Source organism: Vibrio sp. YIC-376 (assembly GCF_052353105.1).
In the GTDB taxonomy this organism is placed as follows: Bacteria; Pseudomonadota; Gammaproteobacteria; order Enterobacterales; family Vibrionaceae; genus Vibrio.
Genome location: NZ_JBBWFK010000025.1, coordinates 1 through 46,713, shown reverse-complemented (window position 1 = coordinate 46,713; position 46,713 = coordinate 1). Strand labels below are relative to the sequence as shown.

The following is a 46,713-nucleotide window of genomic DNA, read 5'->3' as shown; positions in this document are numbered from 1 at the left end:
TGACCCGTCCTGATATGGGTTGACACTTTTTAACTAAAACGCTCGATGTACTTCATCGGGCGTTTTGTATTTTAAAGCCGTATGAGGCCTCATTTGATTATAGATCTCTACGGATTCTGCTACCATCGTCCTCGCTTCTTCCAGATCTTTCGGTTTCCTCAGTAAGAACTCCATTTTGAGTATCCCATTTACTCGCTCTGCTAAAGCATTCTGATAACAGTCATAGCCGTCAGTCATCGAGCAAGTCACTTTATGTTTCTTATGGATATCTTGATATTCCTTCGAACAGTATTGTGAGCCTCTATCTGAGTGGTGTATTAGCTTTTCTTCACTCTGCCGTTGTCTGAGAGCTGAGATAAATGCCCGCTTAACTGATTGCGTTTTCATGTTGTCATCTACATAGTAACCAACGATCTTCCTTGAATAAGCATCCGTAACCAGGCTGACATAACTCTCTCCATTTTGAGTCGGTAAGTAAGTTATATCAGCAACCCACAGTTGTTCTGGCTTCGTTGGTGTCAGCCCATCTTTCACTTTGTTTGGATGGCAGAAGAACCGATGACGACTGTCAGTTGTTCGATGATAAGCCCGTCTTGTTCTCACCAACATACGATGCCTTCTGAGAAGCTCAAAGAGCTTATCTCGACCTATCTGAATGCCCTTTATCTCTGCTAAGAATTTCAGTTTCCGCGTACCAATGCGTGGCTGCTTCATTCTGACTTCATGGACAAAGCCAATAACAACATGCTCATGATGTTCACAACGAGTCTGAGTCTGGCACTGCTTGTAATAGGCTTGACGAGAGATTTGCACTAACTGACAAAACTTCGTGACGGTCAAACCTGTTATGACTTTCTTTTGGACAACGCTTCTTTTTGCTTTTTTGTCACTCTAACGCCATAGTCACGTTCCATAACGTTCACTACAGCTTCAAAGAAATCGGCTTTGAGCTGTGCGTCTTTGAGTTGCTTCTCAAGCTCTTTAATACGTTGCTCAGGTGTGGGAGGTGAATTGAACTCGGCCATAGAGTCTTCTTTGGACATAAAGTTAGGTGTCCCTTTAGACCAATCTAGTCGACCATGCTTACGAAGCCAAACTAAAACCGTGGAGCAACCTTGGATACCGTACTTCTCTTGAGCTTGCTTGTAAGTGAGGCTTCCTTTTTCAACCTCATCAACTACGGTGAGTTTAAAAGCGAGGGAGTAATCGCGCTGAGTTCTTTTAGTGGTTGATTTCATAACACTCTCCAATTTTTTGGGTTGGAAAGTGTCAACCTTATTTAGGACGGTACACTGTTATCAAATAAAAAAGCTGGCGCTATGCCAGCTTTTTTTGTTTTTGGTCACCCATGTTCTTTTTGCTTTTCGAGCTTTTGACCACCCATGATCTTATTGCTGTGTCATCTTCTTCGTTTGGTCCATTAAGCCAAGTGCACCAAAACCAGTAATCACATCTAAGTTCGTTTTCAAGCCCGTTTCCTCACTGCCACCGATGTAGTTTTGCGGCATTTGAACCTGGAAGTTTTGCAGGTTGTTATACAAGGAGTTCGCCACTTCACGATGCAGCTCCGCTAAGTACACTTCTCGATTTGCACCTAACGCCGCATACTTCGCTTTCAATACTTCGGCTTCTGCGCGACCTTTCTCCAAAATCGCTTTCGCTTCAAACTCAGCCGAAAGTGCATTGGCTTGCTGAATCGCTAAGTTCGCTTCTGCAATTGCCAGCTCTTTCTCTTTATCTACTTCGGCAAGTCGCTTGGTTTTCTCAACTTCAACGATTTCACGCTCCGCAATTTGACGAGCGACCTCAACCTCTTTCTGCTGTGAAATAATAGCGAGCTCTTTCTGACGTTGTGCATCTTGAACCTCACGTGTACGTTGAATTTCTTTACGCAACTGTTCAGTTTCGGCTTGCGCTTTCGATGTTTCCTGCTCTTGAATCGCACGAATACGATCCGCGACTAAACGCTTTTTATCCGCCAACAGTTGATCAAGTTGCTTCTCGGGTTGTGGGTCGCCAATGGTAACCTGAGTAACTTGAATCCCGTATTGTTGTAACGGGTTGTCCTGACGGATAGGTTGACCTGTTTTATCAACCACAGGTACTGTTTTCCAGACTAGCTGATTCGTACGTTGTAATTGATTCGCGTTAGCTTGATTCGCGCCAACAGGAGCAAGGTCAAGCTCTTCAACTTCAACCTGACGACGCTCAGTCAAATAGATGCCTTCACGTAGCTGATCACCCAGCTTTGATTTAAATTGGTTCAAGCCGCCCTGAAAGAACTCTTCTCCCGTGTATTGGGTTGCGGTAATCACGGTGACGTTACGTGCATTTTTGACCAACAATGAATCTATCAAGTTGTTGTTATTGCGAAATTCTCGGTGCATCTTCTTCAACGCTTCCGGATCATTGCTCAATTTAAAGCGAAACGTTACGGGAATCTGACCAATATAGGTATCAGCAAAACGTACTTGGACCAAATCAAGCCGTTGGTAAAAATCTTCACCCTTGCTGTTGCCAAATGACACGGTGATCACTTGGTCATACTTAGTTATTTTAGACAGAAACGGCATCCGAAAATGAATACCAGGCTCAGTAAACACATCCAGTTCACCAGTGATGTTGTTCTGATGCACATAACTGTATCCAGCATCGGTCATCAAAACAGAGCTATTTATGGTCAATCCTAATGCTAATAAAGGTACTCCAAACAGCGCCGCTTTTATGCCACGGTGGAGTAACTGACGTCGTTCCTCTACTTTTAAGCCTTGCCCTAAGCTTCTGCTTTCCATATTTTTCTCCTTATTACGGTTGTCATTGAGTTAAATCGATAAAAATCAAATTGCTATGCAACTCAACGACCTTGAATACAATGTATCAAACTGTTACATGAAGAAATAATCGAAATATTCACGAAATAAATGAGATTTTTACGAACAATACAAATTTTATAAAAATATGCGGTGCGTTTCTTGTTTTCCTCAGGAAAGCATAAAAAGCAAAAATCACAGGCAATAAAAAAGGCCGCCGAAGCGACCTTTCTCAGAGAAGCAGAGAATTACTTCACACGACCTACGTATTCAGAGCTACGAGTATCAACTTTGATAACTTCGCCGATAGAAATGAATAAAGGTACGCGAACTACTGCGCCAGTAGAAAGTGTAGCTGGTTTACCACCAGTACCTTGCGTGTCACCTTTTAGGCCTGGATCAGTATCAACAACTTCTAGTTCAACAAAGTTTGGTGGAGTGATAGAGATTGGGTTACCATTCCAAAGTGTGATCATACAAGTGTTGTTTTCTACCAACCACTTAGCGTTCTCACCAACCGCTTTCGCATCTGCCGCGATCTGTTCAAACGTTTCATTGTTCATAAAGTGGTAGAATTCACCGTCTGAATATAGATAATCTAGGTCGATATCCATTACGTCTGCCACTTCACAAGTGTCACCAGACTTGAATGTTTTCTCTAGCACTTTACCAGAAAGAAGTTTACGAATTTTAACGCGGTTGAACGCCTGGCCTTTACCTGGTTTAACGTATTCGTTTTCCAGAATTACACAAGGCTCGTTATCAAGCATTAACTTAAGACCGCCTTTAAATTCATTGGTGCTAACTGTAGCCATTTTTTCCTCTTACATTCTTAGAGCTAAATTCAATGCCGCACATAATAACCCGAAAAGTCGATTCTGTTGAGCAAAACTGGCTCAAACAATTGGCGAATGGGATCTCTGATCCTGCAAAATTGCTCGAATCACTGGAAATTGATCCGTCGCCGTGGCAAGACGGGTTTGCTGCGCGCAAGCTGTTTGCACAGCGTGTACCGCAAAGTTTTGTCGAAAGGATGGAAAAAGGCAATCCTAAAGACCCTCTTTTACGTCAGGTTTTACCTTTAAGTGAAGAATTTGACGTGCATGCTGGCTACTCCAATGACCCACTGGAAGAACAAGACAACAACATTCCCGGCTTACTGCATAAATATCGCAATCGCGCCCTGATGATAGTGAAAGGTGGTTGTGCGGTGAATTGTCGGTACTGTTTCCGCCGTCATTTTCCATATCAGGACAACAAAAGTGGTAAGCAAACTTGGATGCAAAGCCTGGAGTACATGGCTCAACAACCAGAACTTAATGAAGTGATATTCTCCGGCGGCGACCCGTTAATGGCGAAAGATGACGAACTTCATTGGCTGATAGACCACATTGCTCAGATCCCACATATCAAACGTCTTCGTATTCATAGCCGCTTACCTGTAGTGATCCCTTCTCGTATCACGGATGAGTTATGTCAAATGCTCAGAGCTTCTCGCCTGCAGGTTATTCTGGTCACGCATATTAACCATGCAAACGAGATTAATGACGAACTCGCCACTCAACTATTCAAGCTCAAACAAGCCGGCGTTACGCTGCTCAATCAGAGCGTTCTGCTCAAAGATGTCAACGACTCGGTAGACGCACAGGTCGCGTTAAGTGAAGCCTTGTTTGATGCGGGCATTTTACCTTACTACTTGCATGTATTAGACAAAGTTCAGGGCGCTGCGCACTACTATGTCTCGGATGAAAAAGCCAAGGAAATAATGCGCGGAGTAATCACACGTGTATCGGGTTATTTGGTTCCAAAACTTACGCGTGAGATTGGCGGAAGACCAAGCAAAACGCCGTTGGATCTGCATTTAGAGTGAACGCCAAGGCTAAATTTAATTTATCGTAACGAGCGTTTCTTTTTGTTCGCTTTGAAGGGTAAGTCTATGCATACTCCGCTCCTTTGGAGGTCAAGATGCATACAACATTCGAACAAATTTTCGATCTTGGCCCATTCAGTTGGCCTGCCCTACTTTGCTGTGCCATCAATGGGTTAATGATTGGCATAGAGCGCCAAACCCGTGGCAAACCGGTTGGCATTCGCACTGCAATTCTTATTATTTCAGGCACTTACCTGTTTATGTCGATGGCAGTCTCCTTATCACCTAACACGCTTGATCAGGCGCGTGTGCTTGGGCAAATCATCACAGGTGTGGGGTTCCTTGGCGCTGGTGTGATGATGACGCTAGACGGCAAGATACATGGTGTAACGTCAGCAGCAGTGATTTGGGTATTAGCAGGATTGGGGCTGATGATAGGTCTTGGATACTTAACACAATCGGTAGTTATCACCCTACTGGCCTTAACGGTATTGCTGGGTGTGGATAAAGCTGAGAGCCACATCACGGCGCTTCGTCGTGGCGTGCACCAACGAATACAGCGCAGAAAATCGTCTCGCTTAATAAAATAAGCTGACAACCTAACATATAAAAAGACCCCGACATCTGTTCGGGGTCTTTTTTTGTTTGGGATCTTCTTGCTTTAACTTCAAATTATTTCGCGAAGTTAATCAGTGGGAAACACTTCAAGAAACCGTTATCCGCACAGTTCAGCAGACCGATTTGAATACCGTCGATTTGGTCAGTCATGTTGAAGAAGCCTAGCTGGAAGTTAGACTTTTTAGAGATACTTGCCAGACCAACATCCGCCATTGTGTAGCCTTCAGAGTAGTTCACTGCACTCCAGTTCAGGCCTTTTACGTTGTTAGTAATGTTAACTGCACCTAGGTTAAGACCTGTAGTTTGGCCACGGTTCCAGTTCACTAGGCCAAGTGAAGCTCCTTTCATTTCTTGGTTTACTTTAGCCGCACCAAAGAAAAGACCGAAGTTTACACCAGTCGTACGATCGGTTTCTGACATACCAAGCAGAGAGAAATCAATCCCTTTAACTTCGTTAACCTGACCATGAAGAACCGCTAGGCGAACACCACCAACTTCAGAGCGAGATGGTGCATTAATGTGATCGATAGTTGAGAACATCACAGGAGTACTGTCAGCAAGAGCAACTGGTGATGCTACGGTGGCTACCACTGCCAAAGACGTCAAAAGCTTTTTCATTCTAATCTCCGTTATATTAAGCATTATTTACAACATAGCGCATATGCCCGCATTTTGTACTAGCTGTAGTAAAAAAATGTTAGTCGCATGTCATATTTAACAAGTTGACTATAATAGAAAAAATGCTCACCTGATATGTATGCGCAAATTCTCTGCCATTTCTTGTACCAGCCCCACAACATTAATACTGCCTTTTCTTAAATATCTCCCTTTTATGTACTGTGGTTGCAATCTCAATGTTTAAAACACTTTTTCTGCGTCACGGCTCTTAAACCAAGCAGTGAACGACTATGCAGATCAATGGACAATACTTAGGCAAATGCCGAATACAAAAAAAGCCGAGGTAAACCTCGGCTTTCTATTGGATTGGTCAGTTATCTTTACGCTATAAGGTGTTACAACGACAAGATAAGCGGTGAATTACATCATGCCGCCCATACCGCCCATACCACCCATGCCGCCCATGTCTGGCATGCCTGAATCTCTCTGTGGTAGGTCAGTAACCATTGCTTCAGTTGTGATCATCAGACCTGCAACTGATGCTGCAAATTGTAGAGCGCTACGAGTTACTTTAGTTGGATCCAGGATACCCATCTCTAGCATGTCACCGTATTCACCAGTAGCTGCGTTGTAACCGAAGCTACCTTCACCAGCTTTCACGTTGTTCGCAACTACAGACTCTTCGTCACCAGCGTTTTTCGTGATTTGACGGATAGGAGCTTCCATCGCACGTAGTGCAACACGGATACCCACGTTTTGCTCTTCGTTGTCACCTTCCAGCTCAGCAATCATAGATGCCGCACGGATCAGAGCAACACCACCACCTGCAACTACGCCTTCTTCAACGGCTGCACGAGTTGCATGAAGTGCGTCTTCTACGCGGTCTTTCTTCTCTTTCATTTCAACTTCAGTTGCTGCACCAACTTTGATAACTGCAACACCGCCAGCTAGCTTAGCTACACGCTCTTGTAGTTTTTCTTTGTCGTAGTCTGAAGTTGATTCTTCGATTTGCTGACGAATCTGAGAAACACGGCCCTTGATCATATCTTCTTCACCGATACCATCGATGATAGTCGTGTTTTCTTTAGTGATCGCAACGCGCTTAGCTTGGCCAAGGTCTTCTAGCATTACTTTTTCAAGCTCTAGACCAACCTCTTCAGAGATCACAGTACCGCCAGTCAGAACAGCGATATCTTGTAGCATTGCTTTACGACGGTCACCAAAGCCAGGCGCTTTCACTGCTGCCACTTTAACGATGCCACGCATGTTGTTCACAACTAGAGTTGCTAGTGCTTCACCTTCTACGTCTTCGGCAATGATTAGCAGTGGACGAGATGCTTTAGCAACTGCTTCTAGTGCAGGTAGAAGTTCACGAATGTTTGAGATCTTCTTATCAACCAAAAGGATGAATGGGTTTTCCAGATCAACAGAACCCGCTTCTTGGTTGTTGATGAAGTAAGGAGACAGGTAACCACGGTCGAACTGCATACCTTCTACTACGTCTAGCTCATCTTGTAGTGCCTGACCTTCTTCAACCGTGATAACACCGTCGCGGCCAACACGTTCCATTGCTTCAGCAATGATGTTACCTACGCTTACGTCAGAGTTCGCAGAGATAGTACCTACCTGTGCGATCGCTTTGGTGTCGTTACATTCAACAGACAGCTCTTTTAGCTGTTCAACCGCTGCCGCAACCGCTTTGTCGATACCGCGCTTAAGATCCATTGGGTTCATACCCGCAGCTACCGCTTTTAGACCTTCGTTTACAATTGCTTGCGCTAGTACAGTTGCTGTCGTTGTACCGTCACCCGCAGCATCATTCGCTTTAGATGCTACTTCTTTAACCATTTGTGCGCCCATGTTCTGGAATTTGTCTTCCAGTTCAATTTCACGCGCTACAGATACACCATCTTTAGTGATTGTTGGTGCACCGAAAGATTTATCTAGAACTACGTTACGGCCTTTAGGACCTAGCGTTACTTTTACTGCGTCAGCCAGAACGTTTACACCTTCCAGCATTTTAACTCGTGCGTCATTACCAAATTTAACGTCTTTAGCAGCCATCTTTGATTTCCTTTCTACAATTCTTTATGTTCGACTTCGTTTTTGAATCTGAGCAAAAAATTACTCAATGATTGCTATTATTCAACGATTGCCATGATGTCGTTTTCAGACATCACAAGCACTTCTTTACCGTCGATTTTTTCAGTTTTAGTGCCGTAACCTTCAGCGAAGATAACGGTATCACCAACTTTAACGTCCAGCGGTAGCACTGTGCCGTTTTCTAGAATGCGGCCTTTACCCACAGCTAGAACAACACCGCGAGTTGATTTTTCCGCAGCAGAACCAGTCAGAACGATTCCACCAGCTGACTTAGATTCAACTTCTTTACGTTCAACGATAACTCGGTCGTGTAATGGACGAATGTTCATTGGTCGTCTCTCCTGAAAATTTCCATGTTTATTTGATAATTGCCCGTCATGAGGCACGTGATCACTATATAAGGGGTCATTTAAACAATCCCAAGGGGTGGGCATGATTTTTTTGTGACTTAGTTAAAAGAACGCAACGGTTTGCGTGAGAAATGCGCACTCGCTCACCTTCCTGCTTTCTTGTATCCTTGCAGTTTATCCACCAGATAGACGTCAAACATGCTGGAAAACAATAAGCCGGAGCAGCCTTCAACAGATAAACATGGTTTGTTAAGCGCACCGATTCCCGAAACTCTGCGAAAAATGACCGTCCCTATGACCATGGGCATGATCGCGATTTTGATGTTTAACCTAGTCGATACTTTCTTTATTTCTCTGCTCGGCACTCATGCGTTAGCAGCAATCAGTTACACCTTTCCTGTCACCTTTGCCGTTAACTGCATTACGATGGGGATTGGTATGGGCCTTTCTACCAACATAGGTCGTTTACTCGGGCAAGGTCATGCATCACAAGCAGCGCGTTTTACCACACATGGTTTGCTGTTAGCCGTTCTATTAGTGGCCATCGCCTCATCGATCGGTTTTATGACTATCCGCCCATTGTTCAGTTTTCTGGGTGCGACTGACGATCTGCTGCCGCTCATTGAGCAATACATGCAGGTGTGGTATCTCACGATTCCATTACTGGTGATCCCAATGGCCGGTAACAGTGCGATACGCGCAACCGGTGATACCAAGACGCCAGCGAAAATTATGATGCTTGCGGGTTTAATCAACGGGATGCTAGACCCATTACTGATCTTCGGTTTGGGCCCCTTCCCTGAACTCGGTATCCAAGGCGCAGCCATCGCGAGTGCATTCAGCTGGCTAGGCGCATTGTTCGGCTCATTCTATTTATTAGTAAAAAGGGAACAATTACTGGCTCAGCCTCAGTGGCAGTTCCTTAAAAAAGATTGGCAGCAAACATTAAAAATTGGCACACCAGCTGCGCTGTCGAATGCAATGAATCCGCTTTCTGGCGCTATTTTAATGATGCTGTTATCGAGCCATGGAACGACTGCAGTTGCGGCTTATGGAGCAGCACAACGAATTGAATCCATACTAATTCTGGTCCTGATGTCCCTGACCTCTGCACTGACGCCGTTTATGGCGCAAAATTTGGGGGCGAATAACCCACAGCGAGCGTTTGCCGGATTATTCCTTAGCATGCGCTTTGCGGTTGTGTTTCAAGGTCTGATTTTTCTGGCGATGGTACCTCTGAGCATTCCGCTCGCGGCTTTGTTTTCACAGGAAGACGCGGTAAAAAACCTGCTCTGGCATTACCTTCTGGTCGTACCGTTTAGCTACGGTTTCCAAGGCATCGTGATGATCCTCATCAGTGGCTTGAATGCCATGCATAAACCATTGCGCGCCTTTCAATGGAGCTTTATGCGCTTGTTCGTATTCACTTTGCCTGCCGCCTGGATTGGCAGCCACCTATATGCTGTTGAAGGGTTATTTATTGGAATTGCGGTAGGAAATACGCTAGGTGGATTGCTCGGCTATATGTATGCGTTGCGTGAGCGGAAGTTAGTGCTGATAGAATAAAGCCAGAGGTTTTAGGAAAAAGTTTGGGGGCTACTGAATACTGAATACTGAATACTGAATACTGAATACTGAAAAGAATACCTCCCGTAATCTGTAAGCGAAGCGCTCCGTCATCTGTAATCCAAACCAACAAAAATGCCGTTTACGGTTAAGCAAACGGCATTCAGTAATTGAGCTCAATACAAAGCGAATCGACTCTGCTTAGAATAGCTCTTCCGCAACCTTGTACAGATCGTTACGTACAGGGCGCTTCATGTTTTCAATAGCATCAATGATATCGTGATGTACAAGCTGTTCTTTTTGGATACCCACACAACGGCCACCGTGACCTTCTATCAACAGGTGAACGGCGTAGTTACCCATACGAGAAGCAAGAACACGGTCAAATGCGGTAGGACGACCACCACGTTGGATGTGACCCAGTACCGTTGCACGAGTTTCACGACCCGTTGCCGCTTCGATATCACGCGCTAGCTCGTTTGCGTCCATCATCAGTTCAGTAAGAGCGATGATTGCGTGTTTCTTACCTTTTGCGATGCCGTCTTTGATGTTGCTGATTAGCTTCTGTTTATCAAGACCCGTTTCAGGTGTGATGATGTATTCACAGCCACCCGCAATTGCAGACATCAGAGTCAGGTCACCACAGTGACGACCCATGATTTCTACGATAGAAATACGTTGGTGAGATGAAGAGGTATCGCGTAGTCGGTCGATTGCATCAATAACTGTGTTTAGTGCCGTTAGGTAACCGATGGTGTAATCCGTACCGGCGATGTCGTTATCAATTGTGCCTGGCAGACCGATACATGGGTAACCCATTTCCGTCAGTTTCTTCGCACCCATGTAAGAACCATCACCACCGATAACAACAAGTGCATCGATACCGTGTTTCTTTAAGTTCTCAATCGCTTTTTCGCGAACTGCCACTTCCTTGAATTCAGGGAAACGTGCAGAACCTAGGAACGTACCACCTTTGTTGATCACATCTGACACACTAGAACGATCTAGCTTTACGATGCGATCTTCATAAAGACCTAGGTAGCCATCTTGCACACCGTAAACTTCCAATCCCTCAGATAGTGCTGTACGTACCACGCCGCGTACTGCAGCGTTCATACCAGGAGCGTCACCGCCACTTGTTAAAACACCGATCTTCTTAATCATGCTCACCCTCGAACTTTGGCAATCAATTATATAATTTTCTTCTAGGCTCCTTGTTACCAAGCAACCTGCATAATCCAGAACTGTGCGTTATGTTACATTTCCTATACAGGAATACCAATGAAAACACACATTTTTATGTAACTTTTCTACTTATGTAAGAGTATTACAGTTTCTCTTTGCAACTTCGTTGATTCATATCAGTATCAGGATTCTTAATAAGTATTGATGGAAAGATAGTCAACAAGTGCTTATTTGTCGTCAGAAGCCGTTTGTTTTTTCGAGCGTTACCAATCTTGTGACTTTTGATCTCTCTCTGGTCCAAAAACCACTGACAGCGGATCTTGGTGGATCATGACATCAGCACCCGGGAACAATGTCAGTACGTTTTCTTCTACTTTATCAGCAATATAGTGTGCCTCTATCAAACGTAAGTTATCGTCCAGCTCTAAATGCAACTGGATAAAACGCGTGGGACCTGACATACGAGTTCGTAGCTGGTGAACCCCTAATACACCTTTTACGTTCAGGCACTCCGTGCGAATTTGTTCTATCTCTGCATCTGGCAGTTTTCTGTCCAATAACGTTTGAATTGCTTCATTAACCATCTTGAATGCGCTGTAGAGAATGAAGACGCCAATACCAATCGCAAACACAGCGTCTGCCTGTGTTACACCAAAATAACTTAGCCCAAGCGCGACCATGATCGCCGCATTCATGTAAAGGTCTGTCTGATAGTGAAGTGAATCCGCCGCAATCGCCTGACTGCCCGTCACCCTAACAACATGTTTTTGAAAAGTGACTAAGCCCAGCGTTACTGCCATAGCGAACAACGACACATAAACACCTAACTCTGGCTCATGTAATGGCTGAGGACGGAAGAAGCGCTCTACCCCGTTAAGGATCAAAAACACTGCCGAACCAGAGATAAACATCGCCTGAGCGAGCGCAGCTAACGACTCAGCTTTGCCGTGGCCAAAGGTGTGCTCCCTATCCGCAGGCTGCAGAGCATATCGAACCACAATCAGATTCACTACTGATGCGGCAATATCAAGCATAGAGTCAATCAGTGACGCCAACAGGCTGACGGAACCGGTGATCCACCAGGTCATAACCTTCACTAAAAGTAGAAATGTTGCTGCTATCGTCGCGGTCCATGCCGCGGTCGTGACTAGACGTGCATATTGCTTTTTCATAATCAAAGAGTTAACTCAAACCATAGCTTGAGTATACCTCGTTAATTATTGAATGAGTATGAAATAACCCGATCAAAGAGAGGCAGCCAATGGCTGCCTCTTTAAATTCATAGCCCAAGAAGGGTTAGTTGTTACTTGGTTTGTTCATGCGTTGTTGCATTCGATCACCGCACTCTTTCATGCGTTCATTTTGCAATTTCACAAACTCAGCTTTTTGATCAGGAGTCAGTACACTCATCATTTTGTGTTTTCTCTCCAGCATTGCTACGCGGCGCTCTGTTTGTTTTTCTACCATTTCTTTTGCCAGCGCATTGGCTTGAGCTTCATCAAAGTTATCTGCTAGCACAAGAGCCTGTACTTTCGCATGGTACGCTTGACGCTCAGCCATACGAGCATCACGGTCTGCTGCGTTTTTGCCTCTCATTTCAGCACGATTTTCATCACGGTAAGATTGTAGCTGGTCTTTTTGCGCATCAGTCAGATTAAGTTGACGCATGATTCCACGATCCATACCCGGGCCACATTCATCACGAGGGCCTTTTTGCTGGTCTTTACCGCCATATGCGAACGCACCAGCAGCACCAAGAGTTAATGGTAGAACAACGGCAGCTAACACAAGTTTTTTTGCAGATTTCATAATTCAATTCCTCACACAAGTGATTGGTTATTCTGGGCTGTTCTCCCAGCGCTTGAGTATAGAATAGAACGCACAGGGTAAAGAGACGTATAGGGAGCGTAAAGATTCGTAAAGAGTGATTTTTATACTCTTCGTCACCCTTCATTCCAATGTAGTATTAAATAAACGGTAATTTACAGTAGGTCCCTAAATGGCAAATATTCTTTTGATTGATGACGATATAGAGCTAACCAGCCTGTTAAAAGAAGTGCTTAGTTTCGAAGGATTTGACGTCAGTGAGGCTAATGACGGAGAAGCGGGATTGGCTGCAGTTAACAGCGAAGTGGATTTGATTTTGCTGGATGTCATGATGCCAAAATTGAATGGCATGGAAACATTAAAGCGCTTACGAGAAAACTGGGAAACGCCAGTGTTAATGCTGACCGCCAAAGGCGAAGAAATAGACCGAGTGATTGGCTTAGAGCTTGGCGCCGATGATTACTTACCGAAGCCTTTCAGTGACCGAGAATTGCTGGCTCGCATTCGCGCGATATTACGCCGCACCAACAATACACCAAAAGACAGTAAAGGTAGCGACTGCATCGAGTATCAAGAGCTTCACCTCTATCCGGGCAAACAAGAAGCCTACTGCGATCAGCAATTGCTCGACCTAACCGCGACAGAGTTTGCGCTTCTCGCACACTTTGTACAAAACCCGGGACAGGTGCTCACCAAAGAGACATTAAGTCTCGATGTACTTGGCAAACGCCTCGCGGCATTTGACCGTGCAATTGATATGCATGTCTCCAACTTACGTAAAAAACTGCCCGATCAAAGTAATGGCAAACCGCGCATCAAAACGCTACGTGGCCGAGGCTATATGTTGCTTGAGGAGGATTAATGAGCCTGCTTTCACGCATCAAACTGCCGAACCTAAACAGCCTGTATGGACGCATCTTTGCCATCTTTTGGTTCACCATGTTGTTGGTTTTGATTGCCGTACTGTCTCTGCCACATTTGGATCCACGCAAAGCGCGTGACATTCCAACAGAGCCTTATCAGCGTATGCTTGAGCTGCGTGACGACATCCAAAAGCAGTACAGTAAGCAAACCGACCTTGGACGAATCTTATTTAGCATCGAGGGACGTCGTCAAAATAAAAACGACACACGCCCACGAGTGTTCTTTTCTGATTATGACGGAAAGGTGTTAACTACCGATAATCGTAACAACTTTCATATGCGTGCGATGCAAAACTTCGTCTCCATTATCGAAGATTACAATAAGCCCAAACAGAAGCTCTACGGTCGATACATGGTTGCAGGCCCGGTGCCGATTACGCTGGCCGACTCAGACATATTGATGTACGTCGGCTTTAAATGGAATGAGCCACCACCACTGCTGCTAAGACTGTTTGATTACCCACTGCAGCTTCTGCTTGCGGTGATGCTGGTCAGTACCCCACTATTGCTGTGGTTAGCGTGGGCATTAAGTCAACCCGCACGCCGTCTGGAAGCGGCCGCACAACGCGTCGCCAAAGGGGAGTTTGTGATTGATCCGAGTTTAGAAAAAGGCACCTCGGAGTTTCGTCAGGCAGGCAGCAGCTTCAACCAGATGGTCGAAGCGGTCAATCAGATGATTTCCGGACAGCAACGACTACTTTCCGATATCTCCCATGAGTTACGCTCGCCGCTGACACGTCTGCGTATGGCCAGCGCACTGGCGACACGCAAACAAGGCGAAAGTCCTGAGCTTGCACGAATTGATACCGAAGCTCAGAGACTCGAACAGATGATAAGCGAGTTACTTGAGCTCTCTCGTATGCAGGCAAACAGCCACATGATCCGAGAGACTCAACCCATTGAAAGCCTGTGGGAAGAGATCATTCAAGACGCCCAATTTGAAGCCGAGCAAATAGGCAAAAAGCTGCATTATTCTGAACTACCAAAGGGCAGTATTTCTGGTAATCCGAAATTACTCATGAGCGCAGTCGAGAATATCGTTAGGAATGCCATTTACTACGGTAAAGATGAAGTGGAAGTCGATATCAAAACACAAGGGAACACCTTGTACATTACGGTAGACGATAATGGTGAAGGCGTTCCGGATGCCGAACTGGACGCCATTTTCCGCCCATTCTACCGGGTATCTACCGCGCGCGATCGCCATTCTGGCGGGACGGGGCTGGGGCTGACAATAACCGAGAGTGCGATTCGTCAACACAGCGGGACAATCGTAGCAAGTCGCAGCCCACTGGGCGGCTTGCGAATGAGCATTACGCTTCCTATAAGCAAATAATCGACATCCTATTGTCCAACGAACCCTCCACTTACGGAGGGTTTTCTCTGCCTAATGCGGACAAGCGGTAACTGACAACGCACTGACTCCTGCTATATACTTCCTCTCAATTTTTACTAACTCTATTTCAATACCATGTTTGATATCGCTTTATACGAACCAGAAATTGCGCCGAATACCGGCAACATCATTCGATTGTGTGCCAACTGTGGTGCGAACCTTCACCTGATTGAACCTCTGGGCTTCGACCTTGAAGAGAAAAAAGTACGCCGCGCAGGATTGGATTACCACGATTTAGCTCGCGTAACGCGCCATAAAAACTATCAAGCATTCTTAGATTACTTAGAGGAAGAAAAGCAAGGTAACTACCGCCTGTTTGCTTGCACGACCAAGACGACCGGCCACCATGTGGATGCGCAATATCAGCCAGGTGACGTATTAATGTTCGGCCCTGAAACCCGAGGTTTACCAGCAGAAGTGATTGAAAGTCTGCCAATGGAGCAGCGCATTCGCATTCCAATGATGCCAGATGCCCGTAGCCTGAACCTGTCGAATGCGGTCGCGATTATTGCATTTGAGGCCTGGCGTCAGATGGGCTTTGAAGGCGCACAATAAGAAGAAACAAAAAAGGGCGCCTGATGCGCCCTTTGGTTTTTCTACAGAACTGATTATGTATCAGTTGAGCTTATTACGATCATTTCGATCATCATCGTCTTTGCGCTCGTATTCCCCTTCGAAGGTATTCCCGTTGTCCGAGTGAGAATCGAACGGGCCGCGACGAAATGGGTCTTGGTCAAACGGGCCTTGGTTAGAGAAACCTCCGTGGAAACCACCACCATGAACCGTTTTCACAACCATCTTACTCATCAGGTATTTGGCAATTGCAGCTCGAGGAGCAGGCAGTAACACCACCATGCCAAGCGCATCGGTCATAAAACCCGGAGTTAACAGTAACACACCGGCCACCGCCAGCATGACACCTTCGAAAATCTGTTGAGCAGGAATTTCACCTTGCTCAAGACGTCCCTGCACAGACATCAGAGTTTGAATACCCTGACTGCGTACCAAAGACGCACCCACAATCGCCGTGATCAACACCAATGCGATGGTCGGCCAAAGTCCTAAAAATCCGCCCACCTGAATAAACAAGCCGATTTCAATGATCGGAACAAAAATAAACGCCAATAATAAGATAGGAAACACACGCCCTCCTTTGTTTAATTCAGTGTAATGGTAAAAGCTAAACAAGCTCAAACGAATCGTTGTAAAAAAGCGTGTTCATATTCTCAATATGGCGTTAATGAGCCGTTCTTTTGACATGGTTTTCAGAGTATTCAGCATCAAATCTGAAGAGTAAAAACTCGAGCCAGGAAACAAAATCAATACCCCATTCATACTTTGCAAACTATTGACGAATGAAAAGCAAAAAAGGTGATCTAGTTACTATTTTTATGCGCTAGGAACAGTATTATGTGCCACATAAGTCAGGACGGATTTTCCAGCCCAAAATTCTGATGAATGGATTCTAGATTGCAGAATAGGCTAATACTCAACCCCATTATTAGAATTATCATCTAAGGATCCTGTTATGGCTACCCTATCTGATGCTACAAAAGCAGTACAATCAGCCACTCGTATTGAAGAAGATCTATTAGGTCAACGTCATGTCCCTGCTGATGCGTATTACGGTATTCACACCCTACGCGCTATCGAAAACTTCAACATTTCTAATGTCACTATCTCTGACGTACCTGAGTTTGTACGCGGTATGGTTATGACAAAGAAAGCGGCGGCGTTGGCAAACAAAGAACTTGGCGCGATTCCAAAAGACGTTGCGAATTACATCATCGAAGCGTGTGATTTGATGCTGGAAACAGGCAAATGCATGGATCAATTCCCATCAGATGTATTCCAAGGTGGTGCGGGCACGTCAGTGAACATGAACACCAACGAGGTGATCGCGAACGTAGCACTTGAACTGATGGGCAAAGAAAAAGGTCAGTACGAGTTCATCAACCCTAATGATCACGTCAACAAGAGTCAGTCTACCAACTGTGCTTATCCTACCGGTTTCCGTATCGCAGTATACAACAGCATCCATAAACTAATGGAAGCGATTGAGTACCTGAAAGGCGCATTCGATCTTAAAGCGATTGAGTTTAAAGATATTCTGAAAATGGGCCGTACTCAGTTACAAGACGCGGTACCTATGACAGTAGGTCAAGAATTCCACGCCTGGTCGGTTACCTTGAACGAAGAGATTCGTGCTCTAGACTACACTTCAAAACTACTCCTCGAAATCAACTTGGGTGCGACCGCTATCGGTACGGGCCTAAACACACCTACGGGCTACCAAGCGCTGTCTGTAAAACACTTAGCGGAAGTTACTGGTCTGGACGTGGTTCCAGCTGAGGACTTAATCGAAGCAACTTCAGACTGTGGTGCTTACGTAATGGCGCATGGCGCGCTAAAACGACTTGCAGTGAAACTGTCTAAGATTTGTAACGACCTTCGTCTGCTTTCTTCAGGTCCACGTGCAGGTCTTAACGAGCTGAACCTTCCTGAAATGCAAGCTGGTTCATCTATCATGCCAGCAAAAGTGAACCCGGTTATTCCTGAAGTGGTAAACCAAGTTTGCTTTAAAGTATTGGGTAACGACAATACGATTTCTTTCGCAGCAGAAGGTGGTCAGCTACAGCTAAACGTAATGGAACCAGTAATTGCGCAAAGCATGTTTGAGTCCATCTCGCTACTACAGAATGCGTGTGTCAACCTACGCGACAAGTGTATCGATGGCATCACCGTAAACAAAGAAATCTGTGAAAACTACGTTTACAACTCAATCGGTATCGTGACTTACCTGAACCCATACATTGGCCACCATGAAGGTGACATTGTAGGTAAGATCTGTGCAGAAACAGGTAAGAGCGTTCGTGAAGTCGTGCTAGAGCGCGGTCTGTTAACAGCAGAAGAACTTGACGAAATTTTATCGGTTGAAAACTTCATGCATCCGAAATACAAAGCGAAGCGCTACGAATAAGCATCCTTCCACAAGGGGGCCAACCAGGCCCCTTTTTAGTCACTCATACAATTAACCACATTTTTTACAAGCTTTTAATTCCGAAGGTCGTCTGGTTCTGATTCTCTGAGCATTTATTCCTGTTCCTGAGTGTTCAAAAAATCCGAATCTATACAAACTAACGAGGTATTAATAATGGTCATGCTCGAACTCTTCGTGGTTCTGCTCTTTATCTATTTAGGAGCGAGAATCGGCGGTATCGGCATTGGTTTTGCTGGTGGGGCTGGTGTCATTGCGTTGTCTTTGATCCTAGGTGTTCCTACTAGCCAGGCTTTTATCCCTGTTGACGTAATTTTGATCATCATGTCCGTTATCACCGCAATTGCAGCAATGCAAGTCGCTGGTGGTCTGGACTGGATGGTTCAAGTTGCAGAAGACTTTTTACGTAAACATCCTGAACGTATCACCTTCTACGCACCAATTGTGACGTTCCTGATGACACTGATGGCGGGTACTGGTCACACCGCTTTCTCTACTTTGCCAGTGATTGCCGAAGTAGCAAAAGGTCAGGGGGTTCGCCCTTCTCGCCCGCTTTCTATCGCCGTAGTGGCTTCGCAAATCGCAATTACTGCGTCTCCTATCTCAGCGGCTGTCGTTGCTTTCGCGGCGATGTTGGCACCATTTGGTGTGGATTACTTAACGCTACTTGCAGTGTGTATTCCAACCACATTCATTGCTTGTATGATCGGAGCGTTCGTTGCGAACTTTATGGGTAGTGAGCTAAAAGACGATGCTGAATATCAACATCGTCTGGAAAATGGCCTCATCAAACTGAATACTGAAGAAAAACGTGAAATTCTACCAACAGCGAAGAAAGCAACGTTTATTTTCCTTGGCGCTATTGCATTCGTCGTGTGCTACGCAGCTGCAATCTCTAGCTCTGTGGGTCTAATCGAAAACCCTGCTCTAGGCCGTAACGAAGCGATCATGACCGTAATGCTAGCAGCAGCGGCAGCGATCGTAATGAGCTGTAAGATCGACGCGAGCAAAATCCCAGCAGCGGCAACATTCCGCTCAGGTATGACAGCTTGTGTGTGTGTACTTGGTGTGGCTTGGCTTGGTTCTACCTTCGTTAACGCGCACGTAGATGGCATTAAAGAAGTCGCAGGCGCACTACTGGCAGATTACCCATGGATGCTTGCACTCGTGCTTTTCTTCGCATCTATGCTGCTTTACTCGCAAGGCGCGACTACTGTTGCACTGATGCCAGCAGCATTAGCTATCGGTGTCGTACCACTGACTGCAGTTGCATCATTCGCAGCGGTAAGTGCGCTATTCGTATTACCAACCTACCCAACACTGCTTGCCGCTGTTGAGATGGATGACACGGGTTCAACTCGTATCGGTAAATACGTGTTTAACCACCCATTTTTCTTGCCGGGGGTTGCGACTATCGCTTCAGCGGTAACACTAGGTTTCGTCTTCGGCGGCCTTCTGATCTAGTGCAAACAGAGTCTTACTCGGGGAGCTTCGGCTCCCTTTTTTTATTTCATATCCTCACAAGCTTTGATTAACAAATCTTCACTTAGATGAAACTTATTAGCTAGCCAGCAGGTCTGATTGAGTTACACTTACGGCATTATCTAAGACGAATTGAACATTTTATGCGTGCATTATTCTCCGTATTACTCCTAGGGTTGATTACCTTTTCTGCACCGTCTTTTGCTCTGTTTGGCAAAGACCAGTTTAAAAATAGTCAAAACAACAGCTTCGGTAGCAATAGAGAAACCTTTGTAACTGTCGATCAGGCTTTTCCGTTTAACTTCTATCAGCAAGACGGCAAGTTGATGCTCGACTGGCAGGTTCGTGAGGGCTACTACCTGTATCAGGAGCGCCTGTCAGTATCCGGAGAGAACGTCACTCTTGGAGAATTAGATATAGAACAAGGCACGCCGCATAACGATGAGTTCTTCGGTGAAGTCCATATCTACACCATGCCTTTATTTGCCAACGTAGCACTTTCAAACTGGCAAGAAGGTGCTCGTGTCATCGTTCAGTATCAGGGCTGTGCGGAAGCAGGGTTCTGTTACCCACCCGAAACACGTGTGATTACAATCAACGCATTCACCAATTCATCAGATGATTCGGCAAACACAGCGAATAGTGCACAACAAAAATCTGTAGTAGATAAAAAGGCGCCAACTTCGTCAGCAATCACTAACAGCTCGGTGGCTCCTGTCACTCAACAAGACAGTCTGGCAGCCAACCTTGCTGATAGCTGGTGGACCCCACTGCTGTTTTTAGCCTTAGGCGTTGGTCTTGCCTTCACTCCGTGTGTATTACCTATGTACCCGATTCTGACCAGCATTGTGCTTGGCGGTGGCAAACTCAGCCAACGCCGCGCTCTTGGTCTGTCGTTTATCTACGTACAGGGCATGGCACTGACCTATACTCTACTCGGACTGGTCGTTGCCTCTGCTGGTATGCAGTTCCAGGCTGCAATGCAGCACCCTTATGTGCTGATCGGTTTGAGTGTGTTGTTTATTGCACTAGCGATGTCGATGTTTGGTTTGTACTCACTTCAGCTACCTAGTGGCATGCAGACCTGGCTCAATAACCTGAGCAATAAACAGCAAGGCGGCAACGGTGCTGGTGTTTTCGTCATGGGAGCTATCTCTGGTTTAGTTTGCTCGCCATGCACAACCGCACCACTTTCCGGGGCACTGATTTACGTTGCTCAGAGTGGTGACCTTTTAACCGGTGGTATCGCCTTGTATGCCCTTGCGATGGGGATGGGGATTCCATTGATTCTCATCGCGGTGTTCGGCAACAAGCTACTTCCAAAAGCAGGCGGCTGGATGGATCGTGTAAAAACTTTGTTCGGATTCATTTTACTCGCCGCGCCAATCTTCCTGCTGGAGCGACTCTTGCCTGAAATGTGGTCAACAATACTCTGGTCAGCATTGGGGATCGTAGCGTTTGGCTGGCTGTATCATGTGAAAAACAGCTTAGCGTTTGGTGGCTGGAAACAGAGCACGGTTGGCATTATTGCAGTGCTTGGCCTACTTGCTTCTGCACAACCAGCGCTACATTACTGGTTTGGCAACAACGAAACTCAGGCTCAACAAACAAGCATCAGTTTTACTCGCATTGCAAATGTAGCGGAGTTGGAAGAACAGCTCGCACTCGCGAAACAGGCAGGTAAACCAGTGATGCTCGATTTCTACGCCGACTGGTGTGTGGCATGTAAAGAGTTCGAAAAGTACACCTTTCATGCGACCAAAGTAGAAGCTGAACTGCAAACTTTTGTCCTGCTGCAAGCAGATGTGACGAAAAACCAGATACAAGACATTGAATTACTGAAACATATGAAGGTTCTTGGCTTACCTACGATAGAGTTCTGGAATAGCAAAGGGGAACACATTTCAAACGCGAGACTCACCGGCTTCATGCAGGCAGAGCCTTTCCTAGAGCACATCAAGCAGTTTTAATGTCACCAACTTCAAACGCCAGTGCTTTTCACTGGCGTTTTTTTATTTCACAAATTGATCCGGCAAAATGACGCCTATATGCATTTCCGCTAATAAAAGTCGATTTGGTTCAGACTTTTAGCGAATACTTATTGTCCACAATCTCAAAGCTGGACAATAATAAATTTAACGAAATAGTCAAAAGTGTTTAACGTCATGGACTCGACCTACACCATCATCATCGCCGATGATCATCCACTCTTCCGTAATGCTTTGTTCCAATCGGTACACATGGCTGTGAGTGGAGCCAACCTCCTCGAAGCTGACTCTCTAGATGCCCTGCTCGCTTTGTTAGCCAAAGAAGAAGAGCCAGATCTGGTGTTGTTGGATCTCAAGATGCCAGGTGCAAATGGTATGTCCGGCCTGATTCATTTGCGTGCAGAGTACCCGGATTTACCGATTGTGGTCGTGTCTGCCAGCGAAGAACCCGCTATCGTAACCCAAGTGAAAAGTCACGGTGCCTTCGGTTTTATCCCTAAATCGAGCGATATGCGAGAGTTGGTTAGTGCTATTAATCAAGTTCTCAATGGAGACCCGTACTTCCCTGAAGGTCTGATCACCAACAATGCAGCATGCAGCGATTTAGCGGAGAAGATTGCTACGCTGACACCGCAGCAATACAAAGTGTTGGGGATGCTGTCAGATGGCTTGCTAAACAAACAAATCGCTTATGAACTGAATGTTTCAGAAGCCACCATCAAAGCACACATGACTGCGATTTTCCGCAAACTAGGGGTGAAAAATCGCACTCAGGCAGTCATCATGCTAACGGAAATGAATAACTAAGGTATTACTCGTCTTCCGTCAGCTCATCTTGTTCACTAGGCAAGCGTAAGCCTACTTTGGTAACTTGCTGATCGACCACATCAGCAATAATCCAATGTAGCCCTTGCCATTCGAATTGGTCGCCCAATACCGGTGCTGTGCCCAACTGTTCTGCCACCAAAGTTCTCAATGTTGTATCCAACAACTCCTCACCAAGATCCAAACCATACATCATGGCTACATCGGACAGTCTGACTTCAATATCCAAAAAGAAATCACCAAAGAATCGGTTCAGCGAGGCCTTTTCTGGTGCTTCACTGAACAACAGGCTCAGTGCATCCAAATCCTTCTCTTGAGCGAATACACATAACGTATCATTCTCTTCCAGCTTGGTACTGCCTGATGGGTGGAGCAACTCTTGATGGCGGAATACGGCCGCAATACGCGTACCTTCCGGCATAGACAGACTACGCAGGGGCTCACCAATGCACCATTTATCGGCCTTCAACCGGTAGACAAACAACTCCCACTCACTGGTCGGGTACACCTCAACACCAATTCGTGAGATAGGCTCAGGTTTCGGTGGCAACTCAACCTTGGCCAGCGTCATTGCTTTCGTCAGAGTGCCTCCCTGAACAATCAATGACACCATGACAACGAAGAACGCGAGATTGAAGTAAAGTTGCGCGTCCGGAAGCCCTGCCATCATTGGGAATACCGCCAGAATGATCGGCACCGCACCACGCAGGCCAACCCAGGAAACAAACCACTTCTCACGAGGCGTAAAGCTTTTGAATGGCAATAAGCCAACCCAGACCGAAATTGGACGGGCAAACAGAATCATCCCGAAGGCAAGCGCCAGCCCCGGTAAAGCAATGGATAACAGGTTCGAAGGCGTCACCAACAAGCCAAGCACCAAGAACATGCCGATTTGAGCTAACCAGGTCATACCGTCTAAGACATGCAGAATCGAGTGACGACTGCGTGTTGGACGATTGCCAAGCAGCAAACCCACCAGGTAAATAGACAGGATGCCACTGCCACCGAATGTGTTTGATAAAGCGAAAATCAGCAGACCACCGCTTACAGTCAAGATCGAGTACAAACCATCCGGAAGTTGATTGCGATTAATAACCTTCCAAAGTAGCCAGCCACCAGCCAAACCAAGCAGTGCGCCAATGCCAAACTGCTTAACAAAACTCAGAGCTAAAAATCCGGCACTTAGCTCAGCGCCAGAACTCGATAAAATGGCAATCAATGTTACAGTCAGAAATACCGCCATCGGATCGTTGGTACCGGATTCGATTTCCAGCGTCGAACCAACACGCTCATTGAGACTGCGCCCTTTGAGCAATGAGAAAACGGCGGCAGCGTCTGTCGACCCTACGATGGCACCGACAAGGATGCCTTGCAGTAAGTCCAGATCAAACAACCAGGTTGCCATAAGTCCGGTCAAAAGCGTCGTCAAGGCAACCCCTAGTGTGGCCAGCGACACAGACGGCCATAAAGCCACCCTAAAACTTGCCACTCTGGTTCTCATTCCACCATCAAGAAGAATGATCGCTAAGGCTAAGTTACTGACTAAATAGGCAATAGAAAAATTATCAAATAGGATGCCCCCCAAGCCGTCTTCTCCAGCCAACATACCAACGGCAAGAAATACAAGCAGAATTGGAATACCCAGCTTAGAGGAAACAGGGCTTAAAAGAACGCTTAGTGCAATCAGCAATGCACCTACTAGAAAAAAGCTATTAATGGTGTTTGCGTCCATTCCCCCCTCCCTTAACAAAAAAATTTCAATCAACGTAAGTAAGTCTAACGCTTTATTGTGTCTCAAAGCTCTAGTTGAAACGAAAACTTTATGTAAACAAATAACTTGAGAAGACTGGTATAAATTCCATGAAATCGATGAAGAAAAGATAACGCGCGTAAAAATAAATCGTGAAAATTGTCATTTCGCATTAGACCTTAGGCTAATTTAACATTGATTTAACATTGGTTATTTATCACTCATTACTTCTAAACGCCCATTATACGGGCTTTTTTTGTATTTAACGCCTCGACTAAAGTTGAAAAGAGTTCTTGCCAACACCTTGCTAATGTAGATGGTGAAACATTTTCTTAACAACAATACCAATCGTAAGGAGACGGCAATGGCATTTGAAAATGAAGAAAGAGCCAAAGCCTACTGGGACAAAAACGTGAAGCTCATGATTAGTCTAATGATCATCTGGTTCTTAGTGTCTTTCGGCTGCGGCATTTTATTTGTCGACGTACTTAACCAATTTCAAATAGGCGGATACAAACTCGGTTTCTGGTTTGCTCAACAAGGCTCTATCTACGCCTTCCTGGGTATTATTTTCTACTACGCATGGAAGATGCGCAAAATCGACCGTGAATTCGGCGTGGACGAGTAAGGAGTCGCTCAGATGGATTTGAAAACTATTACCTACCTGGTTGTTGGTGCAACCTTCATCCTTTACATCGGTATTGCGATTTGGGCGCGCGCTGGATCGACCAAAGAGTTCTACGTTGCGGGTGGCGGTGTAAACCCAATCGCGAACGGTATGGCGACAGCGGCTGACTGGATGTCTGCGGCTTCGTTTATCTCGATGGCAGGTCTGATTGCTTTTATGGGTTACGGCGGCAGTGTGTTCCTGATGGGCTGGACTGGCGGTTACGTTCTACTTGCACTCCTATTGGCACCTTACCTACGTAAGTTCGGTAAATTTACTGTGCCAGAGTTTGTCGGTGAGCGATTCTACTCAAACACTGCACGTGTTGTAGCGGTTGTCTGTCTGATCATCGCATCAGTAACTTACGTTATCGGTCAGATGAAAGGCGTTGGCGTTGCATTCGGTCGTTTCCTGGAAGTAGATTACTCAACAGGTCTACTGATTGGTATGTGTATCGTATTCATGTACGCCGTATTAGGCGGTATGAAAGGCATCACATACACGCAGATTGCTCAATATTGCGTACTCATTCTTGCTTACACTATCCCAGCAGTTTTTATCTCTCTGCAATTAACAGGTCACCCGATTCCTCAAATTGGTCTTGGTAGTACCATGGCTGGCTCCGATGTCTACCTGCTGGATAGGCTCGACCAGGTAGTGACCGAACTTGGCTTTAGTGAATACACCACCCAAGTTCGTGGCGATACACTAAACATGTTTGCCTACACTATGTCGCTAATGATTGGTACTGCAGGTCTGCCTCACGTAATCATTCGTTTCTTTACGGTACCTAAGGTTCGTGACGCACGTTCATCAGCAGGTTGGGCACTAATTTTCATTGCTATTCTTTACACAACAGCTCCAGCTGTATCAGCAATGGCGCGCCTAAATCTTATGAATACAGTAAACCCGGCTCCGGGTGAGCACCTCGCTTATGACGAGCGCCCATCTTGGTTTAAGAACTGGGAGAAAACAGGTCTACTGGGCTTTGATGACAAGAACGGCGACGGTCGCATCAATTACACCTCGGATGCTGCGACTAACGAACTAAAAGTTGATAACGACATCATGGTACTGGCAAACCCAGAGATTGCTAAGCTACCAAACTGGGTAATCGCATTGGTTGCTGCAGGTGGTCTGGCGGCTGCACTATCAACCGCTGCAGGTCTATTGTTGGCGATTTCGTCCGCAATATCCCATGACTTAATCAAAGGTATTATCAATCCGAATATCTCAGAGAAGAAAGAGCTGCTCGCCAGCCGAATTTCCATGGCGGTGGCTATCGCAGCGGCTGGTTACTTGGGTCTACACCCACCGGGCTTTGCGGCAGGTACCGTTGCACTGGCCTTTGGTCTGGCAGCGTCCTCTATCTTCCCAGCGCTGATGATGGGTATCTTCAGTAAGAACATCAACAAAGAAGGCGCTATCGCAGGTATGATCGCAGGTATCAGTATCACGCTGTTCTACGTATTCCAACACAAAGGTATCCTGTTCATTGCAGATTGGACATACCTGGAAAGCTGGGGCAGCAACTGGTTCCTAGGCATTGAACCAAACGCGTTTGGCGCAATCGGCGCACTCTTCAACTTCATCGTGGCATTTGCAGTATCGAAAGTAACGGCTGAAACTCCGCAAGAAGTGAAAGATCTGGTTGAGCACGTACGTGTACCTGTCGGTGCAGGCCAAGCCGTCGATCACTAATCATAATTAGAACCATAAAGCCCCGTCTGGAAACATCTGTCCGGGGCTTTTTTATTCTCTGTTTTCAGTTAACATATTCGAAGTCCGTCGTTGAAAGGAAGTCAAGATGTTCAAAAATAAGCACTTAATTCTCGCCCTGCTAATCGCTCCCATCCTTTCTCTTATCGCTTATTTCGGTACCGATCTTGCGCTCAGTGAAAAACCTCACCCAGCAAAAGAAGGTGAGAGCTACAAATTAGCCAGCAAATCCAATTGTCGTTACACCAGTGGTCTGTGCGATATGGAAAATGGCGATTTTAAAGTGAAGTTTCGCTCAGAGAAGCTCACGAAAGACAGTTTAGAACTGTCTCTCAATGCCGCTTATCCATTGGAAGGTGTAAAGATTTCTGTGGTTGCAGACCAGGAAAAAAACGCCCAGCCAGTCGATATGACACGCGCCGATCAAGCGGGGAAAAACTGGTACATCACCTTGCCGAAGCCAAAATCAGCAGAGAGCTGGTTGCGAGTGGTCATTCAATCAGAAGGAACGCTCTACTACGGCGAGACACAAACGGCTTTCGTGAAATACGAGACTTTGTTTACCGAATAACTGAAACAAGAGCAATAGAACAAAGCTGAGCTGAATTGTAGGGATAAAGCTCACTGGCTCTGAGCCGATGTCTGTATTCATTCATCGGCGTTTTTGTCTTCATAATTCTCATAAATCACCTATGGTTGTTACAAGACTCCTTATTGATTATCAAGGATACAGCCATGACTACCGACTTCCGCATCGAAAAAGACAGCATGGGCGAAGTAAAAGTCCCCTCGGATGCCCTCTATCAAGCTCAAACCCAACGTGCCGTCGACAACTTTTCAATCAGCAAACACACCATGCCACGAGGGTTCATCCATGCCCTGGCACATATCAAGCAGACTGCCGCACTCACCAATGCTCAGCTAGGACTACTAGAAGGCGATATCGCCAACGCAATAGATGATGCAGCGCAGGCTATCATCAATGGTCAACATCTGGATCAGTTTCCGATAGATGTCTTTCAAACCGGATCTGGCACCAGTTCTAACATGAACGCCAACGAGGTGATCGCAACTCTGGCCTCGGAGATTCTGGGTGGTACGGTGAGCCCGAATGATCACGTCAATATGGGGCAAAGCAGTAACGATGTGGTGCCAACGGCGATTCAAGTCAGCGCGGCACTGGCGATAGAAAAACAGTTATTTCCCGCGCTAAGTCACCTCAGCAAAGCTATTGAATCTAAACGTCAGACATTGAAAAATGTGGTCAAAACCGGACGCACTCACCTGATGGACGCAATGCCGGTTACATTCGCACAAGAACTCAGTGGCTGGCAGTTCCAGATAGAGCATGCCAAGCTAGCCATCGAGCACACTCTGCCCGCCGTGAAGGCTTTAGCGCAAGGTGGAACCGCAGTAGGTACAGGGATCAACGCCGATCCACGCTTTGCTGCACTGTTCGCGGACAATCTTTCACAATCCACGCACGTGGCGTTTTCTTCCAGCCAGAACTTCTTTTTTAATCTCAGCTGTCAGGATGCGATCGTGGCACTCTCCGGACAGCTTAAAACCGCAGCAGTGGCGATCATGAAGATCGCGAACGATCTTCGCTGGATGAATTCCGGACCATTGGCGGGGTTGGGCGAAATTGAACTACAAGCACTTCAGCCTGGCTCCTCCATCATGCCAGGGAAGGTAAACCCAGTGATACCCGAAGCGGCAGCCATGGCTTGTGCACAAGTAATTGGTAATGACACAACCGTTACCATTGCTGGTCAATCAGGCAATTTTCAACTCAACGTTATGCTGCCAGTGATTGTTCATAACGTATTGGAAAGCATAGAACTATTGTCTAATAGCGCGACATCATTAGCAGACCAGGCAATTGCAACGTTCAAAGTAAGACAAGACAACCTTGATGTCGCTTTAGCTAAGAACCCGATTTTAGTTACTGCGCTTAATCCGGTGATCGGTTATCTGAAAGCAGCCGAAATTGCCAAAAAGGCTTACAAACAAGGGCGCGCCATCATTGATGTTGCAGAAGAGGAAACTGATTTAGACCGTTCCACACTCGAAAGGCTACTCAATCCAGCCAAACTGACACAAGGCGGGGTGGCTGAATAAATGCCCGGTATCAATGCACGAGACCTCCAATCGGAGGTCTCTTTCTATCTAAATACTATCTAAGGCTAGGCAACCCTGTTTAACACCGAGCGCAGCTTCAATGGTTTAACCGGCTTAGCAATGAAACTGAACCCGTTTGCTTTAATGCCATCCAGCATATCATCGGTACGATCCGCACTGATGATGACGCCTTCAAAGCGATTCCCCAGACGAAGACGACACTGTTGCAGCACTTCTAACCCCGTGCGACCGTTATCTAATCGGTAATCAGAGAAAATCACATCAGGAACCCAGCCATCATCCAAGGCACGTAAACTTTCCAGCAGATCGGTCGCGATTCGCGTATCGCATCCCCAACGCGACAATAGGTTTTCCATACCCACTAAAATATCTGGCTCGTTGTCGACACACAAAATTTTCAGGTGACATAGCTCAGACTGAGCACTACTTGGCATCTTCACTGTGCTGAGCACCTGCACGCTTTCCGCTTTGTCGAGCGTTATCGAGAAGACACTGCCTTTGCCATGCCAGGAGCGCATAGAAATTTCATGCCCCAGCACCTGCGCGATACCCTTCGAGATCGCAAGACCTAGCCCTAATCCCTGATCCGAACGCACCTGAGAGCCTCGGTTAAATTCTTCGAAGATCTCTTGCTGTTTCTCTTCTTCGATGCCCATACCGTTATCCCAGACATCAATACGCACGCGTCCTTTAACACGGCGCACACCCAACGCGACTTTGCCGTTTGGACTGTAGCGGAACGCATTGGTGAGAAAGTTTTGTACCACTCGGCGCAGAAGTTTCGGGTCTGATTTCACCGTCAGTGACGATGGGATCATAGTAAATTCAATGCCCTGCTGTTTTGCCAATGCACTGAATTCAGCGTTCAGATTGGCCAGCACATCATTCACGGCAAAACCGCACACATGTACTTCAAGCTTGCCAGACTCTAGACGGGAAATATCCAGTAAGTCACCAATCAAATCTTCTGCGGCGCCAAGCGCACTTTCGATATGATAAGAGAGCTTTTTCGTCTCGTCGTCTTTGGCCACTTCTGAAAGTGAAGAGGCAAAAAGTCTCGCAGCATTGAGTGGCTGCATCAGGTCATGACTCACCGCCGCAAGGAATCGTGACTTTGACTTCGATTCTAAATCTGATCGCTGAGTCGCCACCACCAACTGCTTGTTGAGCTGTTCAAGTTCGCGGGTACGAAGCCGCACACGTTCCTCAAGCGTCTCATTTGCCTCTTTTAGCGCTTGTTCGGCATCGCGGAAAACAGTGATGTCAGTAAAACTCATTACAAAACCACCACCCGGCATTGGATTACCCTGAACTTCAATCACACGCCCGTCGGGGCGTACACGAGATGACGTATGGCGAGTCCCTTGCTCAAGATGATAAACCCGACGACGCACATGGTCGTCCGGATCCCCGGGACCACACAATCCTTGCTCCGCATTGTGACGAATCACATCTGCGATTGGACGACCGACCTGAATTAAGCCCGGTGGAAATTCAAATAGCTCCAGATAGCGTTGGTTCCATGCCACCAGCCGCAATTGTTTGTCGACCACAGCGATCCCCTGACCGATGTGCTCAATCGCCCCTTGCAGTAATCCCCGGCTGAAGTCATACAGCTCAGAGGCTTCATCAACGATGGTCGCCACTTCTTCCAACTGCATGTTTCTTCCCTGCAAAGCAGAAGTAAGTACTAACTTAGCTGAAGAGGCGCCAAACACCCCGGCTAATACGCGTTCTGTATGCCGGATCAACGAAGACGGTGCTTGCTGGTTTGGCATGAGCTCTTCACGCTGTTGACTCCAATAGGCCTGAAATGCCACCTTCACTCGTGAGCGTCCGACGAAACGTGAGGCAAGCATCTCCAGTTCAGCCACGGTAACTCGGCTCTGGTAAAGGCTCATGTTTTCACTTTCAGGCAGTGGCGTACCAACAAAGGAAGCCGATTGTAAGCGCTCACTTAGGCTTGGACGGGTGATCATAGAAACCACGACAAAACAGGCCGTATTTACCGCCACACTGAGAATCATCCCCCAGTCCGAAATGGCAATATCAAAGCTTGTCAGCATTTCTGGTGGCGTGATCAGCCATATCAGAAAATTGCTGCTGGCATTGCCCGCCAGCATGTCGGTTTGACTCATCAGAGTGATCAGCCATAAGGTAAAACCAGCCGCTAGACCAACGTAAACGCCTTTCTTATTACCCTGACGCCAGTACATCCCCCCAATCAGTGCCGGAGCGAATTGAGTGATGGCAGCAAAGGAGAGAAAACCTATCGCAGAGAGTGAGTGAATACTATCAAGTGCCTGATAAAAGCCCCATGCACCAATCAAAAGAATTAGGATCAGAGCACGACGAATACGCAGCAACAGTTGAGAAAAGTGCTGATGATTACGTTGCGACAGGCGCATACGACTTAAAAGCAGTGGCATCGCCAAGTCATTCGATACCATGATGGCTAACGCGATGGTAGAGACAATGACCATGCCACTTGCCGCAGAGGTCCCCCCCAGGAAGGCTAGCAATGCAATCTCACTGGCACCTACTGACATTGGTACACTGATTACATAGGTATCAGGTGACGCGCCACTCAGCAGTCCTTGACCTACCCATGCGATCGGCAATACGAAAATCCCCATTAAAATCAAATAGAGCGGAAATAACCAGCGGGCAACATGAAGGTCCTGAGCGCGTTCGTTTTCAACCACCATGGTATGAAACTGACGAGGTAAGCAGACGATCGCCAACATGGTGAGTACGGTATGAATCAGTATGGTCGGAATGTTTGGCGGTTGATAGGTTTCAGTCGCCACGTCTATCAGACTTAGGGTGTCTGTACGCATGGCCAGCCAGACAATAAACACGCCCACAACTAAAAACGCCATCAGCTTAATGATCGACTCAAATGCGATTGCCATCATCATGCCGCGATGATGCTCGGTATTATCGATATGGCGTGTACCAAACAAAATGGTAAAAATAGCAAGAGCCATCACCACGAACCAGGAGACACTGTCGTTATGATAGCCAAAGTCCGTTGCCAGCTCAGGCGCAATAATTTCCAGCCCCATGGTGATACCACGCAGCTGCAATGCGATATAAGGCAGAATGCCGGCAACGGCAATCAGGGTCACTGCGACTGCCAGGCCTTGCGATTTTCCGTAACGAGCACCAATGAAGTCAGCAATGGAGGTGATGTGTTCACGTTTGGCGATCAAGATCAGTCTGGCGAGCACCCGCCAACCAAGCGTGAAGACCAGGATCGGCGCAATATAGATAGGTAAAAAAGACCAGGGATTGCTACTCGCTTGGCCAACGGTGCCGTAGAAGGTCCAGGAAGTACAATAGACAGCAATAGACAAACTGTAGATCCAAGGTCGCCACCTCGCCAGCCACCTTCTCTGATTGTCTCCGTACCAAGCGATTATAAATAGGGCTCCCAAGTACGCCAAAGAAACGGGAACCACCAGCCATCCTTGCATCCGATATCCTTTTTAGTCTTTCTTACAAAAACAAAAAACCTCTCCTTAGGGGAGAGGTTTCATTTAACACTGCTTTCACAACAGAGACAAAGCTTAGTTTTTAACCTTTGTCACAGAAGTCTAATTCTGTGTTTCAAGTGCTTTATCAGACAGGTCAACAACATGCTTTGCCGGCTCTTGTGGATCCAGCTTAATGAACAGGGCGAACAGTCCCATGGCTGACATACCCCAGAACACGACTGAGCCCCAATGTTCATAAGCCCAACCGCTAAGTACAGTCATGAGTGCGATAAACGCTCCCAACGGAATCGCATTATACAGAGCCTGTAATGCGACCATCTTGTTCTCTTCAGAGTTCTGAATGTATTGGATTGCGGCAATATGCGCCGTCGCAAAGGTCACACCATGCAGCATCTGTACAACGACCAGAGCGACAATCGACGTTGTCCCGGCCGTGATCCCCCAACGCATCATCACGCCAAAAGCGGCAATAACAAATAAAGTACGTAAAGACCAACCAGCAAACAGGCGCTTACTTACTGCGAATACCGCCACCTCGGCGGCCACCCCCAGACTCCACAAATACCCGATCACATCTTCAGAGTGTCCTGCTGCTTTCCAGTGAATAGCACTAAAACCGTAGTACGCCGCGTGACTGCCCTGGATTAGCGAAACCAACACTAGAAATTTGAGTACAGGTTTGTCTGCCAACAGCGCAGACAGTTTAGGACGCACTGCGTGCTGATCGCCGAGAGTCACTGGCATAGGATTGGTATTACGCATCGCAAACAGCAACGAGAGCAGTACACCAGCCATCGCTGTGTAGAGAATCATGCCCGAACCAAATTCAGCCACTAAGTATCCGACCACAGTAGAGCCGCCGATAAACGCGACCGAGCCCCATAAACGCGTACGACCATAGTCCAGCATTTTCAAACGCGCATAGTAATTGGCCATCGCATCAGACAATGGCACCACAGGGCCACAACACAAGTTAAACAGAACGGTAGCTAACGCCATTAACCCAAAACTGCCGCCCGTAAAAAAATGGAATCCAACAAAGATAAGGGCAGCCAAACTTAACCAACGTAAGGTTGGCATTAAATGCTCAACTTTATGTACTCGAGGGGTGATGACGATGTTAGCTATGCAGCGCGTCGCCAGGCCTAAACCAACTAACAAGCCAATATCAGTTGGAGAGACACCCTGCTCTTTAAACCACAAAGACCAAAACGGCAGGTAGACACCATAAGCGAAAAAGAATCCGAGAAAGTACTGGGAGATCCAGCCGTACGGAGAAGGTTTCAACATCACTATTATCCTAACAATCGGAACAACAACGTTCTGAGCGTGGATTATGGATCGCAAGACGAATCAGAAAAAGGGAAGAATCGGCAACTTACCGTTTCCTCGATGGAATACTAACTTTTCTCTGTTTCTTTTCGCACTTATTTACTCAGGAAAAATGGCCGCGGGTTTAGACCAAAGTCGTCTGGCTTATGGAAATAAATTTGTCAGACTTAGAATGTGTACCTGCCAACATTAGGATTCCTTATGCCTGATAAATTTAACATGCAATCTCCCCCGTTCGACCGCCTGACCAGCAAGCAACAAGCGCGACTCCGCTCGTCCCTTGACGTGGCGTATTATCGAACCCGAGATGTTATTTTATCTAGCGGGCAAACCAATCCTCATTTGCACATATTAATCAAAGGTGCGGTGGAAGAACGTTCCAAAGACCAGAGCGAAATCTTCGCTCACTACGCGAATGACGACATGTTCGATGTGCGTTCTCTGTTTGAAGACAACGTGCGCCATCAATATGTGGCACTCGAAGACACCCTGTCTTACTTGATGCCAAAAGAAGTGTTTCTTGAACTCTATAATGAGAATGGACAATTTGCAGCGTACTTCGATAACAACCTGTCAAAACGACAAGCACTGATAGAAGCCGCCCATCAACAGCAAAATTTGGCGGAGTTTATTCTGACTAAAGTCGATAAGAGCATTTACCACCCCCCAATGCTCCTGACCCCAGAAACACCGATCAATGAGGTGACGCGAACGCTAAAAGAAAACGGTATCGACGCAGCATTAGTGAAACTCAACCCAGACGATCCGCGCCTTGAAAAATGGCCGTCAGCACACCCATACGCCATCGTCACTCGAACTAATATGCTTCACTCAGTGATGTTAGATAACTGCACGATCGATACGCCGGTAGGCGAGATCGCCACCTTTCCGGTTTATCATGTCGATGAAGGCGACTTCCTGTTTAACGCCATGATCACCATGACACGTAACCGAATGAAACGCTTGATGGTATGTGATGGTAATCAAGCCATTGGCATGCTCGACATGACCCAGATACTCAGTGCCTTTTCAACACATTCACACGTGCTCACGCTCAGTATCGCCAGAGCCAGCAGCGTGGAAGAGCTTGCCCTTGCATCCAACCGACAACGTCAGTTGGTAGAAAGTCTGGTAAGAAACGGCATTCGAACCCGCTTTATCATGGAGCTGATTTCCGCCGTTAATGAACAAATCATCGAGAAAGCCTTTGAATTAGTTGTACCACCAGCGCTCCACGACCACTGCTGCTTGATAGTACTAGGCTCTGAAGGCAGAGGGGAGCAGATACTCAAAACCGATCAAGACAACGCACTCATCATTAAAGACGGCTTAGAGTGGTCTCAGTGTGAGCAGGTGATGCAATCTTTTACTCATACCCTACAACAGCTGGGTTACCCACTCTGCCCAGGTAAGGTTATGGTCAACAATCCTAAGTGGGTCAACTCGCAAACGGCGTGGATTAAAACCCTTGATAACTGGATTGTTAAAGCCGAGCCAGAGCAAATCATGGATTTGGCTATCTTCAGTGATGCGCAGGCTGTTGCAGGAAATCGGGAACTGCTCACACCTATTGCCGAGCATCTCAGAGACACGATGAAAGATCGCATGTTGATATTGTCCGATTTTACACGTCCAGCACTCCAGTTCTCCGTGCCACTGACCCTGTTTGGTAACGTCAAAAGCGACAAAGATGGTTTAGATATCAAACGAGGCGGTATCTTCCCTATCGTGCACGGCATCCGAACTCTGTCTCTTGAATATGCCATTGAAGAAAAAAACACCTTTTCCCGTATAGAAGCATTAAGAAACAAACGCATCTTAGAACCAGAAACCGCCGATAACTTAAATGAAGCGCTCAAGCTGTTCTTTAAACTTCGCCTGAATCATCAGCTTAATCAGCAAGATGCGCTCAACAACATCGACCTTAAACAGCTCGACAGAACCGAACGTGACTTACTGCGCCACAGCCTGCACGTGGTGAAAAAGTTTAAGCAGTTTTTAGGTTTCCACTATCAGATCCGTGATTAAGTCATACAAGAGGTATCAGGGATGAATTGGCTGAAACGCAAATATTGGCATTACAAGCTGAAAGGCTCGCCTTATCAGTCGCTATTTAATGATCCGGGTAATACCGAGCTCGTCTCTCTCGACTGCGAAACCACGAGTTTAGACCCCAATCGGGCTGAACTGGTCACCATTGCGGCAACCAAAATCATTGATAACCGTATCATCACCAGCCAGCCATTTGAAGTGCACCTGCGCGCGCCGCAATCCCTCGATTCCGGATCAGTGAAAATCCATAAAATTCGTCATCAGGATTTGGTCGATGGCATCAGCGAAAAAGACGCATTGGTGAAACTGTTAGATTTCATTGGTAACCGGCCATTAGTTGGTTACCACATTCGCTATGACAAAAGAATATTGGATCTCGCCTGCCAGAGGCAGCTTGGATTCCCTCTGCCTAATGCATTGATTGAAGTCAGCCAGATATATTTTGACAAACTGGAACGACATTTACCTAATGCCTATTTCGACTTAAGTCTGGAGGCCATTTGCAAGCATCTTGAGCTGCCGATGCAAGACCGACACGACGCATTACAAGATGCCATCGCCGCCGCCCTGATCTTTGTGCGCTTAACCAAAGGTGAATTACCTAATCTCAGCGTACCCTATACATAATTCCGGTTGACCTGGCTCCCATAATCACTTTTATTTCAAACCTTTTTAGGTAGATCCCTCTCTCTCATCCTAAAGTCTAATTGTGGAAATACGCGCTGTGACTGACAGTTATAGGTACAAGGTCGTTGTTGAGACGACTGACCGTTTAAAACCGAACAACAGCGCTACAAAATTAAAGATTCAAGGTCTTATGCAAATTCAAATTGACCTAAGACCGAGAGATTAAGGCACAAGGAGAGAAGCCATGAGCGAAGCCCACGTTTATCCGGTAAAAGAAAACATTAAAACTCATACACACGCGGATAATGACACTTACCTAGCCATGTATCAGCAGTCGGTAACCGATCCAGAGGGCTTCTGGAGCGAGCACGGCAAAATTGTTGATTGGATCAAACCTTTCACCAAAGTAAAAAGCACCTCTTTCGATACAGGTCACGTAGACATTCGTTGGTTTGAAGACGGTACACTGAACGTTTCAGCAAACTGTATTGACCGCCATCTGGCAGAGCGCGGTGACGATGTTGCAATCATCTGGGAAGGCGATGACCCTGCTGACGATAAAACGCTGACCTTTAACGAACTGCACAAAGAAGTATGTAAATTATCTAACGCATTAAAAGCGCAAGGCGTGCGCAAAGGCGACGTAGTCTGTCTCTACATGCCAATGGTTCCTGAAGCGGCTATCGCGATGCTGGCTTGTACCCGCATCGGTGCTGTACATACCATTGTATTTGGCGGCTTCTCACCAGAAGCGCTTTCGGGTCGTATCATCGACTCCGACGCTAAGGTCGTGATCACTGCAGACGAAGGCGTTCGTGGTGGACGTGCTGTTCCGCTGAAAAAGAACGTTGATGAAGCTCTGACTAACCCTGAAGTAAAAACCATCAGCAAGGTAGTGGTATTTAAACGCACTGGTGGCGACATCGAATGGCATGATCATCGTGACGTTTGGTGGCATGAAGCAACGGCTGCAGCTTCGGACATTTGTCCACCAGAAGAGATGAAAGCGGAAGATCCTCTATTCATCCTTTACACGTCAGGCTCAACAGGTAAACCAAAAGGCGTCCTACACACTACTGGCGGTTACCTTGTCTACGCAACCATGACGTTCAAATACGTATTCGACTACCAGCCAGGTGAAACCTTCTGGTGTACCGCTGACGTGGGCTGGATCACTGGTCACACTTATCTTATTTACGGACCGCTGGCTAATGGTGCTAAGACAATCTTGTTTGAAGGTGTGCCTAACTACCCAAGCACAAGCCGCATGAGCGAAGTGGTCGACAAGCATCAAGTTAATATTCTTTACACCGCTCCGACAGCGATTCGTGCACTGATGGCGAAAGGTAACGAAGCTATCCAAGGCACAACTCGCGACAGCTTGCGTATCATGGGTTCGGTAGGTGAACCAATTAACCCGGAAGCTTGGGAGTGGTACTACAAGACCATTGGTAATGAAAAATCACCAATCGTAGATACCTGGTGGCAGACTGAAACTGGCGGTATCTTGATTACTCCACTTCCTGGTGCAACGGAACTCAAACCAGGATCGGCAACTCGCCCATTCTTCGGCGTACAACCTGCGTTGGTAGACAACATGGGTAACGTGGTTGAAGGTGCAACTGAAGGTAATCTGGTTATCCTAGATTCTTGGCCAGGTCAGATGCGCACGGTTTACGGAGACCACGACCGCTTTGAGCAAACTTACTTCTCTACCTTCAAAGGCATGTACTTTACCGGTGATGGTGCTCGCCGCGACGAAGACGGTTACTACTGGATCACAGGCCGCGTAGATGACGTATTGAACGTTTCTGGTCACCGCATGGGTACTGCAGAGATTGAATCAGCGCTTGTCGCTCACCACAAGATTGCGGAAGCAGCGATTGTCGGTATTCCTCACGACATCAAAGGCCAGGCTATTTACGCTTACATCACACTCATTGACGGTGAGTTCCCTTCAGCGGAACTGCATAAAGAAGTGAAGGATTGGGTACGTAAAGAGATTGGGCCAATTGCGACACCAGACGTGCTGCACTGGACGGATTCCTTACCTAAGACCCGCTCTGGTAAGATCATGCGTCGAATTCTGCGTAAGATTGCAACCGGCGATACCAGCAATCTGGGTGACACATCCACGCTTGCCGATCCAAGCGTTGTAGACAAGCTCATCGCAGAAAAGGCAGAGCTGGTATAAGATAACCAACCTGTTTTCAACACCTGATAAAAAACCGCTATCACTGGATGGCGGTTTTTTACGTTGAGGGGCACAGATTAGCCATATTCCTGACATGGCAATTATGTTGTTTTTGTTAACTTGGTTGCAGAAACAAAATGGGCTATTGGGAGATTAGACCAGTAAATTGCTGCTAATTGCTATGAATTAGCTATAATCTTGGTCGATTTTTTAAAATTTGCTCGGTTTTAACAAAAAAATCGTGTTGAATTATCGTATATTTGGGAATATAAACGTTCCACTCACGATAAGGGAAGATAGCAACATAATGTCTGCAAAGTCACGGATTCTTGTTCTAAACGGACCAAACCTTAACCTATTGGGTCTGCGCGAACCGACACATTACGGTAACAACACTCTAGCACAAATTGTGGATGCCCTAACGGAGCAAGCCCACAATGCAGGAGTGGAACTGGAACACCTACAATCAAATCGTGAGTACGAACTGATTGAAGCCATTCATGCTGCTTACGGCAAGATTGATTTCATCATCATCAATCCAGCGGCTTTCACTCATACAAGTGTAGCGCTGCGAGATGCATTACTTGGCGTAGCCATCCCATTTATCGAAGTGCACCTATCAAACGTGCATGCACGTGAACCGTTTCGCCACCACTCATATCTGTCAGACAAGGCAGTGGGTGTGATTTGCGGTCTGGGCGCACAAGGTTATGACTTCGCTCTGTCTGCTGCGATTAAAAAGTTGCAGGCAAAGTAACCCAAACACTCTGCAACCCTACGGGGTTGTCTTACTCACAAGATAAAAGAGAAAGAAAAGATGGATATTCGTAAAATCAAGAAGCTAATTGAGTTAGTTGAAGAGTCTGGCATTGCTGAGCTAGAAATTTCAGAAGGTGAAGAGTCAGTACGCATCAGTCGTCACGGCGCAGCAGCTCCAGTAGCAGCACCAATTCACTACGCAGCAGCTCCAGTAGCAGCACCTGCACCAGTCGCAGCTCCAGTAGCGGAAGCACCAGCGGCAGCTCCAGCGGCAGCGGTACCTGCAGGTCACCAAGTTCTTTCTCCAATGGTTGGTACTTTCTACCGCTCTCCAAGTCCAGACTCGAAAGCATTCATAGAAGTAGGCCAAAAAGTTAACGCTGGCGATACTCTATGTATCGTTGAAGCAATGAAGATGATGAACCAAATCGAATCGGACAAGTCTGGCGTTGTTACTGCAATCCTAGTTGAAGACGGCCAACCAGTTGAATTCGACCAACCTCTAGTTGTAATCGAATAAGCGAGGCTTGCCTTATGCTAGATAAAGTTGTCATCGCGAACCGAGGTGAAATTGCACTTCGTATTCTTCGCGCTTGTAAAGAGCTAGGTATTAAGACCGTTGCTGTTCACTCAACAGCTGACCGTGATCTTAAGCACGTATTACTTGCAGACGAAACCGTATGTATCGGTCCTGCTCGTGGTATCGACAGCTACCTAAACATTCCACGCATCATCTCTGCGGCAGAAGTCACTGGCGCGGTTGCTATCCACCCAGGCTACGGCTTCTTGTCAGAAAACGCAGACTTCGCTGAACAAGTTGAGCGCAGTGGTTTCATCTTCGTAGGTCCAAAAGCAGAAACTATCCGCTTAATGGGCGACAAAGTGTCAGCGATCAATGCAATGAAGAAAGCTGGCGTTCCATGTGTACCGGGTTCTGACGGCCCGCTAGATAATGATGAAGATAAAAACAAAGCGTTTGCTAAACGCATTGGTTACCCAGTCATCATTAAAGCGTCTGGCGGCGGCGGCGGTCGTGGTATGCGCGTTGTTCGTGCTGAAAAAGATCTCGTTCAAGCCATTGCTATGACTCGTGCAGAAGCAAAAGCGGCGTTCAACAACGACATGGTTTACATGGAGAAATTCCTGGAAAACCCTCGTCACGTTGAAGTACAGGTCATTGCTGACGGTCAAGGCGGTGCGATCCACCTTGGTGAACGTGACTGTTCTATGCAGCGTCGTCACCAGAAAGTTGTGGAAGAAGCGCCAGCGCCGGGTATCACTGAAGAGATGCGTAAGTACATTGGTGAACGTTGTACTCGTGCATGTGTCGAAATCGGTTACCGTGGTGCAGGTACGTTTGAATTCCTGTACGAAAACGGTGAGTTCTACTTCATCGAGATGAATACTCGTATTCAGGTAGAGCACCCAGTAACAGAAATGGTTACAGGTATCGACCTAATCAAAGAGCAGCTACGTGTTGCAGCAGGCCAGCCATTGTCGTTCACTCAGGATGACATCAAGATTCGCGGCCATGCAATTGAGTGTCGTATCAACGCAGAAGACCCAGAGCGCTTCCTACCATCTCCAGGTAAGATTGAGCGATTCCACTCTCCAGGTGGTATGGGTGTGCGTTGGGAATCTCACATCTACACGGGTTACTCAGTACCACCTCATTATGATTCAATGATTGGTAAACTGATCACTTACGGTGAAAACCGTGACGTAGCGATCGCGCGTATGAAGAATGCTCTTGGTGAGATGATCATTGAAGGCATTAAAACTAACGTGCCACTACAAGTATCAATCATGAATGATGAGAACTTCCAACACGGTGGTGCGAACATTCATTACCTAGAGAAGAAACTAGGCCTACAATAAGCCTTGGTTGAACTCATGAAAAATGCCCACACTTGTGGGCATTTTTGTTTTGTACAAAGTCTATACTCAAACAATTCGTAGAGTTCTGGTAAACTCTGCGCCACTTCATTCACTTTAAGAGCAAAAATAAATGCCTTGGATTCAAATCAAACTCAACGCGACCAATGAAAACGCTGAGCAAATCGGCGACATGCTAATGGAAGAGACTGGTGCGCTGTCTGTAACTTTCCTAGACGCGCAGGATACGCCTGTATTCGAACCTCTACCTGGCGAAACTCGCTTATGGGGCGATACTGACATTCTGGCACTGTACGATGCAGAAGCCGATACCAACTTCATCATCGACCAAATCAAAGCGAGCAACATGCTTGCAGACGATTTTGCTTACAAAGTAGAACAGCTGGAAGACAAAGACTGGGAACGTGAATGGATGGAAAACTTCCACCCAATGAAATTTGGTGAGCGTCTGTGGATCTGTCCAAGCTGGCGTGATGTTCCAGAACCAGACGCAGTGAACGTGATGCTCGATCCTGGCCTGGCATTTGGTACTGGTACTCACCCTACCACAGCACTTTGCCTAGAGTGGCTGGAAAGCATGGATCTAACTGGTAAGACGGTTATCGACTTTGGCTGTGGCTCAGGCATTCTGGCGATCGCTGCGATCAAACTGGGTGCAGAAAAAGTCATTGGGATCGACATTGATCCTCAAGCTCTGCAAGCATCTCGCGACAATGCAGAACGCAATGGTGTCGCAGATCAACTAGAAGTTTACCTACCTCAAAATCAACCTGAAGGCCTAATCGCTGACGTGGTTGTTGCCAATATTCTTGCTGGCCCATTACGTGAACTTGCGCCTGTCATTAAAGGTCTGGTTAAACCAAATGGTGACCTTGCGATGTCTGGTGTTTTAGACACTCAGGCAGAAGACGTAGCAAACTACTACCGTGACGAGCTTCACATTGATCCGATCGCTGAGCAAAAAGAGTGGTGTCGCATCTCTGGTCGTAAGCAAGGCTAGACAAGGTTTTGCACGCTAATCGTTTGAAATTTATGCTATTTACAAAAACAATTTGTAAATGCTCAAATATTAGTCTTTTCACGCAGTGAAAAAATGCGTAAAATGCGCGCCCTTGCTGGTACAGAACTGTGATGACGTTTTGAAAATCGGAAACTATCAACTTAAGAACAATCTAATCGTAGCCCCTATGGCTGGTGTAACGGATAGACCGTTTCGCGAGTTGTGTCTTCGTTATGGTGCGGGAATGGCCGTCAGTGAAATGATGTCTGCCAACCCAAAGCTATGGAAAACGTCGAAGTCGAAACAGCGCATGGTACATGAAGGCGAATCGGGCGTTCGCTCTGTACAAATTGCGGGTTCCGATCCACAGCTTATGGCGGATGCAGCTCAATTCAGTGTTGAAAACGGTGCGCAAATCATCGACATCAACATGGGCTGCCCAGCAAAAAAAGTGAATAAGAAGCTAGCGGGCTCTGCACTGCTTCAATACCCAAACATTATCGAAGAGATTTTGAAAGCGGTAGTGAATGCTGTTGACGTTCCTGTAACGTTAAAAACCCGAACTGGCTGGGATACAGAAAATAAAAACTGCATCCAAATCGCTAAATTAGCCGAAAACTGCGGCATACAAGCTCTGGCACTGCATGGCAGAACAAAGGCATGTATGTACAAAGGTGAGGCCGAATACGACAGCATTAAAGCGGTAAAAGAGGCTATTTCAATTCCGGTTATCGCGAACGGTGATATCGATAGTCCGGAGAAGGCCAAATTTGTACTGGAGTACACCGGTGCGGACGCTTTAATGATTGGACGCCCTGCCCAGGGTCGCCCTTGGATTTTCCAGGAAATCCATCACTATTTGGAAAACGGCACCACAATGGATGAGCTTCCAGCGAAGGAAGTGAAAACCATTATGCTTGGCCATGTGAACGCTCTGCATGAATTTTACGGAGAGTACTTAGGACCGCGTATCGCGCGCAAGCACGTAGGTTGGTATCTGAAAGAACATGAGCAAGCAAGTGAGTTTCGCCGTACCTTCAACGCGCTCGACGCAGCTCCGCTGCAAATTGAAGCGTTAGAAGGTTATTTTGATAACGTTGCATCATAATTAAGAGAAGAGCTAGACCGAATATGTTCGAACAAAATCTGACTTCAGAAGCATTAACAGTAACTACAGTAACGTCACAAGACCAGATTACTCAAAAGCCTTTACGTGACTCTGTTAAAGCGTCTCTTAAAAACTACCTTGCTCAGCTAAATGGCCAGGAAGTAACAGAACTATACGAATTAGTTCTAGCTGAAGTTGAACAGCCACTATTAGATACTATCATGCAGTACACTCGCGGTAACCAAACTCGCGCAGCTACAATGATGGGTATCAACCGCGGTACTCTTCGCAAGAAACTTAAAAAATACGGCATGAACTAAGACCGTAATTCAAAGTTGTTATAGAACAAGCCGTTACCTTTTTAGGTAGCGGCTTTTCTTTTTCAGCTAGATAACGAATATTCTATTGGTCTCTAAAACGCTCTGAAGGGCTTCATATTGCTAATTACTGGAGATGATTACCTTATCCATTACTAATAGCTAATATCGCCTCTCTGACACAAAATGAGCGATATATAAAGGATACGGGAGCTATTCCTCAAAAAGGCATCTCTTTTCCCACAAGTTCCTTTCGGAGGTATATACGATACCACCACGTCTCTTTTGCCATCCAACATTGTTGAATCTTTACTCAAACGTTAAGTTTTATGTGATCTTCGTTCATTGTTTCAGCAACTCAAATATATATAATCAACGACTTACAAAAAAACTAAAGGACTAATCACATGATCGATAGAAAAAGGGAGAAATGGCTTGAAGCCATATTAGATACCCTACCCGATCATGTATTTATCCTTGATGAGAACGGTCGTTATATTGAAAGCTTCGGTGGTACCTACCATTCGAATACTTTTAGTGCCAAAAGCTACACTAACTTGCATTTAGGTGATGTATTTTCATCGAGCAAGACGGATGAATTAGTCGATCATATTCATGATGTCATTCGAGATAACGAAACAAAAGTCGTGAAATACAGCCTGGCCCTTCAAGATCATTTACTCCTTCCTATCGAAGAACTAGCAGCGCTGGAAAATCCTGAAGAAACATGGTTTGAAGCCATTATTAAGCCACTTAAAGAATACAGTGGTGAAAACAACTTAGTGTTGTGGTCTGTTCGAGATATCACTCGAACTCATTTATTAGAACAGCGCTTAAAACAGCTTTCGGAAACCGATGAGCTCACTGGCGTACAAAACCGCAGAGCATTTCTCTCTAATTTTGAAACGAGCATCATTGCTCATAGAGCAGACTCAAAGACACTGTCCTGTCTAATGATCGATATCGATCATTTCAAAGAGATTAATGATCAAGTCGGGCACTTCTCTGGAGATCAGGTAATAAGCCGTATCGCTCTGGCCTGCCAGGATATCATTAGCGATAGAGACATTATCGGTAGGTTGGGAGGTGAAGAGTTCGCAGTCATTCTCGAGGACAAAAGCGCTATGCAGGCTTATGAAGTCGCAGAGCGTATTCGCCAGTCCATACAGCAGACAACATGCTATGTAGACGGAATAGAGATTAATACGACCGTCAGTATAGGCATCGCCGAGCTAAGTTCACAGCGTTCACAGGCCAAAGAGCTTTTAATCGATGCAGATAAAGCAATGTACTACTCTAAGCATTCTGGTCGAAATCAGGTGACTTTATTTCATGAGAACCTGCCTGATCCCAAATTGTATAAAGCAGGACATCTCAAAATTCAAAGAGTGTCGTAGCCCACGCTACGCTGCCTTACCGCATTACATGGCCTAACAAGACACACTAGCTCTTTCACGCCTCGCCTCTAAATATGGAAGTAAAGGCAAGAAGTAACATTACCGATCCGACTTGCGTTAGTGCAGTAGAAGCACCTTTTAACCCTAATAACATGACCAAAGGATAGTGATTACGTGTAGCATTGCTAGCAGGACGGGAATGTTATAACAGTCAGGCAGATTAACGAGTCGTAATACCAATCTAAGAAAAAATATGATCTAATTGAGGCCATTCAACGATAGAACTTATTCGCTATGGATAGCCTCGATAATATTGACTTTAAAAAGCTCGCAAGCCAGCAGAAATCTATTCAGATGAAAATGAGACTGCTGGCTCTTGCTCATTTCAAAGATGGACACTCTCGCACTCAAATCGCCAAGTTTCTCAAGGTAAGCCGAACCAGTGTTAATAAGTGGGTTTGTAGTGGTTTAATGATCCCGGACACCAAATTAGGTGGTAAAGTCTCCACCATAAATGAGGTGTTCCATGACAAAACGACAACGACGTACATTTTCTGCTGAATTCAAAATGGATGCTGCAAGCTTGGTGCTTGACCAAGGATATTCGGTACCTGAAGCAGCACGCTCCATGGATGTTGGTGAAACAGCTTTACGACGTTGGGTCGACCAACTCAAGATTGAGCGTGGTGGTACAACTCCGGCGGCCAAGGCCCTTACGCCTGAACAACAAAAAATCCAGGAATTAGAAGCCAGAATTAGTCGATTAGAAAGAGAGAAAGCCATACTAAAAAAGGCCACCGCTCTCTTAATGTCGGACGAACTCGAACGTTCTCGTTAATTGATCAGTTAAGGGAGCATGAGTCGGTCAAGATGCTTTGCGAACTGTTCAATGTGGCTTCTTCCTGTTACTACGAGTTTAAACAGAGAAAGCCGGACGCTAATCGCATTCGGCTAGCAAGCCGAATTAAAGAGCTCTTCAACATGAGCCGAGGTGCTGCTGGCAGTCGTGCCCTTGTATCCATGTTACGTTCAGAAAACATCGACATCGGGCGATTTAAGGTGCGGAAGATAATGCAAGAAGCCGGTCTGATGAGCAAACAGCCAGGCTCGCATCGATATAAGCAGGCCAAATCAGAGCGGTTGGATATCCCGAATCTGCTGAAGCGTGAATTCTCTGTGGTTGCTCCAAATCGAGTGTGGTGCGGTGACATTACTTATATCTGGTCAGGTTCTAAGTGGAGTTATCTCGCCGTGGTACTTGACCTCTTTAGCCGGCGCGTCGTGGGTTGGTCTCTATCGGATAAGCCTGATGCTAAATTAGCTTCTAAAGCCCTAGATATGGCCTGGGAGCAAAGGGGGCGGCCTCAGAACGTGATGTTCCATTCAGACCAGGGATGCCAGTACAGCAGTCGTAAGTTTCGTCAAAGACTTTGGCGATATCGCATAACCCAAAGCATGAGTCGTCGAGGTAACTGTTGGGACAACGCTCCAATGGAGAGGCTATTTAGAAGCCTAAAAACTGAATGGGTACCAGCAACGGGTTACTTGACCCAAACTCAAGCGAAGAAAGATATCAGCTACTATTTGATGGACTACTATAATCGGCAACGGCCTCATCAAGCCAATGATGGGCTGTCGCCAGTCAATGCCGAAAATCGGCTTAAATCTGTGTCCGGAATTTGTTGACCACTACA

At 46.4% G+C, this 46,713-nt stretch carries 38 protein-coding genes and 1 pseudogene; 26 read left to right on the top strand and 13 right to left on the bottom strand.

Annotated features, from left to right (window positions below; all coding sequences use genetic code 11):
* Positions 1 to 33: 33 nt before the first annotated feature.
* From WJM94_RS23700 to efp, 3 genes are all read right to left on the bottom strand, one after another.
* Positions 34 to 1,238 (bottom strand): IS3 family transposase gene (locus tag WJM94_RS23700; protein ID WP_444494826.1). Its coding sequence is split into 2 segments (ribosomal slippage): positions 34 to 872 and positions 872 to 1,238, totalling 1,206 coding nucleotides; the frame shifts between segments, so codons are not numbered across the junction.
* A 150-nt stretch (positions 1,239 to 1,388) separates the two neighbouring features.
* Positions 1,389 to 2,792: an SPFH domain-containing protein gene (locus WJM94_RS23695; RefSeq protein WP_444496612.1), complete on the bottom strand. Its 1,404-nt coding sequence runs from the start codon at positions 2,790 to 2,792 to the stop codon at positions 1,389 to 1,391.
* 266 nt (positions 2,793 to 3,058) lie between these two features.
* The gene (efp, locus tag WJM94_RS23690; RefSeq protein WP_444496611.1) at positions 3,059 to 3,625 is read right to left on the bottom strand and encodes an elongation factor P; all 567 of its coding nucleotides are present in this window, start codon (positions 3,623 to 3,625) and stop codon (positions 3,059 to 3,061) included.
* Between the two features lie 32 nt (positions 3,626 to 3,657).
* Between efp and epmB the strand changes: the two genes are divergently transcribed.
* A complete protein-coding gene (gene epmB / locus WJM94_RS23685; RefSeq protein WP_444496610.1) occupies positions 3,658 to 4,680 on the top strand; it encodes an EF-P beta-lysylation protein EpmB in 1,023 nt (340 codons plus the stop codon).
* Between the two features lie 95 nt (positions 4,681 to 4,775).
* Positions 4,776 to 5,270 (top strand): MgtC/SapB family protein, encoded by a 495-nt coding sequence (locus WJM94_RS23680; RefSeq protein WP_444496609.1) that lies wholly within the window; start codon positions 4,776 to 4,778, stop codon positions 5,268 to 5,270.
* An 82-nt stretch (positions 5,271 to 5,352) separates the two neighbouring features.
* On the opposite strand, the gene WJM94_RS23675 is transcribed toward WJM94_RS23680, so the two are convergent.
* The 3 genes from WJM94_RS23675 to WJM94_RS23665 form a co-directional block, all read right to left on the bottom strand.
* The gene (locus WJM94_RS23675; RefSeq protein WP_444496608.1) at positions 5,353 to 5,916 is read right to left on the bottom strand and encodes a VC2662 family protein; all 564 of its coding nucleotides are present in this window, start codon (positions 5,914 to 5,916) and stop codon (positions 5,353 to 5,355) included.
* 420 nt (positions 5,917 to 6,336) lie between these two features.
* Positions 6,337 to 7,980 (bottom strand): chaperonin GroEL, encoded by a 1,644-nt coding sequence (groL, locus tag WJM94_RS23670; RefSeq protein ID WP_444496607.1) that lies wholly within the window; start codon positions 7,978 to 7,980, stop codon positions 6,337 to 6,339.
* A gap of 77 nt (positions 7,981 to 8,057) precedes the next feature.
* The gene (locus WJM94_RS23665; RefSeq protein ID WP_005381516.1) at positions 8,058 to 8,348 is read right to left on the bottom strand and encodes a co-chaperone GroES; all 291 of its coding nucleotides are present in this window, start codon (positions 8,346 to 8,348) and stop codon (positions 8,058 to 8,060) included.
* Between the two features lie 219 nt (positions 8,349 to 8,567).
* Here WJM94_RS23665 and WJM94_RS23660 point away from each other — a divergent pair, with 219 nt between their 5' ends.
* Positions 8,568 to 9,935 carry an MATE family efflux transporter gene (locus WJM94_RS23660; protein WP_444496606.1) on the top strand — a complete coding sequence of 456 codons (1,368 nt, stop codon included), beginning with the start codon at positions 8,568 to 8,570 and terminating at the stop codon, positions 9,933 to 9,935.
* A 201-nt stretch (positions 9,936 to 10,136) separates the two neighbouring features.
* Here the strand turns inward: WJM94_RS23660 and pfkA are convergent, their stop codons facing one another.
* The 3 genes from pfkA to WJM94_RS23645 all read right to left on the bottom strand — a co-directional run bounded on the left by pfkA (position 10,137) and on the right by WJM94_RS23645 (position 12,929).
* Positions 10,137 to 11,099, bottom strand: a complete 963-nt coding sequence (pfkA, locus tag WJM94_RS23655) for a 6-phosphofructokinase (RefSeq protein WP_444496605.1) — start codon at positions 11,097 to 11,099, stop codon at positions 10,137 to 10,139.
* Positions 11,100 to 11,383: 284 nt separating this feature from the next.
* Entirely contained in the window at positions 11,384 to 12,292 is a 909-nt protein-coding gene (gene fieF / locus WJM94_RS23650; RefSeq protein WP_444496604.1) for a CDF family cation-efflux transporter FieF, read from the bottom strand.
* Between the two features lie 124 nt (positions 12,293 to 12,416).
* The gene (locus WJM94_RS23645; RefSeq protein WP_444496603.1) at positions 12,417 to 12,929 is read right to left on the bottom strand and encodes a CpxP family protein; all 513 of its coding nucleotides are present in this window, start codon (positions 12,927 to 12,929) and stop codon (positions 12,417 to 12,419) included.
* Between the two features lie 190 nt (positions 12,930 to 13,119).
* Between WJM94_RS23645 and WJM94_RS23640 the strand changes: the two genes are divergently transcribed.
* From WJM94_RS23640 to trmL, 3 genes are all read left to right on the top strand, one after another.
* On the top strand, positions 13,120 to 13,809 hold the full coding sequence (locus WJM94_RS23640) for a response regulator (protein ID WP_444496602.1): 690 nt from the start codon (positions 13,120 to 13,122) through the stop codon (positions 13,807 to 13,809).
* Positions 13,809 to 15,206 carry an envelope stress sensor histidine kinase CpxA gene (gene cpxA, locus WJM94_RS23635; RefSeq protein ID WP_444496601.1) on the top strand — a complete coding sequence of 466 codons (1,398 nt, stop codon included), beginning with the start codon at positions 13,809 to 13,811 and terminating at the stop codon, positions 15,204 to 15,206. Before WJM94_RS23640 ends, cpxA begins: the two co-directional genes overlap by 1 nt.
* 135 nt (positions 15,207 to 15,341) lie before the next feature.
* Positions 15,342 to 15,821 (top strand): tRNA (uridine(34)/cytosine(34)/5-carboxymethylaminomethyluridine(34)-2'-O)-methyltransferase TrmL, encoded by a 480-nt coding sequence (gene trmL / locus WJM94_RS23630; RefSeq protein WP_444496600.1) that lies wholly within the window; start codon positions 15,342 to 15,344, stop codon positions 15,819 to 15,821.
* 60 nt (positions 15,822 to 15,881) lie between these two features.
* On the opposite strand, the gene WJM94_RS23625 is transcribed toward trmL, so the two are convergent.
* Entirely contained in the window at positions 15,882 to 16,409 is a 528-nt protein-coding gene (locus tag WJM94_RS23625) for an FxsA family protein (protein ID WP_444496599.1), read from the bottom strand.
* A 385-nt stretch (positions 16,410 to 16,794) separates the two neighbouring features.
* On the opposite strand from WJM94_RS23625, the gene aspA reads away from it, so the two are divergent.
* The 4 genes from aspA to WJM94_RS23605 all read left to right on the top strand — a co-directional run bounded on the left by aspA (position 16,795) and on the right by WJM94_RS23605 (position 22,541).
* The gene (aspA, locus tag WJM94_RS23620; protein ID WP_444496598.1) at positions 16,795 to 18,246 is read left to right on the top strand and encodes an aspartate ammonia-lyase; all 1,452 of its coding nucleotides are present in this window, start codon (positions 16,795 to 16,797) and stop codon (positions 18,244 to 18,246) included.
* Between the two features lie 174 nt (positions 18,247 to 18,420).
* Positions 18,421 to 19,728: an anaerobic C4-dicarboxylate transporter gene (locus WJM94_RS23615; protein ID WP_444496597.1), complete on the top strand. Its 1,308-nt coding sequence runs from the start codon at positions 18,421 to 18,423 to the stop codon at positions 19,726 to 19,728.
* 161 nt (positions 19,729 to 19,889) lie between these two features.
* The gene (locus WJM94_RS23610) at positions 19,890 to 21,716 is read left to right on the top strand and encodes a protein-disulfide reductase DsbD (protein WP_444496596.1); all 1,827 of its coding nucleotides are present in this window, start codon (positions 19,890 to 19,892) and stop codon (positions 21,714 to 21,716) included.
* 195 nt (positions 21,717 to 21,911) lie between these two features.
* On the top strand, positions 21,912 to 22,541 hold the full coding sequence (locus WJM94_RS23605; protein ID WP_444496595.1) for a response regulator transcription factor: 630 nt from the start codon (positions 21,912 to 21,914) through the stop codon (positions 22,539 to 22,541).
* 4 nt (positions 22,542 to 22,545) lie between these two features.
* Here WJM94_RS23605 and WJM94_RS23600 read toward each other — a convergent pair whose 3' ends face one another.
* Positions 22,546 to 24,291, bottom strand: coding sequence for a potassium/proton antiporter (locus tag WJM94_RS23600; RefSeq protein ID WP_444496594.1), 1,746 nt, complete (start codon positions 24,289 to 24,291; stop codon positions 22,546 to 22,548).
* A gap of 382 nt (positions 24,292 to 24,673) precedes the next feature.
* On the opposite strand from WJM94_RS23600, the gene WJM94_RS23595 reads away from it, so the two are divergent.
* The 4 genes from WJM94_RS23595 (at position 24,674) to WJM94_RS23580 (ending at position 28,816) form a co-directional block, all read left to right on the top strand.
* Positions 24,674 to 24,937 carry a DUF4212 domain-containing protein gene (locus tag WJM94_RS23595; RefSeq protein WP_444496593.1) on the top strand — a complete coding sequence of 88 codons (264 nt, stop codon included), beginning with the start codon at positions 24,674 to 24,676 and terminating at the stop codon, positions 24,935 to 24,937.
* A gap of 12 nt (positions 24,938 to 24,949) precedes the next feature.
* Positions 24,950 to 26,677, top strand: coding sequence for a sodium:solute symporter family protein (locus WJM94_RS23590; RefSeq protein ID WP_444496592.1), 1,728 nt, complete (start codon positions 24,950 to 24,952; stop codon positions 26,675 to 26,677).
* A gap of 106 nt (positions 26,678 to 26,783) precedes the next feature.
* Positions 26,784 to 27,266: a hypothetical protein gene (locus tag WJM94_RS23585; protein ID WP_444496591.1), complete on the top strand. Its 483-nt coding sequence runs from the start codon at positions 26,784 to 26,786 to the stop codon at positions 27,264 to 27,266.
* A 164-nt stretch (positions 27,267 to 27,430) separates the two neighbouring features.
* The gene (locus WJM94_RS23580) at positions 27,431 to 28,816 is read left to right on the top strand and encodes a class II fumarate hydratase (RefSeq protein WP_444496590.1); all 1,386 of its coding nucleotides are present in this window, start codon (positions 27,431 to 27,433) and stop codon (positions 28,814 to 28,816) included.
* A 65-nt stretch (positions 28,817 to 28,881) separates the two neighbouring features.
* On the opposite strand, the gene WJM94_RS23575 is transcribed toward WJM94_RS23580, so the two are convergent.
* Together WJM94_RS23575 and WJM94_RS23570 are read right to left on the bottom strand one after the other, a co-directional pair.
* Complete coding sequence (locus WJM94_RS23575; RefSeq protein ID WP_444496589.1) at positions 28,882 to 32,316, bottom strand: hybrid sensor histidine kinase/response regulator; 3,435 nt, start codon at positions 32,314 to 32,316, stop codon at positions 28,882 to 28,884.
* 120 nt (positions 32,317 to 32,436) lie between these two features.
* Entirely contained in the window at positions 32,437 to 33,627 is a 1,191-nt protein-coding gene (locus WJM94_RS23570) for a 3-phenylpropionate MFS transporter (protein WP_444496588.1), read from the bottom strand.
* Positions 33,628 to 33,870: 243 nt separating this feature from the next.
* Here WJM94_RS23570 and WJM94_RS23565 point away from each other — a divergent pair, with 243 nt between their 5' ends.
* From WJM94_RS23565 to WJM94_RS23510, 12 genes and pseudogenes are all read left to right on the top strand, one after another.
* Positions 33,871 to 35,697: a DUF294 nucleotidyltransferase-like domain-containing protein gene (locus WJM94_RS23565; protein ID WP_444496587.1), complete on the top strand. Its 1,827-nt coding sequence runs from the start codon at positions 33,871 to 33,873 to the stop codon at positions 35,695 to 35,697.
* Between the two features lie 21 nt (positions 35,698 to 35,718).
* Positions 35,719 to 36,348 carry a 3'-5' exonuclease gene (locus WJM94_RS23560; RefSeq protein WP_444496586.1) on the top strand — a complete coding sequence of 210 codons (630 nt, stop codon included), beginning with the start codon at positions 35,719 to 35,721 and terminating at the stop codon, positions 36,346 to 36,348.
* Positions 36,349 to 36,592: 244 nt separating this feature from the next.
* A complete protein-coding gene (gene acs, locus WJM94_RS23555) occupies positions 36,593 to 38,542 on the top strand; it encodes an acetate--CoA ligase (protein ID WP_444496585.1) in 1,950 nt (649 codons plus the stop codon).
* Positions 38,543 to 38,849: 307 nt separating this feature from the next.
* Positions 38,850 to 39,299 (top strand): type II 3-dehydroquinate dehydratase, encoded by a 450-nt coding sequence (gene aroQ / locus WJM94_RS23550; protein ID WP_444496584.1) that lies wholly within the window; start codon positions 38,850 to 38,852, stop codon positions 39,297 to 39,299.
* A gap of 60 nt (positions 39,300 to 39,359) precedes the next feature.
* The gene (gene accB, locus WJM94_RS23545; protein WP_444496583.1) at positions 39,360 to 39,821 is read left to right on the top strand and encodes an acetyl-CoA carboxylase biotin carboxyl carrier protein; all 462 of its coding nucleotides are present in this window, start codon (positions 39,360 to 39,362) and stop codon (positions 39,819 to 39,821) included.
* 14 nt (positions 39,822 to 39,835) lie between these two features.
* Complete coding sequence (gene accC, locus WJM94_RS23540) at positions 39,836 to 41,179, top strand: acetyl-CoA carboxylase biotin carboxylase subunit (protein WP_444496582.1); 1,344 nt, start codon at positions 39,836 to 39,838, stop codon at positions 41,177 to 41,179.
* Between the two features lie 130 nt (positions 41,180 to 41,309).
* Positions 41,310 to 42,197 carry a 50S ribosomal protein L11 methyltransferase gene (gene prmA, locus WJM94_RS23535; protein WP_444496581.1) on the top strand — a complete coding sequence of 296 codons (888 nt, stop codon included), beginning with the start codon at positions 41,310 to 41,312 and terminating at the stop codon, positions 42,195 to 42,197.
* 139 nt (positions 42,198 to 42,336) lie between these two features.
* The gene (gene dusB / locus WJM94_RS23530) at positions 42,337 to 43,305 is read left to right on the top strand and encodes a tRNA dihydrouridine synthase DusB (protein ID WP_444496580.1); all 969 of its coding nucleotides are present in this window, start codon (positions 42,337 to 42,339) and stop codon (positions 43,303 to 43,305) included.
* Positions 43,306 to 43,328: 23 nt separating this feature from the next.
* Positions 43,329 to 43,625: a DNA-binding transcriptional regulator Fis gene (gene fis / locus WJM94_RS23525; RefSeq protein WP_000462885.1), complete on the top strand. Its 297-nt coding sequence runs from the start codon at positions 43,329 to 43,331 to the stop codon at positions 43,623 to 43,625.
* A 404-nt stretch (positions 43,626 to 44,029) separates the two neighbouring features.
* Positions 44,030 to 45,019: a diguanylate cyclase gene (locus tag WJM94_RS23520; protein WP_444496579.1), complete on the top strand. Its 990-nt coding sequence runs from the start codon at positions 44,030 to 44,032 to the stop codon at positions 45,017 to 45,019.
* 294 nt (positions 45,020 to 45,313) lie between these two features.
* Positions 45,314 to 45,490: pseudogene (locus tag WJM94_RS23515) on the top strand (helix-turn-helix domain-containing protein); the annotation flags it as partial.
* A 55-nt stretch (positions 45,491 to 45,545) separates the two neighbouring features.
* A protein-coding gene (locus tag WJM94_RS23510) for an IS3 family transposase (RefSeq protein ID WP_444492974.1) occupies positions 45,546 to 46,705 on the top strand; the annotation gives its coding sequence in 2 pieces (ribosomal slippage) (positions 45,546 to 45,804 and positions 45,804 to 46,705; 1,161 coding nt in all).
* The last annotated feature ends 8 nt before the right edge of the window (positions 46,706 to 46,713 follow it).

Excerpts from the sequence above, each read along its gene's own strand:
- WJM94_RS23695 (WP_444496612.1), bottom strand. The coding sequence starts at position 2,792 with ATGGAAAGCAGAAGCTTAGGGCAAGGCTTAAAAGTAGAGGAACGACGT.
- efp (WP_444496611.1), bottom strand. The coding sequence starts at position 3,625 with ATGGCTACAGTTAGCACCAATGAATTTAAAGGCGGTCTTAAGTTAATG.
- epmB (WP_444496610.1), top strand. The coding sequence starts at position 3,658 with ATGCCGCACATAATAACCCGAAAAGTCGATTCTGTTGAGCAAAACTGG.
- WJM94_RS23680 (WP_444496609.1), top strand. The coding sequence starts at position 4,776 with ATGCATACAACATTCGAACAAATTTTCGATCTTGGCCCATTCAGTTGG.
- WJM94_RS23675 (WP_444496608.1), bottom strand. The coding sequence starts at position 5,916 with ATGAAAAAGCTTTTGACGTCTTTGGCAGTGGTAGCCACCGTAGCATCA.
- groL (WP_444496607.1), bottom strand. The coding sequence starts at position 7,980 with ATGGCTGCTAAAGACGTTAAATTTGGTAATGACGCACGAGTTAAAATG.
- WJM94_RS23665 (WP_005381516.1), bottom strand. The coding sequence starts at position 8,348 with ATGAACATTCGTCCATTACACGACCGAGTTATCGTTGAACGTAAAGAA.
- WJM94_RS23660 (WP_444496606.1), top strand. The coding sequence starts at position 8,568 with ATGCTGGAAAACAATAAGCCGGAGCAGCCTTCAACAGATAAACATGGT.
- pfkA (WP_444496605.1), bottom strand. The coding sequence starts at position 11,099 with ATGATTAAGAAGATCGGTGTTTTAACAAGTGGCGGTGACGCTCCTGGT.
- fieF (WP_444496604.1), bottom strand. The coding sequence starts at position 12,292 with ATGAAAAAGCAATATGCACGTCTAGTCACGACCGCGGCATGGACCGCG.
- WJM94_RS23645 (WP_444496603.1), bottom strand. The coding sequence starts at position 12,929 with ATGAAATCTGCAAAAAAACTTGTGTTAGCTGCCGTTGTTCTACCATTA.
- WJM94_RS23640 (WP_444496602.1), top strand. The coding sequence starts at position 13,120 with ATGGCAAATATTCTTTTGATTGATGACGATATAGAGCTAACCAGCCTG.
- cpxA (WP_444496601.1), top strand. The coding sequence starts at position 13,809 with ATGAGCCTGCTTTCACGCATCAAACTGCCGAACCTAAACAGCCTGTAT.
- trmL (WP_444496600.1), top strand. The coding sequence starts at position 15,342 with ATGTTTGATATCGCTTTATACGAACCAGAAATTGCGCCGAATACCGGC.
- aspA (WP_444496598.1), top strand. The coding sequence starts at position 16,795 with ATGGCTACCCTATCTGATGCTACAAAAGCAGTACAATCAGCCACTCGT.
- WJM94_RS23615 (WP_444496597.1), top strand. The coding sequence starts at position 18,421 with ATGGTCATGCTCGAACTCTTCGTGGTTCTGCTCTTTATCTATTTAGGA.
- WJM94_RS23610 (WP_444496596.1), top strand. The coding sequence starts at position 19,890 with ATGCGTGCATTATTCTCCGTATTACTCCTAGGGTTGATTACCTTTTCT.
- WJM94_RS23605 (WP_444496595.1), top strand. The coding sequence starts at position 21,912 with ATGGACTCGACCTACACCATCATCATCGCCGATGATCATCCACTCTTC.
- WJM94_RS23600 (WP_444496594.1), bottom strand. The coding sequence starts at position 24,291 with ATGGACGCAAACACCATTAATAGCTTTTTTCTAGTAGGTGCATTGCTG.
- WJM94_RS23595 (WP_444496593.1), top strand. The coding sequence starts at position 24,674 with ATGGCATTTGAAAATGAAGAAAGAGCCAAAGCCTACTGGGACAAAAAC.
- WJM94_RS23590 (WP_444496592.1), top strand. The coding sequence starts at position 24,950 with ATGGATTTGAAAACTATTACCTACCTGGTTGTTGGTGCAACCTTCATC.
- WJM94_RS23585 (WP_444496591.1), top strand. The coding sequence starts at position 26,784 with ATGTTCAAAAATAAGCACTTAATTCTCGCCCTGCTAATCGCTCCCATC.
- WJM94_RS23580 (WP_444496590.1), top strand. The coding sequence starts at position 27,431 with ATGACTACCGACTTCCGCATCGAAAAAGACAGCATGGGCGAAGTAAAA.
- WJM94_RS23575 (WP_444496589.1), bottom strand. The coding sequence starts at position 32,316 with ATGCAAGGATGGCTGGTGGTTCCCGTTTCTTTGGCGTACTTGGGAGCC.
- WJM94_RS23570 (WP_444496588.1), bottom strand. The coding sequence starts at position 33,627 with ATGTTGAAACCTTCTCCGTACGGCTGGATCTCCCAGTACTTTCTCGGA.
- WJM94_RS23565 (WP_444496587.1), top strand. The coding sequence starts at position 33,871 with ATGCCTGATAAATTTAACATGCAATCTCCCCCGTTCGACCGCCTGACC.
- WJM94_RS23560 (WP_444496586.1), top strand. The coding sequence starts at position 35,719 with ATGAATTGGCTGAAACGCAAATATTGGCATTACAAGCTGAAAGGCTCG.
- acs (WP_444496585.1), top strand. The coding sequence starts at position 36,593 with ATGAGCGAAGCCCACGTTTATCCGGTAAAAGAAAACATTAAAACTCAT.
- aroQ (WP_444496584.1), top strand. The coding sequence starts at position 38,850 with ATGTCTGCAAAGTCACGGATTCTTGTTCTAAACGGACCAAACCTTAAC.
- accB (WP_444496583.1), top strand. The coding sequence starts at position 39,360 with ATGGATATTCGTAAAATCAAGAAGCTAATTGAGTTAGTTGAAGAGTCT.
- accC (WP_444496582.1), top strand. The coding sequence starts at position 39,836 with ATGCTAGATAAAGTTGTCATCGCGAACCGAGGTGAAATTGCACTTCGT.
- prmA (WP_444496581.1), top strand. The coding sequence starts at position 41,310 with ATGCCTTGGATTCAAATCAAACTCAACGCGACCAATGAAAACGCTGAG.
- fis (WP_000462885.1), top strand. The coding sequence starts at position 43,329 with ATGTTCGAACAAAATCTGACTTCAGAAGCATTAACAGTAACTACAGTA.
- WJM94_RS23520 (WP_444496579.1), top strand. The coding sequence starts at position 44,030 with ATGATCGATAGAAAAAGGGAGAAATGGCTTGAAGCCATATTAGATACC.